The following is a 55,742-nucleotide window of genomic DNA, read 5'->3' as shown; positions in this document are numbered from 1 at the left end:
GAAATCTTAGGGCGCTGGTTGCTATGTTGGGATTGCACGCTGTCATAGGGCCGGTAAATAAATCTGTACTCTTTTTCTGTTTCTTGGCGGCCTGCCAGGCTTATGTCAGGGAGGTCTTCCGGTAGCGGGATAGGGATGGATAGCTGCGAAAGGCCAGCTATCCACTGGTGCGCAACTACACGGCCGGGGTGATTTTTCGGCCAGATAGTGTGATTTGGATATGCGGGGCTCCGACGACGGAGCCAGTCAGCGAAATAGACCCCCTCTCGTAATTGATTTCTCCAGTGGCGTCTAGGTCGTAGTTGTCCAGCCCCGAGACATTCGTATTCCCAGGTCTCCACATCGAAACGCGGAACTGGCTTGTGAACTGCCCCGATGTGGTAGGCACGGTACCTTGATAAAGGTAGTTGGCATCGCCCCCATTGACGGAGCCATCCTTGACTACAACAAGGCCGCTACCGTGATCGGGACGGTTTGAGCTGAAATCCACTTCAAATATTCCGTTTGACATTCTTTCTGCTCCTGGTTGATGGCCATCTGATGCTAGGCCACCTTTCAGAATTTTCAAGAAAGATGCTGGACACTAGTTTTTAGAAAAAGAGCGGCTGGCAGTGGATGCGCCAACATCCATGCCAACCACTGTTCCTGCAGATGTCCCTGCAAGTCCAGCCAAGGCTCCTGCTCCGTGCACAAAGCGCGGCGAGCCTAGCACCTGTTTATTCATACAGTAAAGGTCTTGCTTTCAATGAGTTCACCCATCATCCCTTGGATGGGCGGCAAGCGCCGCCTAGCCGACCACCTCATTCCGCTTTTTCCGCCTCACGAGTGCTATGTCGAAGTCTTTGGCGGCGGTGCCGCGCTTTACTTCATGCGACCCCAGGCCGCCCCGGTTGAAGTTCTGAACGACATCAACGGCGACCTGGTGACGCTCTATCGCGTCGTGCAGAACCACCTGGAAGAGTTCGTGCGCCAGTTCAAATGGGCGCTCAGCTCCCGCCAGGTGTTCGAGTGGCAGAAAATGACCCGTCCCGAAACCCTCACCGACATCCAGCGCGCCGCCCGATTCTTCTACCTGCAGCACCATGCCTTCGCCGGCAAGGTCACCGGGCAGACATTCGGCACCGCGACCACTGGCCCGGCCATCAACCTGCTCCGGATCGAGGAGAACCTCTCGGCCGCATGGCAGCGACTGTCCGGCACCTATGTCGAAAACCTCCCCTGGCTTGATTGTGCTGAGCGCTACGACCGCGCTCATACGTTCCACTACATGGACCCGCCGTACTGGCAGACCGCTGGATATGGCGTGGTTTTCCCGTTCGAGAATTACGAGCGGATGGCTGACTTCATGCACCGCTGCAAGGGCAAAGTGATGGTCAGCATCAACGACCACCCGGACATCCGGCGTGCGTTCGAAGGCTTTCACTTCGAGACGTTGGACATTCGGTATAGCAACACGAACCAGCGTCAGGGTAAGGCTGAGGTCAGCGGAGAACTGGTGATCATGAACTGGGAGCCCACGGAATTGGGCTGCCTCTTTTAGTCAAAATAGCAAAATACATAGCCTAAAATTGAATCTACATGTGTGTTCAGAGGTAGGCGCGCTGGCGCCCGCCAGGGTCCGGCGACTCGTTGGTATAGGCTATGGGTTGTTTCGAAAATCTTGACAGAAGCACTGTCTTTATATACAGTACAAAGGCTGGATCTTATGGCGCGTTGATAACGTGGCGTGAGCGACTTTTTGTGAAATGCTGCCTATTTAGCTGCTAGGTGTGTGCTGGTGGTGATGTCGGTTCTGTTTCGATCAGATTGACTGAGGTCCCCTACATTGGTGAAGAGGGTTGCTATTTTTGTCAGGGTGTGCTTCATTACGCGTGCGTAGAGGTTTACGTAATTTTTGTAGGCTGATCACGCGGATCTATAAACAGTACTGGGGTCTCCCCCAAATCTCAGGATGAGAAGAGGAGTGATCTATGGTTGTGTACAAATTTAGCTGCAATGTGGCACGTACAAAATGAATATGAACTGATTTATTATAAATCGGAAAAAAGCCGCGTTTTCGCGGCTTTTTTTTATCTTAATTTTGATTTTGTTGAACTGACAATAGCTTTAGTTCAAAGCCGTTGTGTTGGGCGCTGTACTTCCCTACTTTAACTCTGACCCATTCACCCTGCTCGCATGTATTGAAAAATTGTAAATTGCCCTGCTGTTGTGTCACCTTCCTCACAAGCCCCCTCCCATTGAGTCCAAACTCAACAAAAAATCCATATTGTTGTACTGATACTATCGTGCCGTCAATTTCGGTCCCTTCAGGATACTCTGCTTCAAATCGCACTTGTTTTTTGTATATTTCGTCATTGTCGGACGCTCTATTAACAAAGTCCACTAGTTCGGGTATGTGTAATGTCTCTTGAACGGCTTCTGCGTTTAGAATTTTTGCAGGGCCTAGGAAAAATTTTTCATGGTATGACTTTAAGTAGTTTACGAGTACTGTGCTGCTGTTAAGTGCGGTCTGTCTGCTATCTATTTTGAAAGGCCCTTTCCCTATCAAATTATCTGCAATTTTTCTCGCTGATTGGTTTTCTCTGAATAAAACATCTTCCGAAATGGTTGCTAGGTAGTCAATGTTTCTTATAAGGTCGATATGGATTAAACCCGCAGGGGAAATAGCAATCAGATCCTCTTTCGTCATGTCGTGGGACTGCGCCTCTGAAAGTATGCAGCCAGCCAAGGTAAGCTTTGATATTTCCTCGATAGCTCTTTCGGACGCGTGTCCAGCTGATTGCAGGTAGGCTACTAACGAGCCTACCTTATGAAATCCCATTATGCGATTAGGTCCGTAAGTCTTTGAAGTTAATTTTAGCCAGTTCAAAATTGCGACCCTTATGAAAGGGTCCGGAAGAGAGTCATCGTCTTGAGCGTAAAAGAGATTTTTGATGTGCGACTCGCTATCTGTATAGTACTTTCTCTTCCCTTTTAGTAGGATTCTCGCGACTAAATGATTAGGCAGTTTATGTTCGCCTAGTGATTGTCTCGCCTTGAGTAATTCATCTTCTCCGATATGACCGCTTTTGCAGAAGTCCAATAAAATTTCCAGGCCTTTTCGAATGTTGCGACCAGCAAGGCCGGTAATTATTCTCTTGAAAAAAAAGTCTTGGAAGAGTGAGGATATCATCGATTGAAGATAGGTTGCGACTTCCTCCCTAGAGCACTCCACCTTCATGTTGTTCGGAAGGTAGTATATGAATTTTGAATGTTGAGATTTTATTTCGCGTAATGCATAATGAAGCCGAGCATAAATTACTTTTTCTAGAGGTGGTGGGTCAATTCTGAATACTAAATCTTTTATAACAGTATCAAGAGGTGGCTCCTCCCTGTATTGATCATATGTAGTGTCACGAAGTGGTAGAAACACCATGCAGGCAAATGTTTGCTTGAGCCAAGACGCTACTTCAAACATCAGTAACTGGTCTTCTCTGCTACGTTTGTCGCAATTATCTAAGACAATTACCAGTAGCTTTTCACTTCCGGTACATAAGTAGTTAATCAGGCCGTTTAGTGTCGATTTCTGATCTTTTTGTAGTGTGTCAATCTCAGCGAAAATGGCATCAATATACTTTTCGGAATCCTTCGGGTAAAGAGCAGCTTTGCCTCTCTCCACTCTTCCTAATTCGATTGAGTAAATTTTCTTTAACATCTCAATTGTGTCAAAGTCCACGTTAGGGCATGAGGACTTTAACGACGAGATACACTGATCTATAATCCACTCGTAAATAAGGGTTCTGGAGAGCGGGGACTTGTTTAAGTTTATATTTATCCAGAGCGTCTGATCTGTTACCGATTTGGGTAAGGCTTCAAGTCGGAGGTAGTCTGTAAATGTAGACTTTCCTGATCCTACGCTACCAATTAGTAGGCATATTTCGTTTTTGATTTTTGAAAAATTACTGATCTGTTCAAATATTTCTTTAGGGATGCGTGTGTCTGAAATTGACCTTGCATTTATTGCTGTGTTGGGTAGAGCTGCTCTAATTATTTTATCGATCGGAGCGATGTGGGATTGTTTTCGAATTGAGGTTACATACGCATTGTGTGCGATTGACGCTCTGTCAGCTAAAGATTCGGGGTTGAATAAGTATTTGTATTCTATTGAGACGTTTGCGCCAAATGAGTTTTCGCCTACGGTCTCATTTACTGTTACTTTCCCACCAAGCATCTGGGTAGGCTTAAAGTATAAGGCTGTGCTTCTAATGGATGAAAGTAGCTCTTTAGCTCTGTTTGTTATGGTTTTTTTTGAGGCTAGTTTTAAAAAAGTCGCGAAAAGAGGGTTTAAGCTATCTAAGTCATCGATCCCAAAGGAGACTTCGGGGGAGTTTTTGTCCCAAAATGAAAGTTCAAAACTTTGACCATCTGTTGCGATTATAATTTCGCACGGGTTAGTATTTCGAGGGTAGGAAGAGTTTATTTCAGAGGCATAAAGTCTTGCTTCTCTAGACGCTTCCGCTAAATTTTCACCTGGGGTTTTTGCCTCAATTATAATACATGGGAGGCCGTCAACAATAACGGCGTAATCCGGATAGTACAGGCGCTCTTTGGTACCCTTGTCAATTTTAAGCTTTCGAATGTCTGTTTTTGTTCTTATGTCAGAGTCATTGTACCCAAGCCCTGATGGTGCGGAAAGTGTGAGAAGTTTATAAACTATTTTTTGTTCTACATCACTTTCGGTGCGTGCATCAATTCCTTTGAATGGGTTGCTCATTTTATATAGTCCTTTAAAGTGGTTTGTAATGGATTGTTTTTTTATTAAGCTGCACTTTAATTTATGATTTAAGTTGTTTTATTTTTTGTGGTTGTTTAGGTGTCTCGAAAATTAATTTTGTGCTCGCGGGCTCTCTCTCTTAGCGTTCAAGGATCTGTCAGGTTTTGTGCTAAGCTTTCATATTAGATCGCTCATTTGATAGGGCGCCTCTCAAGGTAGAATGCGTTAAAAAGTAAAATCGCTGCGCAGCTCCTCGCTAGGTTTCCACAAACGGTGAGATATCTCAGTATGATCAGAAACCAAGGATAAATTCAATATCAAAACGCCAGCTGGCCTTCTTGAGCAAAAAAATCGCTTGCGTGGACAAAATTGATCAGTCGGTGTCATCAAAAGGCTTAAGGCTTTTTTGATGAGCACCTCGTTCATACTGATCGTGCCGATAGCTCCGCGCATGTTTTTAGCGACATCAACAGAACCGCGCTGCTCAACCCAGTTCGACAGCTCCATGATGAAGGCCTTGAGCGCCAACTGATTTCATAGATTTTTGAGGCGGAGACGTGAGTTAAACTCTGGAGGACGGCGCGAGATGAAGAGTAGGAGCTACAGGCTAGGCTTGATCAGCTATGTGACGACGGCCTGTAGATGATCGAGGTGTCTATTTGAATGAGTATTCTCCAGACATTTGCGCCACTTCATCGAAAAACTCAAGCATAGCGGCGGCCGAACCGATTGGTGATTGCTTAAAAATTACTACGAGGGCGGCGCCTGAACTCCATACATACAAGAAAAGGTGGGGATGTATGACCTTGCTCCGTCCAATCCATCGTTGGTGATAAAGGCTGCTTTTCGACCAGAAGCTGACACTCAGCCGAGCAAAAGCTACCCCGGTTCAGAATGCGCGTAACAATAGAGTGATCTGCTAGCGATAAATTGATAACTTCCAGTCTACCTAACGCGAAACCCGCTGAGCTAGACGACAGTGCTCACGCGTTTCGCATTTGAAAGCAGATTGCGTAGAGAAACTTGGAGCCGCTTAGTGGAAAGCACGTTGAGGAAAATTTGCGGATTGCAGCCCAAGTACTCATCAATCAACACGCACGAAATGCAAGAGCGGGGGTATCTCATTCGGTCAGTGCTCGCGGGGGAGTTACGCTCCCGTTTACCAGCTCTACAGAAGGCATTTGATAGTGTCTTTGATGATCTTGCTGTTGAGGGCTCGGATGGTATCGGGCGAAAGACAGAAGCCCCGTGGGTACGCATCTTTTCTAGAGCAATGTCCCCTAACCCGCGTGAAGGGTTCTATCTGGTAATTCACTTTGCAGCTAACGGTTCTGCTGTTTTCATCACAGTAGGGTGTGGGAGCACGATCTGGCGCGGGGGCGATCTCCAGCCAGTATCTAATGATGAACTTTGTAAACGAACCTCATGGGCTCGTTTCGTCGTTCAGCAAAAATGGAAGACGCTCAGCCCTTTTGATGATGAAATTGTTCTGGGTGCGAAAGCGCCACTGCCACGAACATTCGAGAAAGCCACGGCATTTGCTAAGCGTATCGCAGTCTCAGACTTACCGACCATCGATTTTGACCTTCTATTATTTAGAGCTGCAGAACGCCTCAGCGAGATTTATCTTGCTCAGATTGAGCAACGAGATATATCTCCAGGCGACCAAGACGCTGGGGAAATTGCCATAATTGCCAAGCCTCTGAGACGTACAGCAGGAAAGCAAGGGCGAGGGCTGACAGCAAAGGAACGGCAGGTAGTTGAGCTTCAAGCTATGGCACTGGCGATACAATATCTGGCTGCAAAGGGCTTTGAGTCGCGGGATACTTCAGCAACGGACTCATTTGATATTCTTGCCAAGAAAGCTGGTGAGAAGCTTATGGTTGAGGTGAAGGGCACGACCAGTGATATCTGTGATTCGGTACTGATGACAAAAAACGAAGTTAATCTCCATCGAGAACATAAGGGATCAACAGGCCTACTGATCATCTCAAAAATCAGACTCTCTCGTGATAATGACGAACCAATAGCTACTGGTGGCGAAGTTGAGGCTTTACTCTACTGGGATATTGATGAGTGGATTTCGGAACCAATAGCGTTTCAGGTCTCGCGAAAGGCCAGCTACTAGGCCGATCTTCCCAACAAACACGAACGTACCTCGGTCAGCATGGGAAATGCTGTGACTACTCTGAGCCGGTTCTGCAGGACAAGACCGTCAAAAGTTGGCCAAGAGTAGTCATTGAAAAATCGCATTTGAGCGACCCTTCAGCCGCCAAGGGCAGCAATGGTGTTATTGAGCCGTCGCAGCAGATCATCGTATGTGATGATGTCCATCATGTTTGCATACTTGCGTTTTATTATCTCGAAGTCCAACAACTGACCTCCTGTCATATTGGTACCGCCGATTTGATCGCGTCCGACGATGATAATCGCCTTGGGATTGGAGATCCGAATTTTCATGCCCGGCGGTAGTTCAGTGGTGTATTTTTTGGTGAGGGCCTGTTCACCGTTGATACCCCATTTCGATAAGTGGAACAGATATTTTTCGGCCTGCATAATGCTACCGCTCAACTCTGAGGTCGGTATACTATTTCCACGATATTGGCTCTTGCGAAGGATTTTGTCATCGAAGGGCTTTTTGACTTCGATGACGTCAAGATTTCCATTGGCATCAATCAAGGCAATGTCGATAAAACGATCAGTTTTCTTGCTTGGTTTACTGTAGTAGTCGTGGATAGTGACGTTCTCGAGAACCATGATATATTTTGGGAACAAAAGGAGGAGGAAGGACAGCATCAGCTTCTGCCAGTCACCCTCGGTCCAACTTTTCTTAGTCGCCAAGGAGTCCTGTATCAGGTCTCGAATCAAAATGTATTTCTCGATTTCCAGCTTCTTCAATACATCCAAATCGATTTTGCTGGTGCTCGCGAAAGACTTGTTTTTGTTGAGATAGTTCTCATAGCGGCCCCGTGCATCCCTCATACCATCCAAGTACTGAGAAAGTATTGTTTGAACACGAGCATCGGCGTAGCGGTTGAGTTCGTAGGTGTTCGGGAATTTTTTGAGCAACTCCTCAAATACGTCTCTCGGTATTGCGTCGGGGTGTGTCCCTCCTATTACAATGGAATTGGAGTGATCTAGTAATTCTGATAGACGAAGAAAGATCGAGATATTGCGCTCAGCAACAAAGAGCGACCGCCTGAGTGTTATATCACGACTTATGAGCAAATCATTTTTGATTTCAAGGATCCGCGCAGGAATCCTCACATAGTCATTTTCGAATGTTCCGAATCGAAACTGATACTTATAATTCTCAAAATTTTGGCTGGGGGAGGGAGGATTTAACAAATCTGAAGATTTGAACAAAAATATTCGAGATATTCGCGCTTTGTTGTTGGTCGTCAACTCATCCCAGACCCAGTTGTCATTGGCTCCCAGATCCCCTTCGTATTCAAGATCGACCCCTGTAGCTGTAATCTGAAATTCAAGCATGCTTCCCTCGATGCAAAAAATCAACGCCTCTACTTATAGCAGGTGATATCAGTTTATACATACTGAATGCCCCTAGTTTGATAGGCACAGTTGAGCGGCTGCTTTTGGCCGAAAGCCGACACTGAGCGAGCGAAAAAGGGTGTCTCCAGTTAAGAAAAAGCCCCGTGTCGTTTCTGCCGACGCGGGGCTTTGGGATGCATGAGTTCTCGTACCATTTTCCGTACCAATCGTTGCGTTTTGGCGAGAAAAATCAGGTCGCCCTAAGTACAAACCCCCCGATTTCACTACCTCTGAACACCAAGCAGAACCCACCCTACATAGCGGTGTAATTCTCGGCCAGTGCTGCACGGCTGTAAGACGCCAGGCTGCGCTTGCTAAATATTTGCTACAGAAAGGACGAAAACAGCGCCGCTAAGCAAGCGGAGCGGCGGGCGCAGCGACTAATCCATCCAATCCATCATCGGCGCAACGCTGAACCGACGGGAGAGGGCTTGGGGTGATGCAGTTTGTGAGGGCATGAGGATCTGAGGTGACGAATGCGACGGGAGCGCAGTTTAACAGCAGTGGGATGGCGAGGATCGGGTGCGCCAATCGGTTGGGCCAGAGTCAAATAAATTTGTCCCATTGGTTGTCGCTGATCAATTTTCGCTTCTACGACTGCCAGTACCGCGTCAACCGCCACTCCGGCAACGTGCCGCAGGTGCTTCACGCCGGATGTAGCGCGGCTGACATCGGTTCCTATCGGCGCAAAGGCACCTTCGCTCAGTCAATTGCACCAGAGCAGCGGATTGATTTTTTCTTAAAATTGAGTGAGGTTCAGGCACCCCCGCTTATGCATAAATGCGAGGGTGATGAATATTAAGGTGCAATAGTTGTCCGCGTTGTCGATTTCGTGTGGTTTGAGGTTCGCAGTGGAATAGAGGTTGATGTCTTCTGCTTCCTCGGTGGGCGTATTGTAGGAGTCGTCATTCGATCCAATCAGTAGATGCGTCAGCTCATGCAGTAGGGTGTATAGATAAAACTCGTTCTGGAATCCTGCAATCTTAGGTGTATGCCGTGCGTTCAACTCAAGGCAGGGCTGATTAATCAGGACGCATAATTCAACTCCCATGAGATCCAGGAAGGCCAGGCCGTAGGTTTCTTCAGACTCTGTTGCGTCAGGGGATGTAATGGGTTGGTAAATATGACGGAAAGTGTTCAGGTCTGTGTAGATGATTTCTGATTGGAGCATTGGTTGCTGGATCAGTGACAATATCAAGCGGAGCTTTTCTCGCAGATGCTCCCGGTCATTGAACAGATCATCTATGTGCGTGCTGATGTGCTGGGAGATGCAGGCTGGTGAGGGTGTGTTTTCGTCAAGGGTGGCGAGAATCAACTCTATCGCCGGGGGCACGGCAGTGTTGATAAAACTGTTGCTCAAGTTAAGAAGTCGAGTGTCAAGGGGCGGATCGATAAGGGGTGTGTCTTTAACGGCCTCGTATTGTTGGATAAAAGCCTGCATGTTGTTTTCATTGGATTTTAATGCGTTGAGAATGTCTTCGTCAGACATTTCCAAGGCGGAATGATATCCAAGCTGCTGAAAGCGTTTTTTTGCATAAGTCAGTTTTTCCGTAGGGCAGGCAATAATGAAGTTCTTCATTTTTTGCATGGCGGCTGCGGTGGTGATAGTGGTGAACTTCATGGCGAACTGCTCGTACTTGGTTTTGTGTGAGGCGCCGGACTATGGATTTTGGAATAAAAGTTGGCAAGAAGTGATGTGTAAACAAGTGCGATAAGTGTTGTCGTGGAGCGGGGGCTGCCTGAAGAACTCTTGCTGGACTTAATAGTTGCTTATGTTGGAAATGAATTCGCGATGCAATTGGAGCGGGTTTGCTCACGAAGGCGATCTGCCTGCCAATCAAGTGCTGACTGGTACGCCGCCTTCGCGAGCAAGCCCGCTCCCATAGTGGGAGTGTGTGGTAGCGGCTAGCGTGGGTCGACGTTATCCAGCGCTCGGTTCGCCAGCAAGCCGCCCAGTTCGATCAGTTGCTGAATGCCCAGGGCGACGTGGCGCCGGGAACCTTCCAGATCGAAGGCCAGGTCGCTGACCATGGCATTGGCCGAGGCCAGGGTTTCGCTGAGGTTGGCGAGCAGGGCTTCGGTGTCGATGCCGTTGACGACGGTGAAGACTTGGCTTGGAGCAGGCTCGGGCTTGGTGGGTTTGGGCTTGAGGTAGAAGTCGAGGGCGCGGTCGGCGGCTTTGTCGAATTCTTTGGTGTTGAGGGTGGTTGGATCGGTGTCTGGCGGATTAGGTGTTGGTTTGAACATAGATGAAACTCCAGGTAAGAAATTGGAGCCATCCCTTTCGCTACCAAACGAAGGGAGGTGGCCATACGAAGGTTGGTAGACCGGTTACCTGGCAACCCGGCGCGTCCGAGGACGCCCTGCGCATGACCACCATAAAACAGAGGGCATAGAAATCCCCTGCGTCAGGTTGCACGTGCACCAGGAAAACCGGGCTACCAAACCCGATCGCTGATTCGTCAGCGACCGGAAAACGATAAAGCCCGACCCCAAGGCGCACAAGCCGGCGGATTCTGGCGTAGTTGTAGGCAACGGCGCAAGGCGAGGTGGTCAGGTCCTACGCCGTGGCTGACGGGATAAACATTTGGCCTTTCGGTGTCAGTAAACCCAGACCTCCACCCGCCGATTCCTGACCCGACCTTCATCCTCGCTGTTGGCCGCCACCGGCATCAGGGCGCCGAAGCCGCGTACTTCGCGCAGCGCCACACCGTGTTTGACCAATTCGCGCCGCACCGCCATGGCCCGCAACCGGGACAGAAGGTCGGCGCGTGCCGGGTCGTCCTTGGCGTCGCCAAACCCAACCAGCGTCACTCGGCGGTCGAGCTTGTCGTGCTGCTTTATATAGGCGAGCACACGCCCCAGGTCCTGCTGGGCCTTGTTGTCGAGGCTGGCGCTGCCTTCTTCGAAGCGGAAGTTGACCGACAGCCGTTGGGCATGGCGGCTCAGGGCCTGATAACCCTCAGGCATCAGCGCATTGGGGGTGACGGCCATGGCCTGGACGGTTTGCGCGATGAACCCGTTGGCCGCGACGATGGCCTGGCCTTTTTCGCTTTGGGTGAACTCAACCAGTGCCTCGGCCCACGGGTTGGTTTCTTGCGGTGGCAGGTAAAAGAACAGCCTGCGCGACAAAGGGTAGTCTTCGGTGGCGATCAGGTGGGTCAGCGGCATCATGGGCTGGGAGTCGCCGTCGACAATCGCCAGCGTCTTGGCCTGGCGCACGTAGGGCAAACCGATGAAACCGATGCCTTGCGGATCCTGGCTGACAGCGTCGGACAGTTGCTCGCTGGATTCGAAGCGCCGGGCAGAAGGGGCCAGGCGTTTTCCCTGTCGGTTGAGCACCAGTTCCTTGAAGGTGTCGTAGGTGCCGGATTGCTCATCCCGCGCGTAGAGATGAATCGGGCCGCCGGCGCCGCCCACCGATTCCCAGGTGTTCACCTCGCCGCTGAAGATCTTCGCCAGTTGCCGGGTGTCGAGCTGGCGCAGCGGGTTTTGTGGATGAAGAATGATCGCCAGGCCATCGATGGCGATGACCTGTTCGGCGCTGGGGTTTTTCAGGTCCCCCAGATGTGCCAACTCCTTGAGCTCGCTGTCCTTGATCGGTCGCGAAGAGGCCGCCAGTTCGGCGCTGGCGTGCTTGAGGGCGGCAAATCCGGTGCTGGAGCCATGGGCGGCAATGTCGATTTCCACCCGCCGACCATCGGCGGCCTGGCCGACGATACGCTGCTCGTTCTCACGGTCGGTGATTTCGGTACGGACCTTGAGCAGCCCCTGATCCACCATCAGCGCCTTGACCAGCGCCGGCCCCAGCGTGGCGCCGATGGTGTTCGAGCCCTGCAGGCGCAGCGCGGGGCCGTGTTCGGGAATCGGCAGGCCGCTGGCCCATGCCGTGAGCGGCAGCCAGAGGCCCATGAAAAAAACAACGCGCAGCCGCATGCCGACACCTTCTGAACCTGAGAACGTGCCGGAAGATTAAGTCAGTCAGGTTACTGAAAAGTGACAGGCGTGCGACTTGTCAGCCGCAGTTCGCCGAAGATCCCTTGTGGGAGCGAGCCTGCTCGCGATAGCGGTGCAACTGCCACATTGATTTTGAATGTGCCGCCGTTATCGCGAGCAGGCTCGCTCCCACAAGGTTTGTGTATGCCCCGGATTTAGCTCAACTGCAGCCAGATCGGCGCATGGTCCGAAGGTTTCTCCATGCCGCGCAGTTCATAATCCACCCCGGCATCCTTGACCCGTGGCAGCAGCCCATGGGAGGTGAGGATCAGGTCGATGCGCAGGCCACGCTTGGGCTCGTCTTCGAACCCGCGGCTGCGGTAGTCGAACCAGCTGAAGCGGTCGGTGACGTCCGGGTTCAGGTGCCGGAAGCTGTCCACCAGGCCCCAGTTCTTCAGGCGGGCCATCCACTCGCGCTCTTCCGGCAGGAAGCTGCATTTGCCGGTTTTCAGCCAGCGTTTCATGTTGTCCGGGCCGATGCCGATGTCGCTGTCTTCCGGGGAAATGTTCACGTCGCCCATCACCACCACGGGCTGGTCGTTGCTGAAACGGCTTTCCAGAAGTTGTTGCAGGTCGTTGTAGAAACGCTCCTTGGCCGGGAACTTGGTCGGGTGGTCGCGGCTTTCGCCTTGGGGGAAGTAACCGTTCATGATGGTCACCGGCACGCCGTTGGCATCGGCGAAGGTGCCCCAGATGAAACGCCGTTGGGCGTCTTCCTCGTCGCTCTCGAAGCCTTTGTGCAACGTCAGTGGAGCCTGGCGGGAGAGCAGGGCGACGCCGTAGTGGCCCTTCTGCCCATGGTAATGCACGTGATAACCCAGGGCCTGCACCTCGGCCAGGGGGAATTGCTCGTCGTGGACCTTGGTTTCCTGCAGGCCGATCACGTCCGGCTGGTGCTTCTCGATCAGCGCCGCCAGCTGATGGGGGCGGGCGCGCAGCCCGTTGATGTTGAAGGAGACGATCTTCATGGTCGGCTGTCCTGGCAAAACTGCGATGCTAGCTGACATGTAGGAGCACGGCCAGCGTGGCAGTAGGACAAATGCGCTGCTAATGTCCTGTGCATGTAGGAACGATCACAGCCCAATCGGGTTCGTACTCAATAAGAGCGGGGCCTCACCGAGCCTCGCCCAGGAGATTGACCGTCATGCCAGAAACCGCCACCGCCATCGCCGACATCCATATGCTCGACAGCGGTTATTCCCGCGAGGCACGTTCATTGCTCTACCAGGCCTATCGTCATGAACCGACCTTCAGCTTCCTGTTCGAATCCGAGCGGCCCGGTTATGAACATCGGGTACGGGCCACGGTGCGTGAGTTGGTCAAACAGCATTTTCTCCAGGATCTGCCGGCCATCGGCTTGCTGGTCAACGACCGCCTGATCGGCATCGCACTGATTGCTCCACCGCAGCGCCGCCTGGGTATCACTGAAAGCTGGGCCTGGCGCCTGCGCATGGTGTTGAGCACCGGCTTTCGCTGCACCCGGCGTTACCTGGACTACCATGCCGCAGTGACGGCTTGCCTGCCGTCGGATTCTGTCCATGTATTGCCCCTGCTGGGAGTTCATCCGCAGTTCCAAGGCCAACACTTCGGCGAACAGTTACTGGCGGCGGTGCATAACTGGTGTGCGGTGGACGAAAACTCCCAAGGTGTGGTGCTGGATACCGGCAACCCACGTTACCTGGAGTTCTATAAACGTCAGGGTTATGAGGAAATCGGCGAGATTGCGGTAGGACCCGTCCGCGAACATGTCTTCTTTCACGCCAACCCGCAGGTATTGCAGAGCGCGACGGCGTAATCCGGGGAAACTTTTGAGACATGTCCGGCTCTATCAGGCTTCCAAGCTCGTGATAGCATCCGCGCCATGAATTTCCCAGGACGAATGACCAGTGGTGCGCTCTTGCTGTCCCTCAGCTGCGCGGCACTGGCACAAAGTGAATTGGATGTACGGGTCAAGCCGTCCAACGACCAGCTCAAGGCTAACGTAGAAGGCTATATCGGCGGCGTGGGCGATCGTGACGAAGAGGCCTTGCTGCGTTTCAGTCGGGGTGCCGAAGAACAGGCGCGCAAAGCCGCCCAGGCGTTGGGTTACTACCAGCCGCAGATCGACAGCGAGGTCGAGGGCGGCAAGACCCCGCGCCTGATCCTGACCATCGACCCTGGCGAGCCCGTGCACCTGCGCAATGTCACCGTGCGCATCGATGGCCCGGCCGCTTCCCTCAAGGCTTTTCGTGTACCGGACAACGTCGCGCTCAAACCTGGCGCGGTGCTTAATCATGGGCGCTATGAAGACGCCAAACGGATCATCCAGAACCAAGCCTCGCGCTACGGATTTTTCAGCGGGCGATTTGTCAGCCAGAAGCTGTTGGTGGACCCCCAGGCCGGCGTGGCCGACATCGAGCTGGTCTACGACAGCGGCCCGCGCTACGCCCTGGGCCCGGTGAATTTCGAGGGTGACACGCCCTTTGATGAAGAGTTGTTGCAGCGCATGGTGCCGTTCAAGGCGGGCGAGGCGTACGACTCGGAACTCATCGCAGAACTCAACCAGGCCCTGCAATCGAGCGGATATTTCGAAGGCGTTCGGGTGGACGCGGCACCGACCGCCGCCACCGATAACGTGATCCCGGTGGCGGTCAAGCTCGAGACCCGCAAGCCGCGCACCATGGGCCTGGGCCTGGGGTTCTCCACCGACGTCGGCCCGCGGGCCAAGGCCAATTGGACGCGCCACTGGGTCAATCCCCAGGGCCACAGTTATGGCTGGGAAGCCGAAGTGTCGGCGCCCCGGCAGAACGTTGGCCTTTGGTACGACGTACCCCTGGACCCGCCCTTGACCGACAAGATGCGCTACGCCGGTGGCTATCAATATGAAGAGCTGTCCGGCACCGATAGCCTCAGCAAGCTGCTGACCGTGGGCCCGGAATGGCACAGCAAGTTGCCCAGTGGCTGGCAACGGGTGGTGTCGCTCAAGTGGCAGCGTGAGGAGTATCGGCTCGGCGACGATTCGGGCCTGAGCACCTTGCTGATGCCGGGCGTGAGCTATTCCTACCTGCGCAGTGACAACCGTATCGATCCGCGCAACGGCTATCGCATTCAATTCGACACCAAGGTCGCCAAGGAAGGGCTTGGATCGGACAACAACCTTTTATATGGCACGGCCATGGTCAAGGGCCTGACTACGGTGTTCGACAAGCATCGTCTGCTGGCCCGGGCCCAGGTCGGTGGCAGTGCCACCAATGGCTACAAATCCATCCCGCCATCCCTGCGCTTCTTCGCCGGTGGCGACCAGAGCGTGCGCGGTTACGATTATCAGAGCCTGTCACCGGAAAACTCCGAAGGGGATCGCATCGGTGGTCGCTACATGGTCGCCGGCAGCCTCGAGTATCAGTATTCGATTGCGCAAAAATGGCGGGTGGCGACCTTCGTCGACCAAGGCAACTCCTTTAACAGCCTTGAGCTGCCGAGCCTCAAGACGGGTGTCGGCGTCGGTGTGCGCTGGGTGTCGCCGGTGGGGCCGATCCGCCTCGACCTCGCCCATGCGCTGGACGACGACGGCGGCATTCGCTTGCACTTTTCCATGGGGCCCGAGTTGTGAATCGCGGTTTGAAAATAGCGCTGCTGGCGCTCGGCACGTTGCTGCTGGTGGTCTTGCTGACCCTGGGCATCGTGCTCGGCACGCAATGGGGCAGCCGTTGGGCGCTTGGTGTTGTGCCGGGTTTGAGTACGGATAATTTTCAGGGACGGTTGGGCGGCCAGTGGAGTGCCGACCACCTGTTGTGGCAGCAGGACAGCAGCCGAGTGGAACTCGATCAGGTGATTTTCGCCTGGTCGCCGCTATGCCTGGCGCGCATGACCCTGTGCATCGATCAGCTCAAGGCCGACAAGGTCAGCCTGCAATTTCCTCCGTCCGCTGACGAACCGAGCAGCGGTCCGATCACCTTGCCGGACCTGAACTTGCCGCTTGCCCTGGAACTGGGCGACGTGCAGGTCGGCAGCCTGTTGTTCAATGGCAGCGAACAGCTCAAGGGCTTGCAACTGGCCGCGCATTGGACCGCCCAGGGTCTGCAGATCGACTCGGTGCAGCTGCAGCGCGACGAGCTGAGCCTGACGCTGTCCGGTTTGCTGCAACCCGGCGGCGACTGGCCGCTGAAGGCCCAGGGCCGGTTGACCTTGCCGGCGCCAGGCGCCACGCCTTGGACGCTGGACCTGAACATCGATGGCAATCTGCTCAAAACCCTCAACCTCAACGCCGACAGCAGTGGTTATCTGCAAGGCCGGTTGGTCGGTGAGCTGCAACCGCTGGCGGACAACCTGCCGGCCAAGGTACGCATCACCGCTGACGGCTTCAGGGCCAGCGCCGATCTGCCGGATACCCTGATGCTCAATCAATTGGAGCTGACGGGCGAAGGCGATCTGAACAGCGGCTACCAGTTGCTTGGCAAGGCAACGTTGCCCGCCGAAAAAGGCCCGGTGGCCTTGCTGCTGCAAGGCAAAGTGGACGCCAACGGTGCGCAGATCGCCGGCCTGGACCTCAACGCCAGTGATCAGCAATACCTCAAGCTCACCGGCCAGCTGGATTGGCGCGAAGGCCTGAGCGCCGAGGCGAAAATCGCCTGGCTGGACTTCCCCTGGCATCGCCTCTATCCGCTGATCGACGAGCCGCAAGTGACGCTGCGCAGTTTCAATGGTGAAGTGTCGTATACCGATGGCAAGTACCTGGGCAATTTCCAGGCGGCGCTGGACGGTCCCGCCGGAGCGTTCAGCCTGGACAGCCCATTCAGCGGCGACCTGACGACAATCCATTTGCCGGAACTCAAACTCGCCGCCGGGCAGGGCAAGGCCGAAGGCCATCTGAACCTGGAGTTTGCCGACGGCATCGCCTGGGACACGGCGCTGGAACTGTCGGCCATCAACCCGGCGTACTGGCTGGGGGAGCTGCCCGGCACCCTGGCCGGGCCGTTGCGCAGCAAGGGTTCGATGAAAAATGACCGCCTGGAGCTTGATGCGGACCTGGACCTCAAGGGCAAGTTGCGCGGCCAACCGGCGCTGTTCCAAGCCAAGGCCAACGGTGTTGGTGAGCAGTGGAACCTCAGCGCGCTGGACATTCGCCTGGGTGACAACCGCATCAACGGCACGGGCAGCCTGCAAGAAAAACTCAGCGGTCAGATCGATATCAAACTCTCGCGCCTGGCCCAACTCTGGCCGCAATTGCGCGGCCAGTTGGTCGGTCGCCTCAACGTGGCCGGGACACTCAAGGCCCCCCAAGGCAAGCTCGACCTGCAAGGCACGCAACTGGCGTTGCAGGACAACCGCCTGCAAAGCCTGAACCTGGATGCGACCCTCGACAGCGCGCAGCGCGGCAAGGTTGACCTCAAGGCCAGCGGCATTCGGGCGGGCGATACGTCGCTCGGTGTCCTGACGGTGAGCGGGCAGGGCGACATCAGGCAGCAAAAACTGACCCTCGACCTGCAAGGGCCGCAGCTGGAAACGGCCCTGGCGCTCGATGGCGTGCTCGACCAAGGCAACTGGCGCGGGCGTCTCAGCACTGGCAATGTGCAGGCCGGCGGCCAGGCTTGGCGTCTGCAAGCCCCGGCCAAGCTGGAGCGCCTGGCCAATGGCACGCTCAACCTGGGGGCCCACTGTTGGCGTTCCGGCGAGGCCAGCCTGTGTGGTGAGGATCAGCGCCTGATGCCGGAGCCGAAGCTGCGCTATCACCTCAAGCAATTCCCCATCGAAAGCCTGGCCCAGTGGATGCCCAAGGATTTTGCCTGGCAGGGCCGACTCAACGCCGACCTGCAACTGGACCTGCCGGCCAGCGGCCCGAACGGGCGCATTCTGGTGGACGCCAGCGGCGGCACTTTGCGGATCCGGGACAAGGACCGCGACGCTGAGCAATGGCTGGACTTCCCCTACCAGACCTTGACCCTCGACAGTCGCCTGACGCCCAAACGGATCGACACCAGCCTGAATTTCGTTGGGGCCAAGCTGGGCGAACTGATGCTCCAGGCGCAGATCAATCCGTTGCCGGCCAGCAAACCGCTGAGCGGCTCGTTCCGCCTGAGCGGCCTGGACTTGTCCGTGGCGCGGCCATTCCTGCCAATGGTGGAAACCCTCACCGGTCACCTGAATGGCAGCGGCACGCTGTCGGGTGGTTTGTTGGCGCCCCAGGTCAACGGCAACCTGTTGATCAGCGATGGCGAAGTGTCCGGCCCGGAACTGCCGGTCAGCCTCGAAGACTTGCAGATGCGCGCAACGATTGCCGGTGAAACGGTGCGCCTCAACGGTGACTGGAAAAGTGGCAAGGGCGGCCGAGGCAGCCTGACCGGGGACATCGGCTGGGGCGAAGCCCTGAGCATGGACCTGGCGCTCAAGGGTTCGCAATTGCCGGTCACCGTCGAGCCTTACGCGGTGCTGGAGGTGGCGCCGGACCTGACCCTCACGTTGCAGGGCGAGCGGCTTTCCATCGCCGGCAAGGTCCTGGTGCCCAAAGGCGAAATCACCGTGCGCGAACTGCCGCCGTCTACCGTCAAGGTGTCGGATGATACGGTGATCGTTGGCCACCAGACCGAGGAGGGCAAGACACCGATGGCCATGGCGATGGACATCGATGTGATCGTGGGCCAGGAAAAGCTCGCGTTTTCGGGCTTCGGCCTGACGGCCAACGTACAAGGCCAGGTGCACATCGGCGACAACATGGACACTCGCGGTGAACTCTGGCTCAACGACGGTCGCTACCGGGCCTATGGGCAACGGCTGACGGTGCGTCGGGCGCGGCTGCTGTTCGCCGGGCCGATCGACCAGCCTTACCTGGATATCGAAGCGATTCGCCAGACCGACGACGTGATCGCCGGCATTCGTTTGAGCGGCAGCGCCGAACAGCCGACCACGCAAATCTTCTCTGAACCGGCCATGAGCCAGGAGCAGGCGTTGTCTTATCTGGTACTCGGCCGGCCGCTGAGCACCACGGGCGAGGACAACAACATGCTCGCCCAGGCGGCACTGGGCCTGGGGCTGATGGGCAGTGCGGGGGTGACCACCAGCCTCGCCAACAATCTGGGCATCGAGGATTTCCAGCTCGACACCCAGGGCAGCGGCGATACCACCAGCGTCGTGGCCAGCGGCAATCTGACGGAAAAACTCAGCCTGCGTTACGGCGTCGGCGTGTTCGAACCGGCCAACACCATCGCCCTGCGCTACAAACTCAGCAAGCGGGTGTACCTGGAAGCCGCCAGCGGCGTCGCCAGCTCCCTGGATATCTTCTACAAGCGCGATTTCTAAGCCTTCGCGCCACCCCTGTGGGAGCGAGCCTGCTCGCGATAGCGATGTATCAGCCGACTCAATGTTGACTGTCACGACGCTATCGCGAGCAGGCTCGCTCCCACATTTTTTATCTGCGTTTGTCGGGTTGTGCATAGCAACCTAACTATTTGTTTGACATTTGCTGCCTAGGCAGTAAAATCTCGACATACATTCACTGCCTAGGCAGTAAAAGGTGGTCAGATGAAACATTTCACCCCGGACGATTTCCACAATTGCCACCTCGGCATGCTGCTCGGTCGTGCCGCGCTGCTCAAAGACCGAATCATCGACACCCACATGGAACCCGTCGGCATCACCGCCGCGCAGTTCAAGGTGTTGATCATCATGGCCCAGCACGGCATCGATACGCCGGTCGAGCTGTGTCGGTACCTGTCCCTGGACAGCGGCTCGATGACGCGAATGGTCGATCGTCTGGAGCAGAAAGGTTTTCTGATCCGCCAGCGCTCGGCGGATGACCGTCGGCAGGTGCGACTGGTGCTGACCGAAGCCGGCCAGGCCCTGGCCGATCGTCTGCCTGTTATCGGCGCCGATGCCATGAACCAGTTGGCGGGCGCCATCAGCCGCGAGGAGTTGCAAATCCTCGAACAAATCCTCAAGAAAATTCTGCTCGCCGCCGGTGATCCCATCACCGTGTTGCGGTTGGGGGACAAATGAGTCGTAAAACCTTGCGTACCCGCATCAGCCTGGTGTTGCTGGCCATGAGCCTGGCTGGTTGTGCCAGTTACAGCGGCCTGAACACCGAAGGCGTCCGCCTTGAGGCTCAAAACCTCAAGGCCGGGCAGTCTCTCAACGGCGTCACGCTGTCGCCCGCTTCCTGGCCGAAAAGCGATTGGTGGAAAAGCCTCGGCGATCCACAACTCGACGGTCTGATCCACGAAGCGTTGCGCGACAGCCCGGACATGCAGATCGCCAGCGCCCGGGTGCATCAGGCCAGTGCCGCTGCATACGCCGCCAATGCGGCGCGCATGCCGACCCTGGATGCCAGCGCCAGTGTCAGCCGTTCGCGGCTGGCCCGTGACCAGGACCCGCAAGGGCAGGGCGGGGCGTACAGCACCCTGCGTTCGCTGGGCGTGGATTTCAATTACAACTTCGACCTCTGGGGCGGCCAGCGTGCGGCCTGGGAAGCGGCCCTGGGCGAGGCCCGCGCCGCCGAGATCGACCGGCAGGCCGCTCGCCTGACGCTCGCCGCTGACGTGGCCCGGGCCTACAGCGATCTGGGGCAGGCCCATATCATTTATGACCTGGCCTCCGAGGACCTCAAGCGCACCCGGCAAATGCTCGATCTGGGCAAGCGCCGCCTCAGCGCCGGGATCGACAGCGAATATCAGTTCCAGCAGACCGAAAGCCTGGAAGCCAGCGCCGATGCGAGTCGGATCGACGCAGAAAAACGCCTGCAAAGCGCAAAAATCGCCTTGGCGGTGCTGTTGGGCAAGGGGCCGGACCGCGGCAATGAAATTGCTCGCCCTCACGTGCTGCAAGCCAGCGCCGTTGCCCTGCCGTCGAACCTGCCAGCCGAATTGCTGGGCCGTCGTCCGGATCTGGTCGCCGGTCGTTGGCGAGTCGAGGCGGCGGGCAAGGACATTGAAGCCGGCAAGACTCAGTTCTACCCCAACCTCAACCTGAGCGCGGCGGCGGGGGTGCAGTCATTGTTGGGAGACGCGATGTTCGGTTCGGCCAGCCGCTTCTTCAACGTAGCGCCGACGGTGTCGCTGCCGATCTTCGACGGTGGGCGACTGCGGGCGGACCTGGATGCCAGGGATGCCGATTACGACATGGCGGTGGCGCAGTACAACAAGAGCCTGGTCAAGGCCCTTGGAGATGTCAGCGACACCATCAACCAGTTGCGCGACATCGCTCGGCAGATCGCCGCGCAGCAACACGCTACCGATATCGCGCAGAACTCTTACGACACCGTGGTCCAGCGCTATGGCTCCGGCATCGGAAATTACCTGGATGTGCTGAGCATCGAGCAGCAATTGCTCCAGGCCCAGCGCCAACTGGCGAACCTGAATGCCGAGCAGATCGACCTGTCGATCCAACTGATGCAGGCCCTGGGCGGTGGCTTCGAGGCCGACACCCTGGCTTCGGCCGCGCCGGCCTCCACCACGTCGCACAACTGATTCGAGGTACTTGTCATGGCTACTGCCGAAACTACCCAACCCTCTGAAACTGCCCAGGACAGCAGCAACCCGCGCAAGCGCAAGCTGATGCTGCTGGGGCTGGCACTGATTGTCGTCCTGGGTGGCCTGGGCGTCTGGGCCTGGCACGAACTGTATGGCCGCTGGAGCGAGAGCACCGACGACGCCTATGTGAACGGCAACGTGGTGGAAATCACACCGCAGGTCACCGGCACCGTGGTGAGCATCGGTGCCGACGACGGTGACCTGGTACGCGAAGGCCAGGTGCTGGTGCAGTTTGACCCGAACGACGCCGAGGTCGGGCTGCAAAGTGCCCAGGCCAATCTGGCCCGTACCGTGCGCCAGGTGCGTGGCTTGTACAGCAACGTCGATGGCATGCGCGCCCAGGTCAAAGCCCAGGAGGCCGAAGTACAGAAGGCCCAGGAGAACTACAACCGACGCAAGAACCTGGCGGCCGGCGGGGCGATTTCCCGGGAGGAACTGTCCCACGCCCGTGACGATTTGACCTCGGCGCAGAATGCGTTGGCCAACGCCAGACAGCAACTCAAGACCTCCAGTGCCTTGGTGGATGACACCGTGGTGGCTTCCCATCCAGACGTGCAGTCGGCCGCCGCGCAATTGCGTCAGGCCTACCTGACCAACGCCCGCAGCACCTTGATCGCGCCGGTCACCGGATACGTCGCCAAGCGCACGGTGCAGTTGGGCCAGCGGGTGCAGCCGGGCACGGCGCTGATGGCGGTGATTCCGCTGGATCAGTTATGGATTGACGCCAACTTCAAGGAAACCCAGCTGCGGGACATGCGCATCGGCCAGCCGGTGGACATCGAAACGGACCTCTATGGCAGCGACGTGAAGTACAGCGGCACCGTCGACAGTCTCGGTGCGGGCACCGGCAGCGCGTTTGCCTTGTTGCCAGCGCAGAACGCCACCGGCAACTGGATCAAGATCGTGCAGCGGGTGCCGGTGCGTATTCATATCAACGCCCAGGAATTGGCCAAGCATCCGCTGCGGGTCGGCCTGTCGACCCAGGTCGACGTCAACCTGCGCGACCAGAGTGGTCCGGTGCTGGCCCAGCAACCACCGAAACAAGCCTCTTTCAGCACCCAGGTCTATGACCGGCAACTGGTCGACGCCGACGCGATGATCACCCGGTTGATTCACGAAAACAGTGCCGCGGCGAGCAAGACCGCGCAGCGCTAGTCAGTTATGGGCATGAACCTGTGGGAGCGAGCTTGCTCGCGATGGCATTGGCCCAGCCAGCATCGGTGGTGACTGATACACCGCTATCGCGAGCAAGCTCGCTCCCACAGGGTTTGTGTCTGGCCCTAAGGGATTTCGCCACCTCTGCTTCATAGGATTTCGCAATGAGCAATAACGCGTCCTTCACGCCGCCCAGCCTGTTGCTCAGCACCATCGGGCTGTCGTTGGCGACGTTCATGCAAGTGCTCGACACCACCATTGCCAACGTCGCTTTGCCGACCATTTCCGGCAACCTGGGTGTCAGTTCGGAGCAGGGCACTTGGGTCATCACCTCGTTCGCGGTGAGCAACGCCATCGCGCTGCCGCTGACCGGCTGGCTCAGCCGTCGGTTTGGCGAGGTGAAGCTGTTTTTGTGGGCGACCCTGCTGTTCGTGCTCGCCTCGTTTCTGTGCGGTATCTCGACTTCGATGCCGGAGCTGATTGGCTTTCGTGTTCTTCAGGGGCTGGTGGCCGGGCCGTTGTACCCCATGACCCAGACCTTGCTGATTGCCGTGTATCCGCCGGCCAGGCGCGGCATGGCCCTGGCGTTGCTGGCGATGGTCACGGTGGTGGCGCCGATCGCCGGGCCGATCCTCGGCGGCTGGATCACCGACAGCTACAGTTGGCCGTGGATCTTCTTTATCAACGTGCCCATCGGGATCTTCGCCGTGATGGTGGTGCGCCAGCAACTGAAGGCGCGGCCGGTGGTCACCAGCCACCAGCCAATGGATTACGTGGGGTTGATCACGCTGATCATCGGTGTCGGTGCGCTGCAGGTGATCCTCGACAAAGGCAACGACCTGGATTGGTTCGAGTCGAACTTCATCATTATCGGAGCGCTGATCTCGGTCATTGCCCTGGCGGTGTTTGTGATCTGGGAAATGACCGACCGCCATCCGGTGGTCAATCTGCGGCTGTTCGCCTACCGCAACTTTCGCATCGGCACCATTGTGCTGGTGGGGGGCTACGCCGGGTTCTTCGGCATCAACCTGATCCTGCCGCAGTGGTTGCAGACCCAGATGGGCTACACCGCCACCTGGGCCGGGCTGGCGGTGGCGCCCATTGGCATCCTGCCGGTATTGATGTCGCCCTTCGTTGGCAAATACGCCCACAAGTTCGACCTGCGCCTGCTGGCCGGGCTGGCGTTTCTGGCCATCGGCCTGAGCTGCTTCATGCGCGCCGGGTTCACCAACGAAGTGGATTTCCGGCACATCGCCCTAGTGCAGTTGTTCATGGGGATCGGCGTGGCGCTGTTCTTCATGCCGACCTTGAGCATCCTGATGTCGGACCTGCCGCCACAACAGATCGCGGATGGTGCGGGACTGGCGACGTTCCTGCGCACCCTGGGCGGTAGCTTTGCCGCATCGCTGACCACCTGGATCTGGATACGCCGGGCCGACCAGCACCATGCCTACCTGAGTGAAAGCATCAGCACCTATGAGCCGGCCACCCGCGAGGCGCTTAACCATCTCGGTGGCGCGAGCACACCGGCTTATGCCCAGCTCGACCAGATCCTCAACAGCCAGGCGTACATGCTCTCCACCGTGGATTACTTCACGCTGCTGGGTTGGGCGTTCATGGGCTTGATCGTGTTGGTGTGGCTGGCGAAGCCGCCGTTTGCGGCGAAGGCGGGGCCTGCGTCGGCGGGGCATTGATTCAGAAGTGAAATGCAATCCATTGTGGGAGCGAGCCTGTGGGAGCAAAGCTTGCTCGCGATGAACGATGACACGGTCTTGCAGTGGAACCGTGTCGCCTGCATCGCGAGCAAGCTTTGCTCCCACAAGGGATATCTGCGTTCTTCAGTTGCTTGGCAACGCCAACTGCGCATTGCCAAAACCAAACGGCGCCAAGGCAAACCCCTGTTCATCCACCTGCAACGCCCAGCCTTGCTTGTCCCAATCCCCCAGCACAATGCGCCGGGCGGCGTGTTCGCCCAGTTGCAGCTTATGGATAGCGGGGCGGTGGGTGTGGCCGTGGATCAAGGTCTTCACGCCGTATTCCTGCATGATCCGCGGGATCTCTTCGGGCGTGACGTCGACGATGTCATTGGCTTTCATTCGCGTCTGCGTGCGGCTTTCGCTGCGCAGTTTGCGCGCCAGTTTCTGGCGACTGCCCAGCGGCAGGTGACGCAGGATGAACAGCGTGACCGGGTTGCGCAGCCAGCGCCGCAACTTCATGTAGCCTTCGTCGCGGGTGCAGAGGCTGTCGCCGTGCATCAGCAGCACCGGTTCGCCGTTGAACTGCACGACACTGGGGTCCTTGAGCAGGGTGCAGCCGGCCGCTTTGCAGAAGGCTTGCCCGAGCATGAAGTCACGATTGCCGTGCATCAGGAAAATGGCCGTGCCGCTGTCGCTCAATTCGCGCAGGGCCTGGCAGATGGAACGCTGGAACGGCGTCATGGCATCGTCGCCGATCCAGGCTTCAAAAAAGTCGCCCAGGATGTACAACGCTTGCGCCGAGCGGGCGCGTGTGGCGATCAAATCCAGAAACGCCCGGGTAATGTCCGGGCGCTCCTCTTCCAGATGCAAGTCTGAAATCAGCAGTATCACTCAATGATCTCGGCTTTCTCGATGATCACGTCTTCTGCTGGCACGTCCTGGTGGCCGGCCTTGGAAGTGGTGGAAACGCCTTTGATCTTGTCGACCACGTCGGTGCCTTCAACCACTTTGCCGAACACCGCGTAACCCCAGCCCTGGGTGGTCTTGCTGCTGTGGTTCAGGAAGCTGTTGTCGGCCACGTTGATGAAGAACTGCGCGGAAGCCGAATGCGGTTCCATGGTGCGGGCCATGGCGACGCTGTACTTCTCGTTCGCCAGACCGTTGTCGGCTTCGTTCTGGATGCTTGGGCGCTTGTCTTTCTTTTCTTTCATGCCTGGCTCGAAACCGCCGCCCTGGATCATGAAGTTGCCGATTACACGGTGGAAAACGGTGTTTTCGTAGTGGCCGGCCTTGACGTATTCAACGAAGTTGGCAACGGTGATCGGTGCCTTCTCGGCGTTCAGTTCCAGGACGATGTCGCCGTGGTTGGTGGTCAGTTTGACTTGAGTCATGATCGCTACTCTTTCAAGGAATTCGTGGGTTTCGGGGCTTTGCTGCCCGCAACCGGTCTGGCTTTAATCGGCCAGGCTGGGCAGTTTAGCGCGCCGAGCGGGTTTTTCGAGGCTGTTTTTCATCGGGTCGTCGATTAAATTCAATCGTTTACCGACCTGGCCTGTCAGGTGCTTGACAGCATCGGCTATGATACGGGCTTTGATTTATCAGGCCGCACCCGGCCGCGCACTTGTACGTTCAAGGATCCTATGAGCAAGCCCACTGTCGACCCTACCTCGAATTCCAAGACCGGCCCGGCCGTGCCGGTCAATTTCCTGCGCCCGATCATCCAGGCGGACCTGGATTCGGGTAAGCACACGCAGATCGTCACCCGTTTTCCGCCGGAGCCCAACGGCTACCTGCACATCGGTCACGCCAAGTCGATTTGCGTGAACTTCGGCCTGGCCCAGGAGTTTGGCGGCGTCACGCACTTGCGTTTCGACGACACCAACCCGGCCAAGGAAGACCAGGAGTACATCGACGCGATCGAAAGCGACGTTAAATGGCTGGGTTTTGAATGGGCCGGTGAGGTGCGCTATGCCTCGCAGTATTTCGACCAGTTGCACGACTGGGCGGTGGAGCTGATCAAGGCCGGCAAGGCCTACGTGTGCGACCTGACCCCCGAGCAGGCCAAGGAATACCGTGGCAGCCTGACCGAGCCGGGCAAGAACAGCCCGTTCCGTGATCGCAGCGTCGAGGAGAACCTGGACCTGTTCGCCCGCATGCGCGGCGGCGAGTTCCCGGACGGCGCACGGGTGCTGCGCGCGAAGATCGACATGGCCTCGCCGAACATGAACCTGCGCGACCCGATCATGTACCGCATCCGTCACGCCCATCACCACCAGACCGGCGACAAATGGTGCATCTACCCCAACTATGACTTCACCCACGGTCAGTCGGACGCCATCGAAGGCATCACCCACTCGATCTGCACCCTGGAGTTCGAAAGCCATCGTCCTTTGTACGAGTGGTTCCTGGAGCACCTGCCGGTGCCGGCTCAGCCGCGCCAGTACGAATTCAGCCGCCTGAACCTGAACTACACCATCACCAGCAAGCGCAAGCTCAAGCAACTGGTGGACGAAAAGCACGTCAACGGCTGGGATGACCCGCGCATGTCGACGCTGTCGGGCTTCCGTCGTCGTGGCTACACGCCAAAATCGATCCGCAACTTCTGCGAGATGGTCGGCACCAACCGTTCCGACGGCGTGGTGGACTTCGGCATGCTGGAATTCAGTATCCGCGACGACCTGGACCACAGCGCCCCACGCGCCATGTGCGTGCTGCGTCCGTTGAAAGTGGTGATCACCAACTACCCGCAAGACAAAGTCGAGAACCTCGAGCTGCCTTGCCACCCGAAAGAAGACATGGGCGTGCGCGTCCTGCCGTTCGCCCGGGAAATCTACATCGACCGTGAAGATTTCATGGAAGAGCCGCCAAAAGGCTACAAGCGCCTGGAGCCTGCCGGCGAAGTGCGCCTGCGCGGCAGCTACGTGATCCGCGCCGACGAAGCGATCAAGGACGCCGACGGCAACATCGTCGAACTGCATTGCTCGTACGATCCCGAGACTCTGGGCAAGAACCCGGAGGGTCGTAAGGTCAAGGGCGTGATTCACTGGGTGCCGGCCGCTGCCAGCGTCGAGTGCGAAGTGCGCTTGTACGATCGCCTGTTCCGTTCGCCGAACCCTGAAAAGGCCGAGGACAGCGCCAGCTTCCTGGACAACATCAACCCTGACTCCCTGCAAGTACTCACTGGTTGTCGTGCCGAGCCTTCGTTGGGCAACGCACAGCCGGAAGACCGTTTCCAGTTCGAGCGCGAAGGTTACTTCTGCGCGGATATCAAGGACTCGAAACCCGGTGCTCCGGTATTCAACCGTACCGTGACCTTGCGCGATTCCTGGGGTCAGTGATCAAGTCTTAAGGGAAACCCTGTGCTTACGATCTACAACACGCTCACCAAGAGCAAAGAAGTCTTCAAGCCGCTGGACGGTAACAAGGTCCGCATGTACGTCTGCGGGATGACCGTGTACGACTACTGCCACATCGGCCATGGTCGCAGCATGGTCGCTTTCGACCTGGTGACCCGCTGGTTGCGTTTCAGTGGTTATGACCTGACCTACGTGCGCAACATTACCGACATCGAAGACAAGATCATCAACCGTGCCCGGGAAAACGGCGAGCCTTACGATGCGCTGACCGAGCGCATGATCAAGGCCATGCACGAGGACGAGGCGCGCCTCAATATCCTCAAGCCGGACCTGGAGCCCCGTGCCACGGACCACATCCCAGGCATGCTGGCGATGATCCAGACCTTGATCGACAAGGGTTATGCCTACGCACCGGGCAATGGCGACGTGTATTACCGCGTCGCCAAGTTCATGGGCTACGGCAAGCTGTCGCGCAAGAAAATCGAAGACCTGCGCATCGGAGCGCGCATCGAAGTCGACGAGTCGAAACAGGACCCGCTGGACTTCGTGTTGTGGAAAGCCGCCAAGCCGGGTGAGCCGAGCTGGGAGTCGCCGTGGGGCGCCGGGCGTCCGGGCTGGCACATCGAATGCTCGGTGATGTCGACCTGCTGCCTGGGCGAGACCTTCGACATTCATGGCGGCGGCAGCGACCTGGAATTCCCGCACCACGAAAACGAAATCGCCCAGAGCGAAGCGGCCACCGGCAAGACCTACGCCAATGCGTGGATGCATTGCGGCATGATCCGGATCAACGGCGAGAAGATGTCCAAGTCCTTGAACAACTTCTTCACCATCCGCGACGTGCTCGACAAGTACCACCCCGAAGTCGTGCGTTACCTGCTGGTGTCCAGTCACTATCGCAGCGCCATCAACTACTCGGAAGACAACCTCAAGGACGCCAAGGGCGCCCTGGAGCGGTTCTACCATGCGTTGAAGGGTCTGCCGAAGGTCCCGGCCGCCGGTGGCGAAGCCTTCGTCGCGCGCTTCACTGAAGTGATGAACGACGACTTCGGCACGCCGGAAGCCTGCGCGGTGCTGTTCGAGATGGTGCGCGAGATCAATCGTTTGCGGGAGAGTGATCTCAACGCGGCGGCGGGCCTGGCGGCGCGTCTGAAAGAACTGGCCGGCGTCCTGGGTGTGTTGCAGCTCGAGGCGGATGATTTCCTTCAGGCCGGTGCCGAAGGTCGCGTGGACGCCGCCGAGGTCGAAGCGTTGATCCAGGCGCGCCTGACTGCGCGGGCCAACAAGGACTGGGCAGAATCCGACCGCATCCGCGACCAGCTCACCGCCATGGGCGTGGTGCTGGAAGACGGCAAGGGCGGGACGACCTGGCGTTTGGCTGACTGAGTCCTTACGCAATACCCCTGTGGGAGCGAGCCTGCTCGCGATGACGGAGTGTCAGACAACATTGTTGTCGGCTGATACACCGCCATCGCGAGCAGGCTCGCTCCCACAGTTTTTTGTATGCCTATCCTGGCAATCATCCTGTTATGAGCTAGTACTGTCAGGTCGATTCGACATCCTCTGACAGGAATCTTCCATGTTGGCTCATTGGTCTCTTGCGGCAATTCATCTTCTGGCTTTCGCCCTGGGGTTCTGGGCGGTACTTACCCGTGGCACGGCGTTGCGACGTCTGGCGGGCGGTACGGACGCGGTTCGAAATGTCTTGATGGCGGACAACCTGTGGGGGCTATCGGCGGTGGTCCTGCTGGTGACCGGCGGGATGCGTGCTTTTGGTGGGTTTGAAAAAGGCACGGACTATTACCTGCACCAACCGCTGTTTCACCTGAAGATGACGTTGTTCGTGCTGATCCTGTTGCTTGAAATCGCGCCGATGATCGCGCTGATCAAATGGCGGATGGCACTGGGCAAAGGGCGTGCGATCGATCCTTCGAAAGCCGGCCGGTTTGCGCGGATCAGTCACATTGAAGCTTTGTTACTGGTGCTGATGGTGGTCGCTGCCACAGGAATGGCTCGCGGCGTGGGGCTGGGTTGAGCCGTCACGAATACCTGCTTCATCGCCATTAAAACGAAACGTCTGACAGCCATGCTATGAGCCATGTCATTAGTATCGGTTTGACGGGATGAACGAAAAAATCAAAGGCGAGATGGAGCGGGGATGATGAGGGACAGTCGGCATGAATCTTTAGCCAGCCTTGCGACGATGCAGAAGGGCTGGCTACGGACTGCTACAGGGCTCAGGGCGTTTGCGGCTTGTCAGGGGCGGTAAGGCCCGCCTGAATGCGCTGATAAATCTCTTCGCGATGCACCGCAACGTTTTTCGGAGCGTTGATGCCGATACGGACTTGTTGGCCGCTAACGCCCAGAATGGTGATCGTGATGTCGTCACCAATGTTTATGCTTTCACCGACTTTGCGGGTGAGTATCAGCATGGTGTTCTCCTTGATTGCTTTATAGGGCACCTGATTCAGGCAGTGCAGATGTCGGTACTGCTTATAGATTAGTGCCAAGTGTCACAATGTGGGTGCCTCTTTCTGACGCGCAGACGCAGCATTAATTCCCAGGGTGCGACTATACAGAGACGCCGTGCAGGTTTCTCGTGTTTTGAGCGCTGTTTACGGCGTTATTGACGGGCTTGAGTGTTAAAATCCCCACTCCATGTCTTCCGGGGTAAAACGTTGTGCGCAAATTGGCTTGGGTAATCGCGGTATTGGCGCTGGCAGGATGCGGTGAAGGGCGTGACGTCGACACACCGAAGCCAAAGGTGGCGGCAACCACTGCACCGAGCGCCGCCGCTGCGCCGCAATGGGGCGTCGAGGTCCGGGGCGAAATCCCGCAGGCGGTCAGCGACCTGACCGCCTGGCTCATCGAGCACAGTTTTGTATCGAGTGTGGTGAAAGACAATGGCAAGGACCGGGTTCTGGTCGGGCCTTTCAATTCAAAGGCTGAAGCCGAGGCGAAGCAGGAGCAATTGAACGCCGCCCTGGTTCGAGCGAAAAAGCGCAACATCGAGTCGCTGGTGGTGGATTACCCGAGCGCTCAATAAACCCCGCAGAACAGAACAGTCAGATAAGCCACAACACCTGTGGGAGCGAGCCTGCTCGCGATAGCAGTGGCTCAGCCAACGTTGACGTTGACGGCGCTGCCGCTATCGTGAGCAAACAAGCTCCCACAGTTGATTGGCGCTGTTTACCCATGCGAGATCAACCGCAGGCCTTCAAATTCACCGGGCCCACGAACTCGTTGCCACGCCCCATCACGCACGCCACGCTCTGGTTGCGCTGGCGCTCCCAGCTCTGTACCGGGTAGGTCTTGTCCCAGGCTTCGTACAGGCGCCGGTCCTGTTTCGAAAGGCGCAGGCCGTATTGTTTGCTCATGTAGAAATACGTCCGGGCGATCATTCCGCGGATGGAAGGGCGGGGCATGACTTTCTTGGCCTTGAAATCCACCTGGGTCAGGCATGAGCCGTACTGGCCCGTCTGCGCCGGCAGCCAGCCAAAGCTGAAGTTGCTGCGGTCGCCGTTCACTTCCCCGATGCTGGGCACCAGGTTATGAAGATCGGCCTCGGCCCGTTGATAGACCGGGTCGTGGCGGGTGCAATTCTTCCGCCCGCCTTGTTGCCAGCATTGACGCTGATGCCCGATCTGCCACGCCGGGACGATATGCTCCCACTCGATACGCGCGGCGCGATTGGCGTTTTTGCGCGGCACATAACCGCAGGCTGCCAGGTTCACGCGATTGCCTGAGTATTTGCAGCCACAGTAGAACTCGGTGGATTGGGGGGCATAGAGTTTCCAGGCGACTTTCTTGGCCTCGCTGAAGGTACGGGGCGCATCGGCCTGCGCGCCCATGGCGACAATCGCAAGCAATAAAGCAAAACAACGAACACTCATCAGGCTCAATCTTCCTTCGGCACAACCCAGAACACCTGCACACCGCCATCGTCACGATAGGCGAGGGTCACATTGTCGTTCTCGTCGATTTCTTCCAGCAGGCGCTCCCACTCATCCACCGGCTCCTCGGGAAGCCGGAAGATCAGGGCCGCCTTGGCTTTTTGTGCGGTGGGGGAGTTGATGATTTTCGAGACCCGCAGGCCGAGGCGGGTATAGGAATCTAAGGGGGTAGTTGCAGCGGACGGCGTTGCCACAGGATTATCCTTATTGAGCTGTACGTGCGTACAGTATTTAACCGTAGGCATTTACGCAACTGCTTAAAATTCAAGAAAATCCTCTGACAACGCTTTTTCCGTTTTGGTGTAGGAAAAATTAAGCTAAAGAAGCCGCTCAAGCAGTCGATGGCCTTCGTAGGAATCTTATCCATGGAGTTTTGTTATGTCGTTTTCCGTCGGCTTTCCAAATGCAGCTGCCGTCACCATCGGCGGCCAGTCCGCGGCCACGCTCAAGGCCTTGAGCCAAGCGAGCGCCGAGGCAGCCGATGAGACCCTTGGCCAGACGCAGGCGCCAGGCCAGGTTCGTACGAGCATGAGCCCTGCGTCCGAAGGCAAGACCGAAAAGAGCGGGAGCACCCAGAGCATTGCCGTGCAGGTGTTGCTCAAACGCATGCAAGAGCTGCAACAGCAGCTCAGAGAACAGCAACAGCAGTTGTCTGCTGCGCAGAAGCAGGTCTATCCGACACCCGAAGCCAAAACCACTGCGGTCATGGCGATACAAGGCCAGATTGCCGACACCAGCGGTGCATTGCTGGAAGTCACTGGCCATCTGATCACAGAGCTGGCCAAGGGCTCCGGCTCGGGTGCCCTGGTCAACACGACCGTCTGATCCCCAGCCTTGCGGTGAAATCCGCACGTTGACAAAACCCGGAAGCTTTACCATAGTTCCCTTCACGCAAACGTTTGCGCAGCCTTCGTTGATGCTTGGCGACGGCCTGTGGAACGACTTCCCGTGCAACGATTTTGCTCAAAATAATCATAAAATCGGAGTGAACCCATGAAGTTGCCATTCGCTGGACGCCTTCTCGCCGTCGCCATGCTCGCCGCCGCATCCGCTGCGCTGCCTTTCTCTTCGGCATTTGCCCAGACCCCGGAAAAACCCAAGGTTGCCCTGGTCATGAAATCCCTGGCCAACGAGTTCTTCCTGACCATGGAAGATGGCGCCAAGGCCTATCAGAAGGAACACTCCGCCGATTTCGACCTGATCTCCAACGGGATCAAGGATGAAACCGACACCGCCAACCAGATCCGCATTGTCGAGCAGATGATCGTGTCCAAGGTCGATGCCCTCATCATCGCACCAGCCGACTCCAAGGCCATGGTGCCGGTGATCAAGAAAGCCGTCGACGCCGGCATCACCGTGATCAACATCGATAACCAGCTCGATCCGGACGTGGTCAAAAGCAAAAACATCACCGTGCCGTTCGTAGGCCCGGACAACCGCAAGGGCGCGCGCCTGGTGGGTGAGTACCTGGCCAAGCAGCTCAAGGCTGGTGATGAGGTTGGTATCATTGAAGGCGTGTCCACCACCACCAATGCCCAGGCACGCACCGCCGGCTTCAAGGATGCAATGGAAGCGGCGCAGATCAAGGTCGTTTCCCTGCAATCGGGCGACTGGGAAATCAACAAGGGCAATCAGGTTGCCGCCTCGATGCTCAGCGAATACCCGAACATCAAGGCACTGCTGGCCGGTAACGACAGCATGGCGGTCGGCGCGGTATCGGCCATTCGCGCTGCCGGCAAGGCGGGCAAGGTAAAAGTGGTCGGTTATGACAACATCAACGCCATCAAGCCCATGCTCAAGGACGGTCGCGTCCTGGCGACTGCCGACCAGTTCGCCGCCAAACAGGCTGTTTTCGGCATCGAGACGGCCCTGAAGATCCTCAAGGGCGAAGCCGTCGACAGCGGCACTAACGGCGTTATCGAAACTCCGGTCGAGCTGGTGACCCAGTAGTTATCCTGGCGACACAACGACGCTCGTCCTTGTTGGCGAGCGTATTGGAGAGTTTTTTATGTCCGTTCGCGACCCGAACGCTGTCCTTTCGGTCAGCGGCATCGGCAAGACCTATGCCCAACCGGTACTGAGCGACATCGACCTGACGTTGATGCGCGGCGAAGTGCTGGCGCTGACCGGCGAAAATGGCGCCGGCAAGAGCACCCTGTCCAAGATCATCGGCGGGCTGGTGACGCCGACCACCGGGCAGATGCAATTCCAGGGGCAGGATTATCGTCCTGGCAGTCGTACCCAGGCTGAAGAGCTGGGCGTGCGCATGGTGATGCAGGAGCTCAACCTGCTGCCGACACTTTCCGTGGCCGAAAACCTGTTCCTCCACAACCTGCCCAGTCGTGGCGGCTGGATCAGTCGCAAGCAACTGCGCAAAGCGGCGGTCGAGGCCATGGCCCAGGTGGGGCTCGATGCAATCGACCCTGACACACTGGTCAGTGAGTTGGGCATCGGTCACCAACAGATGGTCGAAATCGCCCGCAACCTGATCGGCGATTGCCATGTGCTGATTCTCGACGAGCCGACTGCGATGCTGACCGCTCGTGAGGTGGAGATGCTCTTCGAGCAGATCACTCGTCTGCAGGCGCGGGGCGTGTCGATCATTTATATTTCCCATCGCCTCGAAGAACTGGCTCGGGTGGCCCAGCGCATTGCGGTACTGCGCGACGGCAACCTGGTCTGCGTCGAGCCGATGGCCAACTACAACAGCGAGCAGTTGGTGACGCTGATGGTCGGGCGGGAGCTGGGCGAGCACATCGACCTGGGCCCACGTCAGATCGGCGCGCCGGCGTTGACGGTCAACGGCTTGAGCCGTTCGGACAAGGTCCGCGATGTGTCCTTCGAGGTGCGCAGCGGCGAGATATTCGGTATTTCCGGGTTGATCGGGGCAGGGCGCACCGAGCTGCTGCGGTTGATCTTCGGCGCCGATGCGGCCGACAGCGGCACGGTGGCGCTGGGGTCGCCGGCCAATGTCGTCAGCATTCGCTCGCCGTCCGATGCGGTGGCCCACGGCATCGCGCTGATCACCGAGGACCGCAAGGGCGAAGGCCTGCTACTGACTCAATCCATCGCCGCCAACATTGCCCTGGGCAACATGCCGGAAATCTCCAGCGGCGGCTTCGTCAATGGCAGCGAAGAGTTCGCGTTGGCGCAGCGACAGATCGATGCCATGCGAATCCGCAGCTCCAGTCCGACACAGTTGGTGTCCGAACTGTCGGGCGGCAATCAACAGAAGGTGGTGATCGGTCGCTGGCTGGAACGCGATTGCTCGGTATTGCTGTTCGACGAGCCGACCCGAGGCATCGACGTCGGCGCCAAATTCGACATCTATGCGCTGCTCGGTGAGCTGACGCGCCAGGGCAAGGCGTTGGTTGTGGTGTCCAGCGACCTGCGGGAATTGATGCTGATCTGTGACCGGATCGGTGTGCTGTCCGCCGGCCGCCTGATTGACACTTTCGAGCGCGACAGCTGGACCCAGGATGACTTGCTTGCCGCCGCATTCGCCGGCTATCAGAAACGTGATGCGTTGCTCAACGAAGCAGCGCCTAGGGACTTCTCATGAAAACCGTATCGGCCGTCGGCAAACCGAGTGGCAACTTCTATGGCCTGGGCACCTACCTGGGACTGGCCGGGGCCTTGTTGGCGATGATCGCGTTGTTCTCGGTCCTGAGCAGCCATTTTCTTTCGTATGACACCTTCAGCACCCTGGCCAACCAGATTCCAGACCTCATGGTGCTGGCGGTCGGCATGACCTTCATCCTGATCATCGGCGGTATCGATCTATCGGTCGGGTCGGTGCTGGCCCTGGCCGCATCGACGGTGAGCGTGGCGGTGCTGGGCTGGGGCTGGAGCGTCTGGCCGGCGGCGTTGTTGGGCATGGCCGTGGCGGCCCTGGCCGGCACCGTTACCGGTTCGATTACCGTGGCGTGGCGGATCCCATCGTTCATCGTTTCCCTCGGCGTGCTGGAAATGGCCCGAGGCCTGGCGTATCAGATGACCGGCTCGCGGACGGCCTACATCGGGGATTCCTTCGCCTGGCTGTCCAATCCGATCGCCTTCGGTATTTCACCGTCATTCATCATTGCCTTGCTGGTGATCTTCATCGCCCAGGCTGTGCTGACCCGCACCGTGTTTGGCCGTTATCTGATCGGTATCGGCACCAATGAAGAAGCCGTGCGATTGGCGGGTATCAATCCAAAACCATACAAGATCCTGGTGTTCAGCCTGATGGGGTTGTTGGCCGGTCTGGCCGCGCTGTTCCAGATTTCCCGTCTGGAAGCGGCCGACCCGAACGCCGGTTCGGGGCTCGAGCTGCAGGTCATCGCTGCTGTGGTCATCGGCGGCACGAGCCTGATGGGCGGGCGCGGTTCGGTCATCAGCACCTTCTTTGGCGTGCTGATCATCTCCGTGCTGGCCGCGGGCCTGGCGCAGATTGGCGCCACCGAACCGACCAAGCGCATCATTACCGGCGCGGTGATTGTGGTTGCGGTGGTGCTCGACACTTACCGCAGTCAGCGCGCCAGTCGGCGGGCCTGAACCATGGCGACTATCAAGGATGTGGCGGCGCTCGCGGGAATTTCCTACACGACTGTCTCCCACGTAGTGAACAAGACGCGACCGGTCAGCGAAGAGGTGCGGCGCAAGGTCGAGGCCGCCATCGAGCAGCTCGATTACGTGCCCAGCGCGGTGGCCCGCTCGCTCAAGGCCAAGACCACTGCAACCATCGGCTTGCTGGTGCCCAACAGCCTCAACCCCTACTTTGCCGAACTGGCCCGGGGGATCGAGGATTACTGTGAGCGCAACGGCTACTGCGTGATCCTGTGCAACTCCGACGACAACCCGGACAAGCAGCGCAGTTATCTGCGGGTGCTGCTGGAAAAACGCATCGACGGTCTGATCGTCGCTTCCGCCGGCGGCGATGCCGGTCTCGCCCAAGGGCTGACCAGCGTGCGTACGCCCATGGTCATCGTCGACCGTGGGCTCGACGGTGTCGACGCGGACCTGGTGCGCATCGACCATGAGCACGGCGCCTACCTGGCCACCCGGCACCTGCTGGAGCTTGGCCACCGTGATATCGCCTTTATCGGTGGCCCGGCGGACACCAGCGTGGCACAGATGCGTCTGGCCGGTTACTGCCGCGCCCTGAAAGAAGCCGGGATCGAGCTGCCCGTCGAGCGCATGCTCGAAAGCGATTTCACCAGCACCGGTGGTTATCAGGCGGCGGCCAGGCTGCTCGAACAACAGCCGCCCAGTGCGATTTTTGCGGCCAACGACATGATCGGAATCGGTGTGCTGCGCGCCGCCGCCGAGCGCAACGTGCGCGTGCCCAGTGAACTGTCGGTCATTGGTTTCGATGACATTCAGATGAGCCGTTATGTCTATCCGGCGCTGACCACGGTGGGGCAGTCGATCCTGCAGCTCGGTGAGATGGCCGCTGAAGTGCTGTTGCGGCGGATCGCAACGCCGGGGCTGGCCACCGATCAGCGCATCGTGACACCCAGCATTGTCTTGCGAGAGTCGACTGCACCGCTGTCAGGTACATTCGCCCAATACCGCTGAACCGAATTGATGAGTGAAGACGTATGCCAGCAAAAGTAGTGGTAGTAGGCAGCCTGAACATGGACCTGGTGACCCGTGCACCGCGTCTGCCCAGGGGCGGTGAAACGCTGATTGGTGAATCGTTCTGCACCATCCCGGGCGGGAAGGGCGCCAATCAGGCTGTGGCCGCGGCGCGCCTGGGAGCGAAGGTGTCCATGGTCGGTTGCGTGGGCAGTGATGCCTATGGCCAGCAATTGCGCGGGGCGCTGCTGGCCGAGGGCATCGATTGCCAGTCGGTCAGTGTCGTGGCCGGCTCCAGCGGCGTAGCGCTGATCGTTGTCGACGACAACAGCCAGAATGCGATCGTGATCGTCGCCGGGGCCAACGGCGTGCTTACCCCTGATGTCCTGGACCGGTTCGATGAGGTGCTGCGCAGCGCCGACGTCATTATCTGCCAGCTCGAGGTGCCGGACGCGACCGTCGGGCATGCACTCAAGCGCGGTCGGGAACTGGGCAAGACCGTCATCCTGAACCCCGCGCCGGCCTCCCGGCCCTTGCCGGCCGACTGGTACGCCTGTATCGACTATCTGATTCCCAATGAGAGCGAAGCCGCCGTGCTGAGCGGGCTGGCGGTGGACTCTCTGGAAACCGCCGAAGCGGCCGCGACGCAATTGCTCGCCGCTGGTGCCGGCAAGGTGATCGTGACCCTGGGCGCCCAGGGTCTGATGTTCGCCAACGGCGCGAGTTTCCAGCACTTCCCGGCGCCGTTGGTCAAGGCGGTTGACACCACGGCGGCCGGAGACACTTTTGTCGGCGGCTTCGCCGCAGCCTTGGCTGACGGCAAAAGCGAGGTCGAGGCGATTCGTTTTGGTCAGGTCGCTGCCGCGTTGTCGGTCACCCGTGCGGGGGCGCAGCCCTCCATTCCCACCTTGCTGGAAGTACAGGCTTTCAAATCATGAAAAAGACGCCGTTGTTGAATATCGCGCTGTCGCGACTGATCGCTTCCCTTGGCCACGGCGACAAGGTGGTCATCGGTGATGCGGGTTTGCCGGTGCCCCCACAGGTCGAGTTGATCGACCTGGCCCTGACCCACGGCATCCCGGATTTTGTCAGCACCCTGAAAGTGCTGCTCAGCGAAATGCAGGTGGAGAGCCACGTACTCGCTGAAGAGATTTTCGATAAACAACCTGCGGCCCTGGCGACACTGGAGGCACTGCATGCCGATGGCGCGCTGGGGGCGCGGGAGCTGGTCAGCCATGAACAATTCAAGGCGGTCAGCAGGCAAGCTCGGGCGATTATTCGCACGGGAGAATGCTCCCCGTATTGCAACATCGTGTTGATTGCCGGAGTAACGTTCTAACCTTCTCAACCCTGCACAAGGAATGCGCCATGCACCGCTATGCTCAGAAAATTCGTCAACTGTTCCGGAGTCTGCTGCTTTTGTCACTGATCACTGCTACGAGCGCCCAGGCGGCGGAAAAAATCGACCTGATCATCGACACTGATCCGGGGGCCGACGATGTGGTTGCCCTGTTGTTTGCCCTGGCTTCCCCCGAAGAACTGAATATCCGCGCGTTGACCACCGTCGCTGGCAACGTGCGTCTGGACAAGACATCACGCAACGCTCGTCTGGCCCGGGAATGGGCGGGGCGCGAAGACGTGCCGGTGTATGCCGGTGCGCCGAAGCCGATGATGCGCACGCCTATCTACGCGGAAAACATCCATGGCAAGGAAGGCCTGTCGGGTGTCGAGGTGTATGAGCCGAAGAAGGGGCTGGCCAAGGGCAACGCCGTCAACTACCTGATCGACACCCTCAAGGCTGCCAAGCCCCATAGCATCACCATTGCCATGCTTGGCCCGCAGACCAACCTGGCCCTGGCATTGATACAGGAGCCCGAAATTGTCCAGGGCATCAAGGAAGTGGTGATCATGGGCGGTGCGCACTTCAATGGCGGCAACATCACTCCGGTGGCCGAGTTCAACCTGTACGCTGATCCACAGGCCGCAGAAGTGGTGCTCAAGAGCGGTGTGAAGCTCACTTACCTGCCGCTGGATGTGACCCACAAGATCCTCACCAGCGAAGCACGCCTGAAGCAGATCGCTGCCGTGAACAACAAGGCCAGCAAGATCGTCGGCGACATTCTCAACGAATACGTCAAAGGTGATATGGAGCATTACGGCATGACGGGCGGGCCGGTGCACGATGCCACGGTGGTTGCCTACCTGCTCAAGCCAGAGTTGTTTACCGGGCGTTCGGTCAACGTCGTGGTGGACAGCCGGGAAGGCCCGACCTTTGGCCAGACCATCGTTGACTGGTACGACGGCCTGAAGGCACCCAAAAATGCCTACTGGGTGCAGGATGGCGACGCTCAGGGCTTTTTTGACCTGCTGACCGAGCGCCTGGCGCGTCTGAAGTAATCGGTCTTGTCGAACACCCGCAGGTCAGGGCTTGCGGGTGTGTTTCAATCCACCGCTTCAATGCTGCTGGGGTATCGTTCGAACGCTTGCTGGATAAAGTTCAGGGCCGCCTTCGTTCCCAGCTCCTTGACCAACAGTTCTATACCGATGATTGCCAGTTCTTCGGGGCTGCCAGGGCTATAGGAGCTGTGGCCCTCCGACCATTTGGCATTGATGGTGGCTTCGATGCTGACGGTGCTCATGGTCGGGCTCGCGAGTTGGGAGGTCTGTAGGGTGAGTTAACCATTTTTGCCTGGGGTTTTGCACTGCGACTTAGGCATCAGGGAAGGGCTGTGCGACACTTGCTTTTTGACTTTCTGAAGAGGCCCCCGCCGTGCAGATCGATTTGAACGCTCCTGACGGGTTGACCCTCGACGCGGTTCGTCAGTTGCTGGCTTCGGCCAGTGATGACGAGCACACCCAACTGCGCGTGACCAAGGCGGGTATCGCCTATTTGTCTTCGGGCGTGGTGGGCGGTGTGGACATCGACGGGCTATCGTTTCGGCTGGAAACGTGGGCAAAAGGTTCAGGCTACGTCGGGCTGGTCGCCGCCAGTGACGAGGTCTGGGTCATGCAGATCTACAATGCGTTGAAGGACAACTGGCCGAATCCGCCCTTTGACTACATCGACGTTTACTGAGCGCGATTCATATTCAGTCACGATTCACCCCTGAAGCGGGATGTCGGCTCAGGCAAACTGCCTGTTTTCCTGATGAGGGCACCATGATAGCCCTTGGTTTGAAACCAAGCTTCGTTTGGGCTGTCGCACGCTCTCTGTTTAATCATCAACAAAAGGAGGCTTCATGCCTTGGAAGCTCGCGTCATTGGGTACTTTGCTGGCCGTCGCGCTCTTGAGCGGTTGCAGCAGCACCTCTGAATCGACCCCTGATCCGGTAGCAACAGAAACAGGCTACAGCCGCTGCGAAGCAACAGCTGCCGAGTTCGCCATCGGCAAGAAGGCCTCGCCGCAACTGCTGGAACAAGCCCGCACCCGCGCCGGTGCGCAATATGCGCGGATCCTCAAGCCCAACGATATGGTGACGCTTGAGTACCGCTCGGATCGCCTGAATCTCAACACTGACGCCAATCTGATCATCAATCGGGTGAACTGCGGCTGATTGATTTTTCAATCGCCCATAAAAAACCCCGTCACATGGACGGGGTTTTTTGTGCTCGCCGAGTAATTACTCTGGGCGAACCTGTGCAGCTTGCATACCCTTTTGGCCTTTCTCAGCCACGAAGGAAACGGTCTGGCCTTCTTTCAGGCTTTTGAAACCGTCGCTTTCGATAGCTTTGAAGTGTACGAACAGGTCGTCACCGCCACCTGTAGGAGTGATGAAGCCGAAGCCTTTTTCATCGTTGAACCATTTAACGGTGCCGGTTTGGCGATTAGACATGGTGTATCTCCAAGAAACATATATTTTCAGTGTACTGTGCTGCTCAGGCCAACTGGGCACACCGGGGTATCATAGTCGAAATGTTCGATTTGGGAGCCCCCCGCACGCGCTGTTTGCCAATCAGTCGTGTTTTCTTTACTGCCTGATCAGGCTGAAAGGCCCGGTTTTAAAGGCTTTCAGCCGAACGTAAAGACGATAAAAAAAGCTGTAAAACCTGAATAAATCGGTCAAAAAGGCCCGAAATCAGCGTTTTTTATCGATGCACGGCTCCGTGCAAAGACCTGTTTTCTTACTTTTTGGCCTTGTTATCGGCCTTGCATTTTGCAATCTGCCCCAGTGCTTTTTGCTGCAGCTGCGGTGTCGCCTTATTGTCCATCAAGGCTTGAATGTCGGCTGCCGGGTAGGACTTGATCGCATCGGCGCCACAGGCGCAATGGGATTTGGCCGCTGCCGCGCCGATCTGTGGCGTGGCCGCCTCGGTGCATTGGGCCATGTATTTTTCACGCTCCCCCTTGGGCCATTCGGCGTGGGCGGTCAGCGGGAGCAGCAGGGCGAGGGGGGCGACTACTGCAAATAATGTGTTCAGACGCATGCGAAGATGCTCCTTTCGGGTCGATGTCTTGTTATCTGAGGCGTAGCGGGCGGTACAGTTCAGCACTCTGGCATAAAAACCGAGGATTTACGTCCGCTTCAATCCGGGCGCGGCGATAACCGTTCATCTGTGCTAGCATGCCGGGCTCGGGTATTTTCAGGCTCCGGAGGACAACAGGTCCCGGCTGCGGCAAATGTTCGATTAACCCTGATTTGAATCCCAGTCACTCTGGTTCGGTTTTCCCGGTTGGCCGCAAGGCTCCTGCCGCTGTAAGGCAGGCGTTCGTCATTGAATGGCCTGGACTGGATCTTGTACTGGCTCATCCCAACCCACGTGACCTTTGGTAGGGGTCACCACTAGGAGAGGAGGCGCCATGCCAACTATTACTCTTCCCGACGGCAGTCAACGTTCATTCGATCACCCGGTTTCCGTAGCCGAGGTCGCAGCATCCATCGGCGCGGGCCTGGCCAAGGCCACCCTGGCTGGCAAGGTCAACGGCAAACTGGTCGATGCCAGTGATGTCATCGATAGTGACGCCACGCTGCAAATCATCACGCCAAAGGATGAAGAGGGGCTGGAGATCATTCGCCACTCTTGCGCGCACCTGGTGGGCCATGCGGTCAAGCAGTTGTATCCGAGCGCGAAGATGGTCATCGGGCCTGTCATCGACGAAGGCTTCTATTACGACATCGCCTTTGAGCGTCCTTTCACGCCGGAAGACATGGCGGCCATCGAACAGCGCATGCAGCAGCTGATCGAGAAAGATTACGACGTCATCAAGAAAGTGACCCCGCGTGCCGAAGTCATCGAAGTGTTCAAGGCGCGTGGTGAGGATTACAAGCTGCGTCTGGTGGAAGACATGCCGGACGAGCAGGCCATGGGCCTGTACTACCACGAAGAATACGTCGACATGTGCCGTGGCCCGCATGTGCCGAACACCCGCTTCCTGAAGTCTTTCAAGCTGACCAAGCTGTCCGGCGCCTATTGGCGTGGCGATGCGAAGAACGAGCAGTTGCAGCGCGTCTACGGCACTGCCTGGGCCGACAAGAAGCAACTGGCGGCTTACATCCAGCGTATCGAGGAAGCCGAGAAGCGTGACCATCGCAAGATCGGCAAGCGCCTGGGCCTGTTCCACACCCAGGAAGAATCCCCGGGCATGGTGTTCTGGCATCCGAACGGTTGGACCCTGTACCAGGTGCTCGAGCAGTACATGCGCCAGGTCCAGCGTGAAAACGGCTACCTGGAGATCAAGACGCCGCAAGTGGTTGACCGTAGCCTGTGGGAGAAATCCGGGCACTGGGCCAACTACGCCGACAACATGTTCACTACCCAGTCGGAAAACCGCGACTACGCCATCAAGCCGATGAACTGCCCTTGCCACGTGCAGGTGTTCAACCAGGGCCTGAAAAGCTACCGCGAGCTGCCGATGCGCCTGGCTGAGTTCGGTGCCTGCCACCGTAACGAGCCATCGGGTGCGCTGCACGGCATCATGCGCGTGCGTGCCTTCACCCAGGACGATGCGCATATCTTCTGCACCGAAGAGCAGATGCAGGCCGAATCCGCTGCCTTCATCAAGCTGACCATGGACGTCTACCGGGATTTCGGCTTTACCGAAGTCGAGATGAAGCTGTCCACTCGTCCGGAAAAACGCGTCGGTTCCGATGAGTTGTGGGATCGCGCCGAAGCAGCGCTGGCCGCCGCACTCGATAGCGCGGGCCTTGCGTACGATCTGCAACCGGGCGAAGGGGCTTTCTACGGGCCGAAGATCGAGTTCTCGCTCAAAGATTGCCTTGGTCGCGTGTGGCAGTGTGGTACCCTGCAGCTCGATTTTAACCTGCCGATCCGTCTGGGCGCCGAATACGTGTCCGAAGACAACAGCCGCAAGCACCCGGTCATGCTTCACCGCGCGATCCTCGGTTCGTTCGAGCGCTTCGTCGGGATTCTGATCGAACACTACGAGGGTGCGTTCCCCGCGTGGTTGGCGCCGACCCAGGCAGTGATCATGAATATCACTGATAAACAGGCAGATTTTGCCGCCGAGGTCGAAAAAACTCTCAACCAAAGCGGATTTCGTGCCAAGTCCGACTTGAGAAATGAAAAGATCGGCTTTAAAATCCGCGAGCATACTTTGCTCAAGGTTCCCTTTCTCTTGGTTATTGGAGATCGGGAGGTCGAGATGCAGACTGTCGCTGTGCGTACTCGTGAAGGTGCTGACCTGGGCTCGATGCCCGTCGCCGAATTCGCTGAGTTCCTCGCGCAAGCGGTTTCCCGGCGTGGTCGCCCAGATTTGGAGTAATTATTATTAAGCGTGAAATGAGACAAGATAAACGAGCTGCACCGAAAGCCCCGATCAACGAGAATATCTCGGCACGCGAGGTTCGGTTAATTGGCGCTGACGGCGAGCAGATTGGCATCGTCTCGATTGATGAAGCGCTTCGTATTGCTGAAGAAGCCAAGCTTGATCTGGTAGAAATTTCCGCAGACGCAGTCCCGCCGGTTTGCCGGGTGATGGACTACGGCAAGTCGATCTTCGAAAAGAAGAAGCAGATTGCCGCGGCGAAGAAAAACCAGAAGCAGATTCAGGTAAAAGAAATCAAGTTTCGTCCAGGGACGGAGGAAGGGGATTACCAGGTAAAACTGCGCAACCTGGTACGTTTCCTGAGTGACGGGGACAGGGCCAAGGTATCCTTGCGATTCCGCGGCCGTGAGATGGCCCACCAGGAGCTGGGGATGGAACTCCTCAAGCGGGTTGAACAAGACCTGCTCGAGTACGGTTCGGTCGAACAGCATCCTAAGATGGAAGGACGCCAGCTGATCATGGTCATCGCCCCGAAAAAGAAGAAGTAATCAACAGGGCACGGCAGGCCTTGCGATTATGTTTATCAACTGAATGCGGAGTATCCGAACATGCCAAAGATGAAAACTAAAAGTGGTGCTGCTAAGCGGTTTCTGAAAACTGCTAACGGTATCAAGCACAAGCACGCTTTCAAGAGCCACATCCTGACCAAAATGTCGACCAAGCGTAAGCGTCAACTGCGCGGTAGCAGCTTGCTGCATCCGTCTGACGTGGCAAAAGTCGAGCGCATGCTGCGCCTTCGTTAATTTTTGGATCAAGAATAGAGGAAGTAACTCATGGCTCGTGTAAAGCGTGGCGTCATTGCCCGTAAGCGTCACAAAAAAATTCTGAAACTTGCTAAAGGCTACTACGGCGCGCGTTCCCGCGTATTCCGTGTTGCCAAGCAAGCGGTAATCAAGGCAGGCCAATACGCCTACCGTGACCGTCGTCAGAAAAAACGTCAGTTCCGCGCTCTGTGGATCGCTCGTATCAACGCTGGTGCTCGTGTTAACGGTCTGTCCTACAGCCGTTTCATTGCCGGCCTGAAAAAAGCGTCCATCGAGATCGACCGTAAGGTTCTGGCTGATCTGGCAGTGAACGAAAAAGCGGCGTTTGCTGCGATTGTCGAGAAAGCTAAAGCCACCTTGGCTTAAGTACCCCCGACAGTCACCCGGCCTCACCTCTGTGGGGCCAGGTGTTAAACGTCATAAATAGGGGAAGAGCCTTCAAGCTCTTCCCCTATTTTGTATCTGGAGTCTGTACATGGAAAACCTGGACGCGCTGGTCTCTCAAGCACTAGAGGCTGTGCAAAGCGCTGAAGATATCAATGCCCTGGAGCAAATCCGGGTTCACTACCTTGGCAAGAAGGGCGAGTTGACTCAGGTGATGAAGACCCTGGGGAACCTGCCGGCCGAAGAGCGTCCGCAGGTCGGTGCGCTGATCAACGTTGCCAAGGAGCGTGTTACAGAAGTCCTTAATGCGCGCAAGGCCTTGTTCGAGGAAGCGGATCTGGCTGCCAAGCTCGCCGCCGAATCCATCGACGTGACCCTGCCTGGCCGCGGCCAGACTTCCGGTGGTTTGCATCCGGTTACCCGGACCCTGGAACGTATCGAGCAGTTCTTCACCCACATCGGCTACGGCATTGCCGAAGGCCCTGAGGTCGAAGACGACTATCACAATTTCGAGGCGCTCAACATCCCAGGCCATCACCCGGCCCGGTCGATGCATGACACCTTCTATTTCAACGCGAACATGCTGTTGCGCACCCATACCTCGCCGGTACAGGTCCGCACCATGGAATCGCAGCAGCCGCCGATCCGCATCGTCTGCCCAGGCCGTGTGTACCGTAGCGACTCCGATATCACCCACTCGCCGATGTTCCACCAGGTCGAAGGCCTGCTGGTGGATCGCGACATCAATTTCGCCGACCTGAAAGGGACTATCGAAGAGTTCCTGCGGGTGTTCTTCGAGAAAGAACTGGCGGTGCGTTTCCGTCCTTCGTACTTCCCGTTCACCGAGCCATCCGCTGAAGTCGATATGGAATGCGTGATGTGCAGCGGTAAAGGCTGCCGCGTCTGCAAGCAGACCGGCTGGCTGGAGGTCATGGGCTGCGGCATGGTTCACCCGAACGTGCTGCGTATGTCCGGGATCGATCCGGAAGAGTTCTCGGGTTTTGCTTTCGGCATGGGCGTCGAGCGTCTGGCCATGCTGCGTTACGGTGTAAATGACTTGCGCCTGTTCTTCGACAACGACTTGCGGTTCCTTGCGCAATTTCGCTAAGCCGCAGACCCGTAACGAATCTAATAGGAGAGCAGGATGAAATTCAGTGAACAATGGCTGCGCGGCTGGGTAAGCCCGCAGGTAAGCCGGGACGAGCTGGTTGCTCGTCTGTCGATGGCCGGTCTTGAGGTCGATAGCGTGACGCCGGCCGCCGGTGAATTCAGTGGTGTGGTGGTGGGCGAGGTGCTGAGCACCGAGCAGCACCCGGACGCCGACAAGCTGCGGGTGTGCCAGGTCAGCAATGGCGCGGAAACCTTCCAGGTGGTCTGTGGCGCGCCAAATGTGCGCCCGGGCCTGAAGATCCCGTTCGCCATGATCGGTGCCGAACTGCCGGGCGACTTCAAGATCAAGAAAGCCAAGCTGCGTGGCGTCGAGTCCAACGGCATGTTGTGCTCCCAGGCTGAACTGCAGATTGGCGAAGGCAACGATGGCCTGATGGAGCTTCCGGCTGACGCACCAGTCGGCCAGGACATCCGTGAGTACCTGAGCCTGGACGATGCGAGCATCGAGGTCGACCTGACCCCGAACCGTGGCGACTGCCTGTCCCTGGCCGGTCTGGCTCGTGAAGTGGGTGCGTTGTATGCCGCCCCAGTGGCACGTCCAGCGGTCGCGACCGTTGCCGCGGTGCATGATGAAGTGCGCTCGGTTGAAGTGCTGGCGCCGGCGGCATGCCCACGTTACCTGGGGCGCGTTATCCGGAATGTCGACCTGTCCAAGCCGACCCCGCTGTGGATGGTCGAGCGCCTGCGTCGCGCCGACGTGCGCAGCATCGACGCTGCCGTCGACATCACCAACTACGTGATGCTGGAGCTGGGTCAGCCGCTGCACGCGTTCGACCTTGCCGAAATCAACGGCGGCATCCGCGTGCGCATGGCTGAGGAAGGCGAGAAGCTGGTACTGCTCGATGGCCAGGAAGTGACCCTGCGCAGCGATACGCTGGTCATCGCCGACCACTCCCGTGCCCTGGCGATTGCCGGCGTGATGGGTGGCGAGCACAGCGGCGTCTCCGCGACGACCCGTGATGTGTTCCTTGAAAGTGCGTTCTTCGACCAGATTGCGGTGGCTGGCAAGGCCCGTTCCTATGGCCTGCACACCGATGCCTCGCACCGTTACGAGCGCGGCGTGGACTGGCAACTGGCCCGTGAAGCCATGGAGCGCGCCACTGGCCTGCTGCTGGAAATCACTGGCGGCGAAGCTGGCCCGATCATCGAAACCGTCAGCGAACAGCACCTGCCCAAAATCGCACCGGTCACCCTGCGTGCCCAGCGCATTACGCAGATGCTCGGCATGGAAATGGACCCGGCTGAAGTCGAACGCCTGCTCAGCGCCCTGGGCCTGAACATCAGCGCCGACGGGGCAGGGCAGTGGCGTGTCGAAGTGCCAAGCCATCGCTTCGATATCAGCCTGGAAGTCGACCTGATCGAAGAGCTGGCCCGTCTGTACGGCTACAACCGTTTGCCGGTTCGCTACCCGCAGGCGCGCCTGGCCCCACAGGCCAAGGCCGAAGCCCGTAGCGACCTGCCGGAACTGCGCCGTCTGCTGGTGGCTCGTGGGTATCAGGAAGCGATCACCTACAGCTTCATCGATCCGCGTCAGTTCGAGCTGTTCAATCCGGGTGTCGAGCCGCTGTTGCTGGCCAACCCGATTTCCAACGACATGGCCGCCATGCGCTCGTCCCTGTGGCCGGGCCTGGTCAAGTCGCTCCAGCACAACCTGAACCGCCAACAGGACCGCGTACGTCTGTTCGAAAGCGGCCTGCGTTTCGTTGGTCAGTTGGAAGGCTTGAAGCAAGAGCCGATGCTGGCCGGTGTCGTTTGCGGCAGTCGTTTGCCGGAAGGCTGGGCGCAAGGTCGCGATGTCGTCGACTTCTTCGACGTCAAGGCTGACGTGGAAGCGGTGCTGGGCTTCGCCGGCGCGCTCGACGCGTTCACCTTCGTGCCGGGCAAGCATCCGGCGCTGCATCCGGGGCAGACAGCACGCATTGAGCGTGACGGGCGTGAAGTCGGCTATGTCGGCGCGATTCACCCTGAACTGTCCAAGACCCTGGGGCTTGATCGTCCTGTGTTTGTTTTCGAGCTGGTTCTGGGCGAAGTGGCGCTGGGGAAAATGCCGAAATTCCAGGAGTTATCGCGCTTTCCTGAAGTGCGGCGTGACCTTGCGCTGCTGGCCGATCGCGACGTTGCATCCAGCGCCGTACTGGATGTAATCCGTGAAAATGCAGGCGAATGGCTCACGGACCTCAGGCTATTTGACGTGTATCAGGGTAAAGGCATTGATCCGCATAGAAAAAGCCTTGCAGTCGGCTTGACCTGGCAGCATCCATCGCGCACTCTTAATGACGATGAGGTGAATACCGCAACGCAGAATATCCTCACCTCGCTCGAAAACAGGTTGAACGCCACGTTAAGGAAGTGACGTATGGGGGCTCTGACGAAAGCTGAGATGGCGGAACGTCTGTATGAGGAGCTGGGCCTGAATAAACGGGAGGCCAAAGAATTGGTCGAACTGTTTTTCGAAGAAATCAGGCACGCTCTGGAAGACAACGAACAGGTCAAATTGTCCGGTTTCGGCAATTTCGACCTGCGGGACAAACGCCAGCGGCCTGGCCGCAATCCGAAAACGGGTGAAGAAATCCCGATCACGGCTCGCCGTGTGGTCACCTTTCGTCCAGGGCAGAAGTTGAAGGCCCGAGTTGAGGCTTATGCTGGAACCAAGTCATAACGACGAGCTACCCGTCATCCCAGGCAAACGCTACTTCACCATTGGTGAAGTCAGCGAGCTGTGTGCGGTAAAACCGCATGTGCTGCGCTATTGGGAGCAGGAGTTTCCTCAACTCAACCCGGTCAAGCGCCGCGGAAACCGCCGGTATTATCAGCGACAAGACGTGCTGATGATCCGGCAGATCCGCGCGCTGCTGTACGACCAGGGGTTCACCATCGGCGGAGCGCGCTTGCGCCTCTCCGGTGATGAGGCCAAAGACGATACTACCCAGTACAAACAGATGATCCGCCAGATGATCGCCGAGCTTGAAGATGTGCTGGTGGTGCTCAAGAAATAAATTTCTGCTTTTAAATCTTCCAGTTTTCAAAAGCTTGCGATATATTCCTGAGCGTTCCGTTGAGAGACGGAACAAGATTCACGCCTAGTCGGGGCGTAGCGCAGTCCGGTAGCGCACTAGCATGGGGTGCTAGGGGTCGAGTGTTCGAATCACTCCGTCCCGACCATTATTCCTGAGTAAAATCAGACAGTTAAGCCGATCAGATGGATCGGCTTTTTTGTGCTCGCGCAAAACATGCGCAAAACTAACCGGTGATTTCGCTGATATTCAGGTCGGGGATTGCCTCCGACCACACGATATCCGCGTGATCCTTCTGGTAGTTCTGGTCATGCTCTCGCTGGCATGGCCGGCGATCTTCTGCCCATCCTTTCCGGCTTTCTGATACAGGTGCAGCGACAGCGCACGCACTTCGTGGAAGCCCGGCATTTCCTCTTCTATCGACCCCTTGAACAACCCGCCGCTTCCCGACCCCATCGAATCGCTGGCGCCGTAGACGATCACCAGGCCAGAGCCCTTGGCGACCTGGAAGAGGTCTTTATGGATGCGGCAAGGGTAGGCGATTGCGCATATACGATCCGCGAGGTCTTCTTTGTTCATGGCATAGCTCCGCCCGCCGTTTACCGGCAGGCTGTGAGTTGTAAGGGTTTGGTTTGTAGTCAGATGGCTTTGGTGGGGGCTTGTATCAGGGAATAGCTGATATACGAGGAAGCCTCACTCGAATAAGGTTCTGTAGTTCGCCCTGCCAGGTGTTTCAGAGAAATGCTGAGTGGCCGCAGCTGGTCAGGGTGGGCTTTTTTTTGCCATGGCTCCTCTAGATGGGACAGGCCCTGTAAAGCAGGGGGAGGATCATGGCGTCACCTCTTTGATATGGCTGCCTATCCATTTGCGCATTCGTTGCCAGCGCTGCTACGAGGTTTCGTTCCAGCCGCACTCGTCATTCTCAAATACGACCTCGGCGGCCATGGCTGGCGCTATTCTGAAAGCGCCCGAAACTGTTTCTCGGCAATGCGCATCGATGGCGCTCATTTCGATGCCGCGCTTCGCACCGAGAACACCGAGGGTGCAGAACTGCCCGTCAGCTTCAAGCGTGTCCGCCACCAGGCGCTTGTTAGGCATCGCGTCCATTGCGTCGTGAGGTTTGATCAGAAAGGCCTGGTCGCGCTTGACCTTCAACGCCGATGACACGGCGCCACGCCAGCAGATCAGATCCCACCCACCGCAATCGTCGCTGTAGTGCCCACCAGCACACAGGCCCGGAATGGTCAGGCAGAACCAGCCTTCGCCTTCAGGCCGGTCAGGCTCCCAGTAGATGGATGGGCAGGTAACAGGACCAAATACTTTGTCCGGAACCTACACGCAAACTAAAGCGTCCGGTACTTGTACCTGGGATGCTACAAAGCTTTGATAGAGCCTAATTATTCCTTTGCCGCTATAGCGGCTAACTTTGAAGGGGGAGGGGTTAGAGGTTTTTGGAGCTACGGCTACTATCGTTATAAAATCGGTTATTGCGGTGGCTCAGATGCTCAATGAAACGGATACGGTCGGACAGACGTTTAAGCGGGCGTTCTTCCGAGTAGATGGCGTGACGATGTATTTCTTTTGGGCGATATGGGCCGGAATCATGACAAAGGTTCTATTTGATCCCAGCCAGCCAAAAATCGCTGTACTGGTCCTTTTCATGGTTGGCATGATGAACCCCATCCTATTCATCATGATGGGGTTGATGCGGCTACCTGGCTTATTGACGGCGCTGATTCTCGCCGGATTGAATGTTAAAGGCCTCTGGGTTTTCGCGTAGCTTCGACGCTGAACTGGCCTACCGGTATTGGGTACTGATTCGCTGGGCGATGGCTTCGAGTTTTTCAGCCATTGCCCACATGTCGTTGTTGTCGCGGCGGGACGTCACGGGCGCGCGGTGGACGTTGCGGCCGATCAGGATCCAGGCGGCGAGCAGGATTAGCCAAGCCTCGGCCTTTCGGCGAACGAAGCGCCTCATGGCTGCGCTGCTGGGTGAGTTTCGTTCCAGCGCTCGAACGCTTCTAGCGTGGTGGCTGCTTCGATCTTCTCGTCGCAGGTGTAGCAGTGCGCTACGCCGCCGGCGGCGCCGACGTCGCGGTGATCTTGCTTGCAGGGGTTCATGTGCCAGTCATCATCACTGGTGGCTTCTGGATGTTCTGGGCGCTCAGGCGGATAGGCCGGGGCTGTCATCGCTTGGTCAATGGCTGCGCGAAGGCTCTCGCTGTAATTCTCGCCGATGACGCACTCGGTCGGCTTATCCATCCAGTGGCCGACAATCTCGATGCTGATGCTGCTGTCACCGGCATCGCCGTTAGGGCTGCTGTCGAAGCGGACATCCCAGCAATTCGATTCCAGCGCATCCAGCCGGGCCGCGTCACGCTCCAGTTGATCAATCTGCTGATCCGCTGCGTTCAGGCGCAGCTGCAGAGCGTCACGCTCGGCGGTGATGCGTTCGATGTGCTGAGCCAGCGTGCACGCGAAGTCGCCGGCCAGCCGCTCAGCGATGTACTGGCGGTAGTCGTGACGCTTAAGCGCTGTCTTGAACTGGTTGGCGATGTAGCCGCGACCGCCTGCTGGAGTGGCTAGGTCAAACTCAGGCTCGGCGGCGTAGTTTTCTATGGGCATGGGATACCTTGCCGGGTATATTCCCGGCCCTATCTAGAGGATTGGCTTATGGATCGAGTCGTTTTTGGTGGCTGTCTTCTGCTTGTTGTATTCGGTATTTTGCTTGGCTTGGGTGTGGGGTCTACGGAAGTATCTGCCAACAAAATTCGCGGTGTTTTCGAGTTGCTTAGTTTTGCAGGCACCGCTGCAACAGCAATTGTCGCAGTTGCTGCGTTGACTAGCTGGCAAAGTCAGTTCCGGCATTCAGAGAAATTCAAGGTGCTTAAAGATTTTCAAAGCACTTTAGATGATGGAGAATCTGCTTCTGTTTATGTCATGGCTTTGTTTAGAGTGTTTGTTGAGTTGCACGAAAGTAGTGCTTCTGTAGAAATAACTGATCTATTCAACAAGATACAAAGGCCACAGAAGGTTTGGCTTGGCCATTGTGCGAAAGTCGATAAATCTTGGCAGGGTATGTTGCTGCATTTCGATCAGTCAGAAATTTCGATGTTTAGCTTCACGCATCGTGATTTGGAAGAGTTGGTGCAAATTGAAGTTCAAAACATTATACGACTCGGATTTGTCCTAAGTGATCCTGACTTGTCTGGAATGTATGAGGTTTCTGAAAGGTGCGTAAACACCGCCAGGAACAAAAGCCGAACGTTATATTCAGAATCAAATGTCTTGTTAAAAAGGCTGGTTGGTTAGATTTTAGCTATTGTGATCGATACCAGATCATGGGCATTCACAACCCGCATGCCGAGCGCCTTGCCGATATGCACTTCAAGGCTGGCGCCGCGGGAATCCTGCCAGCCGGGCAGGGTGGCCACGGTGTCGCAGTCCATTAGCGCCTTGATGTCCCGGCGCATGCATTCGCTCCAGGTGCCCGGGTCTGGGTTGAGTTCGGCGGGGTTTATGACGGTGTGGCCGGCCTCGCGCAGGCTGGCGGCAGTGGTGTGGAAGAGGGGGAAGTTCAGGTCCAGCATGTTGGTCATGGGGCCGCTGAGGTAGATTCGTTTCACTGGGAGTCCTTGCCGGGGCATGCCCGGGCGGTGGAGTGGGGGAGTAGTGGAAATCCCACAAGAGGAGCGCGCGGGCAGGACAGCAGACCATCGAGCACTACCGTCACCGCACTGTTGAATGGCTGACGGATTGCCGAGGTGCTGCCGAATGAAAAAACTGACTGACCTGATAAACCTGATCGCTGCCGTGGTTCGACTGATCGACGTGATCATCCGTACGGGCTGGGTATGATCTGCTCGGATTCGGCGACGGTTGCGAGTGAAAGACACCGAAGCCTGTGATTTCGTAGTGTCTATCTGGCATCATGTAAAAAACATGGAGCCGGGTAGATGACAGATAAGAGTGAAATTTCAAAGTCCGAATTCAAGAAGAAGGATTTAAATTCTCCGGAGTTTAGAAAGCGAATTGCCGAACAGGCCTGTCGAACCGCTATAGATGACCTGGCTGCATGGAAGTCTATTTACAGTTTGTCAATTGATTTGAGAAATTTTGAAATTTCTCAATTGGTGCAGAGAAATAATTTCTTTATGATTTTTCAGGGGGTTCTCTTCGCCGGAATATGTCAGTCTGCTGGGCAGCTGCCGATAGTTAGTTTCGTTATATGTTTGGTTGGGTTGTTAGTCTCGCTGTTCCAGGCAGGAATGGCCGCTGGCGCGAAGTATTGGCAGGAGCATTGGGAAATTAATTGCAGAAAGTCAGAAGAGTCCATGGTTGAGCTTTTGAAGCGTCACAGAGTGTATAGATATTTGAATGACAAGTTTGATGTAAAACTTTCTCCGGAGGTTGACCAACAGTTACTTCGTAGGAAGGTTTTAATTCACTTATTTCTTGATAACTCGAACAAAGACGAGATCAAAAAAAGCATCTGGAAAGGTAGGCCGTGGGCTCCGGTGGCTAATTTTATGATCTTGGCTAGGTTTTCTTCTAGTCGACTTCCTATATATGTCGGGCTGGTATTAGCATTGGGTTGGGGGATTTTGTTTGTTTCCACCTTTAGGGTCGAGGCACTGGATTGGCACGTTCCAGAAAATATTTCCGGATTTAAACAGCGCCAGGCCCCTGAACCAGTCTTGCCGAAGTAGCCCCCAAATCTCATCGGAAGTCACTCACACAATCCATAGATTGAGCTGCAAAGCTCAACCTCTTGATCAACCCGGATTAGGTCATATTGACGGCCCCCGCGAGAGGTTGTAGCCCACTCGACCCTGGCGTGAATGCCGTGGGATAGTGTCCCGGCGTCTGCGGCTGATGTCGCGCCAAGGTCTGAAGCTGGGAAAAAGGTCGCAACCTTCGTTTTGCTGACCTTCGATATCAGTTTGCTCCCACTTGGCAAGCCGCTCAAGCTCTTCAGGAAAGCGTTTGCTTATTTCAAGAAGCTCGTCCTTGCCGGCGTTTATGCATGGCATACAGCCGACCCGACGCATACCCAGCTCATACAGGGGGTTCGATTTGAGCCCATGCTTTCGATGCATCTCGAAGCAATCTTCTGCCGTCCACGGAAGGATGGGGCGGTAGTTCCAAAGTTCTGCTCCGCTGCTGCGCGTCAGCACGTGCTCTGATGCGGACAACAGGGCCCGCTTCGCTCCTTCGTCAGCTCTAACCCCTTGCCACGATCGGACATCGTCGCCTGCGTCGAGCAGGGGAAGGTGAACTTGTTTGGTCAGTTGGTCTCGCTTGAGCTCTTTGGAACAGAACGCCACCTTTGTGGATGGAAACCGGCCGTGAACCATACACATGTCGAGGAAAGGATTCCCAGTGGTGTAGAGCAAGCCAAGGGCCTGTTCGGCAATCTCTGGCGTCCACTCATACCGGCCCTGGTTCTTGTGCGTTCCGGCGATCACGTTGCGCATCATCTGGCGACGGCCTTCGATCTGTTTCGTGAAGTCGGCGCGAATCCAGCGGATCGGCACGCCGGTAGACTGCTCGACATAGCGAACGTACTCGTATGTTGAAGGGTGCTCGTTACCGGTGTCTGCGAAGACTGCCTGAAGGTGCTCTACCTCCTGCTCTACTGCCAGCAGGAGCATGGCAGTGCTGTCCTTTCCGCCGCTGTAGCTGATGACGTTGTGCTCGATGGTCATGGCGTTTTCCAGGTGCGCACCGGCCTCGCCGGTTGGCGTGATTCGAGTTTGTGGGCTATTGGTTGATGGCCCGGCATGAGGCCGGATCAAGGAGAGAAGCAATGGCGACAGATCGTGAAATCGCGCTGGAACAGGCACTTATTGCCGTTATCGCAGCAGCGGAGGCGGCCGGGGGCGACGTTCAGGGATTATTGAGTAACGCGCACGGGCTGATCATTGGGCACAGCCCGTACCGCCAGGTCGAACACCCATATGTCACGATGGCTTGCCAGGAGATCAGCGAGGCACACGCCACTGTCCTAACGCTTAAGCCATGAGTAGGCGGACTCAGTAGATGATCAGGCGCCACCCTCCGTGCCCGGTGGTGGCAATTTGGTTTGGGTTGGGGTATCACGGGTGA

56 protein-coding genes, 1 tRNA gene and 1 pseudogene are annotated in these 55,742 nt (G+C 57.2%); 36 read left to right on the top strand and 22 right to left on the bottom strand.

The annotated features are described in order from the left end of the window. Nucleotides 1-175: 175 nt before the first annotated feature. Nucleotides 176-511 (bottom strand): GrlR family regulatory protein, encoded by a 336-nt coding sequence (locus T3A99_RS20870; RefSeq protein WP_322834767.1) that lies wholly within the window; start codon nt 509-511, stop codon nt 176-178. Nucleotides 512-745: 234 nt separating this feature from the next. Between T3A99_RS20870 and T3A99_RS20865 the strand changes: the two genes are divergently transcribed. Next, nucleotides 746-1,540 (top strand): DNA adenine methylase, encoded by a 795-nt coding sequence (locus tag T3A99_RS20865; RefSeq protein ID WP_322834766.1) that lies wholly within the window; start codon nt 746-748, stop codon nt 1,538-1,540. A 534-nt stretch (nt 1,541-2,074) separates the two neighbouring features. Here the strand turns inward: T3A99_RS20865 and T3A99_RS20860 are convergent. Beyond that, nucleotides 2,075-4,753 (bottom strand): type I restriction endonuclease, encoded by a 2,679-nt coding sequence (locus tag T3A99_RS20860; protein WP_322834765.1) that lies wholly within the window; start codon nt 4,751-4,753, stop codon nt 2,075-2,077. Nucleotides 4,754-4,978: 225 nt separating this feature from the next. Then, entirely contained in the window at nt 4,979-5,260 is a 282-nt protein-coding gene (locus T3A99_RS20855) for a hypothetical protein (RefSeq protein ID WP_322834764.1), read from the bottom strand. Between the two features lie 529 nt (nt 5,261-5,789). Between T3A99_RS20855 and T3A99_RS20850 the strand changes: the two genes are divergently transcribed. Beyond that, nucleotides 5,790-6,881 (top strand): MrcB family domain-containing protein, encoded by a 1,092-nt coding sequence (locus tag T3A99_RS20850; protein WP_322834763.1) that lies wholly within the window; start codon nt 5,790-5,792, stop codon nt 6,879-6,881. A 137-nt stretch (nt 6,882-7,018) separates the two neighbouring features. On the opposite strand, the gene T3A99_RS20845 is transcribed toward T3A99_RS20850, so the two are convergent. From T3A99_RS20845 to xthA, 5 genes are all read right to left on the bottom strand, one after another. Beyond that, complete coding sequence (locus T3A99_RS20845; RefSeq protein WP_322834762.1) at nt 7,019-8,245, bottom strand: Shedu immune nuclease family protein; 1,227 nt, start codon at nt 8,243-8,245, stop codon at nt 7,019-7,021. Between the two features lie 799 nt (nt 8,246-9,044). After that, complete coding sequence (locus T3A99_RS20840) at nt 9,045-9,926, bottom strand: hypothetical protein (protein WP_322834761.1); 882 nt, start codon at nt 9,924-9,926, stop codon at nt 9,045-9,047. Nucleotides 9,927-10,210: 284 nt separating this feature from the next. After that, entirely contained in the window at nt 10,211-10,552 is a 342-nt protein-coding gene (locus T3A99_RS20835) for a DUF6124 family protein (protein ID WP_076385558.1), read from the bottom strand. 354 nt (nt 10,553-10,906) lie between these two features. Next, entirely contained in the window at nt 10,907-12,241 is a 1,335-nt protein-coding gene (locus T3A99_RS20830; RefSeq protein ID WP_322834760.1) for a phosphate ABC transporter substrate-binding/OmpA family protein, read from the bottom strand. A 215-nt stretch (nt 12,242-12,456) separates the two neighbouring features. Next, entirely contained in the window at nt 12,457-13,269 is an 813-nt protein-coding gene (gene xthA / locus T3A99_RS20825; protein WP_047229304.1) for an exodeoxyribonuclease III, read from the bottom strand. Nucleotides 13,270-13,445: 176 nt separating this feature from the next. On the opposite strand from xthA, the gene T3A99_RS20820 reads away from it, so the two are divergent. The 7 genes from T3A99_RS20820 (at nt 13,446) to T3A99_RS20790 (ending at nt 24,647) form a co-directional block, all read left to right on the top strand. Continuing rightward, nucleotides 13,446-14,096: a GNAT family N-acetyltransferase gene (locus T3A99_RS20820; protein ID WP_047229305.1), complete on the top strand. Its 651-nt coding sequence runs from the start codon at nt 13,446-13,448 to the stop codon at nt 14,094-14,096. Nucleotides 14,097-14,162: 66 nt separating this feature from the next. Beyond that, nucleotides 14,163-15,890: an autotransporter assembly complex family protein gene (locus T3A99_RS20815; RefSeq protein ID WP_322834759.1), complete on the top strand. Its 1,728-nt coding sequence runs from the start codon at nt 14,163-14,165 to the stop codon at nt 15,888-15,890. After that, nucleotides 15,887-19,573, top strand: a complete 3,687-nt coding sequence (locus T3A99_RS20810) for a translocation/assembly module TamB domain-containing protein (protein WP_322834758.1) — start codon at nt 15,887-15,889, stop codon at nt 19,571-19,573. The genes T3A99_RS20815 and T3A99_RS20810 overlap by 4 nt, the downstream gene beginning before the upstream one ends. A 222-nt stretch (nt 19,574-19,795) precedes the next feature. Continuing rightward, nucleotides 19,796-20,269 (top strand): MarR family winged helix-turn-helix transcriptional regulator, encoded by a 474-nt coding sequence (locus tag T3A99_RS20805; RefSeq protein WP_047229308.1) that lies wholly within the window; start codon nt 19,796-19,798, stop codon nt 20,267-20,269. Next, a complete protein-coding gene (locus T3A99_RS20800; protein WP_173407132.1) occupies nt 20,266-21,735 on the top strand; it encodes an efflux transporter outer membrane subunit in 1,470 nt (489 codons plus the stop codon). Before T3A99_RS20805 ends, T3A99_RS20800 begins: the two co-directional genes overlap by 4 nt. Before the next feature lie 15 nt (nt 21,736-21,750). Then, nucleotides 21,751-22,953 carry an efflux RND transporter periplasmic adaptor subunit gene (locus T3A99_RS20795; RefSeq protein ID WP_107322887.1) on the top strand — a complete coding sequence of 401 codons (1,203 nt, stop codon included), beginning with the start codon at nt 21,751-21,753 and terminating at the stop codon, nt 22,951-22,953. 164 nt (nt 22,954-23,117) lie between these two features. Beyond that, nucleotides 23,118-24,647, top strand: coding sequence for a DHA2 family efflux MFS transporter permease subunit (locus tag T3A99_RS20790; protein ID WP_076385545.1), 1,530 nt, complete (start codon nt 23,118-23,120; stop codon nt 24,645-24,647). A gap of 144 nt (nt 24,648-24,791) precedes the next feature. On the opposite strand, the gene T3A99_RS20785 is transcribed toward T3A99_RS20790, so the two are convergent. Together T3A99_RS20785 and T3A99_RS20780 are read right to left on the bottom strand one after the other, a co-directional pair. Next, nucleotides 24,792-25,541, bottom strand: coding sequence for a UDP-2,3-diacylglucosamine diphosphatase (locus tag T3A99_RS20785; protein WP_047229312.1), 750 nt, complete (start codon nt 25,539-25,541; stop codon nt 24,792-24,794). Next, on the bottom strand, nt 25,538-26,041 hold the full coding sequence (locus tag T3A99_RS20780; RefSeq protein ID WP_047229369.1) for a peptidylprolyl isomerase: 504 nt from the start codon (nt 26,039-26,041) through the stop codon (nt 25,538-25,540). The genes T3A99_RS20785 and T3A99_RS20780 overlap by 4 nt, the downstream gene beginning before the upstream one ends. A gap of 249 nt (nt 26,042-26,290) precedes the next feature. On the opposite strand from T3A99_RS20780, the gene T3A99_RS20775 reads away from it, so the two are divergent. The 3 genes from T3A99_RS20775 (at nt 26,291) to T3A99_RS20765 (ending at nt 30,041) form a co-directional block, all read left to right on the top strand. Continuing rightward, on the top strand, nt 26,291-27,988 hold the full coding sequence (locus T3A99_RS20775; protein ID WP_076385540.1) for a glutamine--tRNA ligase/YqeY domain fusion protein: 1,698 nt from the start codon (nt 26,291-26,293) through the stop codon (nt 27,986-27,988). Between the two features lie 21 nt (nt 27,989-28,009). After that, on the top strand, nt 28,010-29,392 hold the full coding sequence (cysS, locus tag T3A99_RS20770) for a cysteine--tRNA ligase (protein ID WP_047229314.1): 1,383 nt from the start codon (nt 28,010-28,012) through the stop codon (nt 29,390-29,392). Between the two features lie 193 nt (nt 29,393-29,585). Next, nucleotides 29,586-30,041 (top strand): DUF2214 family protein, encoded by a 456-nt coding sequence (locus T3A99_RS20765; RefSeq protein ID WP_076385538.1) that lies wholly within the window; start codon nt 29,586-29,588, stop codon nt 30,039-30,041. Nucleotides 30,042-30,243: 202 nt separating this feature from the next. Here T3A99_RS20765 and csrA read toward each other — a convergent pair whose 3' ends face one another. Beyond that, complete coding sequence (csrA, locus tag T3A99_RS20760; RefSeq protein WP_003179932.1) at nt 30,244-30,438, bottom strand: carbon storage regulator CsrA; 195 nt, start codon at nt 30,436-30,438, stop codon at nt 30,244-30,246. A 248-nt stretch (nt 30,439-30,686) separates the two neighbouring features. Here csrA and T3A99_RS20755 point away from each other — a divergent pair, with 248 nt between their 5' ends. Further along, the gene (locus T3A99_RS20755; RefSeq protein ID WP_047229316.1) at nt 30,687-31,052 is read left to right on the top strand and encodes an SPOR domain-containing protein; all 366 of its coding nucleotides are present in this window, start codon (nt 30,687-30,689) and stop codon (nt 31,050-31,052) included. A 157-nt stretch (nt 31,053-31,209) separates the two neighbouring features. Here the strand turns inward: T3A99_RS20755 and T3A99_RS20750 are convergent, their stop codons facing one another. Beyond that, nucleotides 31,210-31,899, bottom strand: coding sequence for an endonuclease (locus T3A99_RS20750; protein ID WP_047229317.1), 690 nt, complete (start codon nt 31,897-31,899; stop codon nt 31,210-31,212). Nucleotides 31,900-31,904: 5 nt separating this feature from the next. Further along, entirely contained in the window at nt 31,905-32,204 is a 300-nt protein-coding gene (locus T3A99_RS20745; protein WP_076385536.1) for a DUF1654 domain-containing protein, read from the bottom strand. A 133-nt stretch (nt 32,205-32,337) separates the two neighbouring features. Here T3A99_RS20745 and T3A99_RS20740 point away from each other — a divergent pair, with 133 nt between their 5' ends. The 8 genes from T3A99_RS20740 to T3A99_RS20705 all read left to right on the top strand — a co-directional run bounded on the left by T3A99_RS20740 (nt 32,338) and on the right by T3A99_RS20705 (nt 39,915). Beyond that, complete coding sequence (locus T3A99_RS20740; protein WP_047229319.1) at nt 32,338-32,784, top strand: hypothetical protein; 447 nt, start codon at nt 32,338-32,340, stop codon at nt 32,782-32,784. Nucleotides 32,785-32,952: 168 nt separating this feature from the next. Continuing rightward, nucleotides 32,953-33,909, top strand: a complete 957-nt coding sequence (locus tag T3A99_RS20735; protein ID WP_047229320.1) for a sugar ABC transporter substrate-binding protein — start codon at nt 32,953-32,955, stop codon at nt 33,907-33,909. 58 nt (nt 33,910-33,967) lie between these two features. Next, on the top strand, nt 33,968-35,521 hold the full coding sequence (locus tag T3A99_RS20730) for a sugar ABC transporter ATP-binding protein (RefSeq protein WP_139050683.1): 1,554 nt from the start codon (nt 33,968-33,970) through the stop codon (nt 35,519-35,521). After that, nucleotides 35,518-36,495: an ABC transporter permease gene (locus tag T3A99_RS20725; RefSeq protein WP_047229322.1), complete on the top strand. Its 978-nt coding sequence runs from the start codon at nt 35,518-35,520 to the stop codon at nt 36,493-36,495. The genes T3A99_RS20730 and T3A99_RS20725 overlap by 4 nt, the downstream gene beginning before the upstream one ends. 3 nt (nt 36,496-36,498) lie before the next feature. Further along, entirely contained in the window at nt 36,499-37,518 is a 1,020-nt protein-coding gene (locus T3A99_RS20720) for a LacI family DNA-binding transcriptional regulator (protein WP_322834757.1), read from the top strand. A 23-nt stretch (nt 37,519-37,541) separates the two neighbouring features. Beyond that, nucleotides 37,542-38,456, top strand: coding sequence for a ribokinase (gene rbsK, locus T3A99_RS20715; protein WP_047229324.1), 915 nt, complete (start codon nt 37,542-37,544; stop codon nt 38,454-38,456). Next, nucleotides 38,453-38,857: a D-ribose pyranase gene (gene rbsD / locus T3A99_RS20710; protein ID WP_092399306.1), complete on the top strand. Its 405-nt coding sequence runs from the start codon at nt 38,453-38,455 to the stop codon at nt 38,855-38,857. Before rbsK ends, rbsD begins: the two co-directional genes overlap by 4 nt. A 29-nt stretch (nt 38,858-38,886) precedes the next feature. Then, nucleotides 38,887-39,915: a nucleoside hydrolase gene (locus T3A99_RS20705; RefSeq protein ID WP_322834756.1), complete on the top strand. Its 1,029-nt coding sequence runs from the start codon at nt 38,887-38,889 to the stop codon at nt 39,913-39,915. A 44-nt stretch (nt 39,916-39,959) separates the two neighbouring features. On the opposite strand, the gene T3A99_RS20700 is transcribed toward T3A99_RS20705, so the two are convergent. After that, nucleotides 39,960-40,157 carry a hypothetical protein gene (locus T3A99_RS20700; RefSeq protein ID WP_047229327.1) on the bottom strand — a complete coding sequence of 66 codons (198 nt, stop codon included), beginning with the start codon at nt 40,155-40,157 and terminating at the stop codon, nt 39,960-39,962. A 131-nt stretch (nt 40,158-40,288) separates the two neighbouring features. Here T3A99_RS20700 and T3A99_RS20695 point away from each other — a divergent pair, with 131 nt between their 5' ends. Both T3A99_RS20695 and T3A99_RS20690 read left to right on the top strand, forming a co-directional pair. Continuing rightward, nucleotides 40,289-40,594, top strand: a complete 306-nt coding sequence (locus T3A99_RS20695) for a hypothetical protein (protein ID WP_139050680.1) — start codon at nt 40,289-40,291, stop codon at nt 40,592-40,594. 163 nt (nt 40,595-40,757) lie between these two features. Then, nucleotides 40,758-41,072: an I78 family peptidase inhibitor gene (locus T3A99_RS20690; protein ID WP_047229329.1), complete on the top strand. Its 315-nt coding sequence runs from the start codon at nt 40,758-40,760 to the stop codon at nt 41,070-41,072. A 66-nt stretch (nt 41,073-41,138) separates the two neighbouring features. On the opposite strand, the gene T3A99_RS20685 is transcribed toward T3A99_RS20690, so the two are convergent. Both T3A99_RS20685 and T3A99_RS20680 read right to left on the bottom strand, forming a co-directional pair. Next, on the bottom strand, nt 41,139-41,351 hold the full coding sequence (locus T3A99_RS20685; protein ID WP_047229330.1) for a cold-shock protein: 213 nt from the start codon (nt 41,349-41,351) through the stop codon (nt 41,139-41,141). 289 nt (nt 41,352-41,640) lie between these two features. After that, nucleotides 41,641-41,943, bottom strand: coding sequence for a hypothetical protein (locus T3A99_RS20680; protein ID WP_047229331.1), 303 nt, complete (start codon nt 41,941-41,943; stop codon nt 41,641-41,643). 373 nt (nt 41,944-42,316) lie between these two features. Between T3A99_RS20680 and thrS the strand changes: the two genes are divergently transcribed. The 9 genes from thrS (at nt 42,317) to T3A99_RS20635 (ending at nt 49,782) form a co-directional block, all read left to right on the top strand. Continuing rightward, nucleotides 42,317-44,239: a threonine--tRNA ligase gene (gene thrS / locus T3A99_RS20675; protein ID WP_003203626.1), complete on the top strand. Its 1,923-nt coding sequence runs from the start codon at nt 42,317-42,319 to the stop codon at nt 44,237-44,239. Next, nucleotides 44,239-44,790, top strand: a complete 552-nt coding sequence (gene infC / locus T3A99_RS20670) for a translation initiation factor IF-3 (RefSeq protein ID WP_169432615.1) — start codon at nt 44,239-44,241, stop codon at nt 44,788-44,790. The genes thrS and infC overlap by 1 nt, the downstream gene beginning before the upstream one ends. Before the next feature lie 60 nt (nt 44,791-44,850). Beyond that, nucleotides 44,851-45,045: a 50S ribosomal protein L35 gene (rpmI, locus tag T3A99_RS20665; protein WP_002553160.1), complete on the top strand. Its 195-nt coding sequence runs from the start codon at nt 44,851-44,853 to the stop codon at nt 45,043-45,045. Between the two features lie 30 nt (nt 45,046-45,075). Beyond that, complete coding sequence (gene rplT / locus T3A99_RS20660; RefSeq protein ID WP_002553161.1) at nt 45,076-45,432, top strand: 50S ribosomal protein L20; 357 nt, start codon at nt 45,076-45,078, stop codon at nt 45,430-45,432. A gap of 109 nt (nt 45,433-45,541) precedes the next feature. Then, nucleotides 45,542-46,558: a phenylalanine--tRNA ligase subunit alpha gene (pheS, locus tag T3A99_RS20655; protein ID WP_047229332.1), complete on the top strand. Its 1,017-nt coding sequence runs from the start codon at nt 45,542-45,544 to the stop codon at nt 46,556-46,558. 36 nt (nt 46,559-46,594) lie between these two features. Continuing rightward, the gene (pheT, locus tag T3A99_RS20650) at nt 46,595-48,973 is read left to right on the top strand and encodes a phenylalanine--tRNA ligase subunit beta (protein ID WP_139050678.1); all 2,379 of its coding nucleotides are present in this window, start codon (nt 46,595-46,597) and stop codon (nt 48,971-48,973) included. Between the two features lie 3 nt (nt 48,974-48,976). Beyond that, complete coding sequence (gene ihfA / locus T3A99_RS20645) at nt 48,977-49,279, top strand: integration host factor subunit alpha (RefSeq protein ID WP_002553164.1); 303 nt, start codon at nt 48,977-48,979, stop codon at nt 49,277-49,279. Next, on the top strand, nt 49,260-49,616 hold the full coding sequence (locus tag T3A99_RS20640; protein ID WP_003179985.1) for a MerR family transcriptional regulator: 357 nt from the start codon (nt 49,260-49,262) through the stop codon (nt 49,614-49,616). The genes ihfA and T3A99_RS20640 overlap by 20 nt, the downstream gene beginning before the upstream one ends. 89 nt (nt 49,617-49,705) lie before the next feature. After that, nucleotides 49,706-49,782, top strand: a tRNA-Pro gene (locus tag T3A99_RS20635). A 78-nt stretch (nt 49,783-49,860) separates the two neighbouring features. Here the strand turns inward: T3A99_RS20635 and T3A99_RS20630 are convergent. Together T3A99_RS20630 and T3A99_RS20625 are read right to left on the bottom strand one after the other, a co-directional pair. Beyond that, a pseudogene (locus tag T3A99_RS20630) lies at nt 49,861-50,098 on the bottom strand (integrase); the annotation flags it as partial. Between the two features lie 424 nt (nt 50,099-50,522). Beyond that, nucleotides 50,523-50,801: a hypothetical protein gene (locus tag T3A99_RS20625; protein ID WP_274091149.1), complete on the bottom strand. Its 279-nt coding sequence runs from the start codon at nt 50,799-50,801 to the stop codon at nt 50,523-50,525. Nucleotides 50,802-51,135: 334 nt separating this feature from the next. Here T3A99_RS20625 and T3A99_RS20620 point away from each other — a divergent pair, with 334 nt between their 5' ends. Next, nucleotides 51,136-51,414 (top strand): hypothetical protein, encoded by a 279-nt coding sequence (locus T3A99_RS20620; protein WP_274091150.1) that lies wholly within the window; start codon nt 51,136-51,138, stop codon nt 51,412-51,414. Nucleotides 51,415-51,432: 18 nt separating this feature from the next. On the opposite strand, the gene T3A99_RS20615 is transcribed toward T3A99_RS20620, so the two are convergent. Together T3A99_RS20615 and T3A99_RS20610 are read right to left on the bottom strand one after the other, a co-directional pair. Continuing rightward, nucleotides 51,433-51,612, bottom strand: coding sequence for a hypothetical protein (locus tag T3A99_RS20615; protein ID WP_139050675.1), 180 nt, complete (start codon nt 51,610-51,612; stop codon nt 51,433-51,435). Then, nucleotides 51,609-52,259 (bottom strand): hypothetical protein, encoded by a 651-nt coding sequence (locus T3A99_RS20610; protein ID WP_322834755.1) that lies wholly within the window; start codon nt 52,257-52,259, stop codon nt 51,609-51,611. The genes T3A99_RS20615 and T3A99_RS20610 overlap by 4 nt, the downstream gene beginning before the upstream one ends. Before the next feature lie 48 nt (nt 52,260-52,307). Here T3A99_RS20610 and T3A99_RS20605 point away from each other — a divergent pair, with 48 nt between their 5' ends. Beyond that, nucleotides 52,308-52,946: a hypothetical protein gene (locus T3A99_RS20605; RefSeq protein ID WP_322834754.1), complete on the top strand. Its 639-nt coding sequence runs from the start codon at nt 52,308-52,310 to the stop codon at nt 52,944-52,946. Here T3A99_RS20605 and T3A99_RS20600 read toward each other — a convergent pair. Beyond that, the gene (locus tag T3A99_RS20600; RefSeq protein ID WP_322834753.1) at nt 52,943-53,260 is read right to left on the bottom strand and encodes a DUF4406 domain-containing protein; all 318 of its coding nucleotides are present in this window, start codon (nt 53,258-53,260) and stop codon (nt 52,943-52,945) included. The genes T3A99_RS20605 and T3A99_RS20600 overlap by 4 nt on opposite strands. Nucleotides 53,261-53,590: 330 nt before the next feature. Here T3A99_RS20600 and T3A99_RS20595 point away from each other — a divergent pair, with 330 nt between their 5' ends. After that, the gene (locus T3A99_RS20595) at nt 53,591-54,343 is read left to right on the top strand and encodes a hypothetical protein (protein WP_322834752.1); all 753 of its coding nucleotides are present in this window, start codon (nt 53,591-53,593) and stop codon (nt 54,341-54,343) included. An 81-nt stretch (nt 54,344-54,424) separates the two neighbouring features. On the opposite strand, the gene T3A99_RS20590 is transcribed toward T3A99_RS20595, so the two are convergent. Beyond that, complete coding sequence (locus T3A99_RS20590; protein WP_322834751.1) at nt 54,425-55,342, bottom strand: phosphoadenosine phosphosulfate reductase family protein; 918 nt, start codon at nt 55,340-55,342, stop codon at nt 54,425-54,427. Nucleotides 55,343-55,443: 101 nt separating this feature from the next. Here T3A99_RS20590 and T3A99_RS20585 point away from each other — a divergent pair, with 101 nt between their 5' ends. Further along, nucleotides 55,444-55,659: a hypothetical protein gene (locus T3A99_RS20585; RefSeq protein ID WP_322834750.1), complete on the top strand. Its 216-nt coding sequence runs from the start codon at nt 55,444-55,446 to the stop codon at nt 55,657-55,659. The last annotated feature ends 83 nt before the right edge of the window (nt 55,660-55,742 follow it).

Origin of the sequence: Pseudomonas sp. N-137 (genome assembly GCF_034555295.1) — a bacterium.
Taxonomy (GTDB): domain Bacteria; phylum Pseudomonadota; class Gammaproteobacteria; order Pseudomonadales; family Pseudomonadaceae; genus Aquipseudomonas; species Aquipseudomonas rhizophila.
The sequence above is the reverse complement of the archived record's forward strand: the minus strand, read 5'-3'. Positions and strand labels throughout refer to the sequence as shown.

Bases quoted from the DNA above. Each gene is read 5' to 3' on its own strand.
- T3A99_RS20870 (WP_322834767.1), bottom strand. From the start codon at position 511: ATGTCAAACGGAATATTTGAAGTGGATTTCAGCTCAAACCGTCCCGAT.
- T3A99_RS20865 (WP_322834766.1), top strand. From the start codon at position 746: ATGAGTTCACCCATCATCCCTTGGATGGGCGGCAAGCGCCGCCTAGCC.
- T3A99_RS20860 (WP_322834765.1), bottom strand. From the start codon at position 4,753: ATGAGCAACCCATTCAAAGGAATTGATGCACGCACCGAAAGTGATGTA.
- T3A99_RS20855 (WP_322834764.1), bottom strand. From the start codon at position 5,260: ATGGAGCTGTCGAACTGGGTTGAGCAGCGCGGTTCTGTTGATGTCGCT.
- T3A99_RS20845 (WP_322834762.1), bottom strand. From the start codon at position 8,245: ATGCTTGAATTTCAGATTACAGCTACAGGGGTCGATCTTGAATACGAA.
- T3A99_RS20840 (WP_322834761.1), bottom strand. From the start codon at position 9,926: ATGAAGTTCACCACTATCACCACCGCAGCCGCCATGCAAAAAATGAAG.
- T3A99_RS20835 (WP_076385558.1), bottom strand. From the start codon at position 10,552: ATGTTCAAACCAACACCTAATCCGCCAGACACCGATCCAACCACCCTC.
- T3A99_RS20830 (WP_322834760.1), bottom strand. From the start codon at position 12,241: ATGCGGCTGCGCGTTGTTTTTTTCATGGGCCTCTGGCTGCCGCTCACG.
- xthA (WP_047229304.1), bottom strand. From the start codon at position 13,269: ATGAAGATCGTCTCCTTCAACATCAACGGGCTGCGCGCCCGCCCCCAT.
- T3A99_RS20820 (WP_047229305.1), top strand. From the start codon at position 13,446: ATGCCAGAAACCGCCACCGCCATCGCCGACATCCATATGCTCGACAGC.
- T3A99_RS20815 (WP_322834759.1), top strand. From the start codon at position 14,163: ATGAATTTCCCAGGACGAATGACCAGTGGTGCGCTCTTGCTGTCCCTC.
- T3A99_RS20805 (WP_047229308.1), top strand. From the start codon at position 19,796: ATGAAACATTTCACCCCGGACGATTTCCACAATTGCCACCTCGGCATG.
- T3A99_RS20800 (WP_173407132.1), top strand. From the start codon at position 20,266: ATGAGTCGTAAAACCTTGCGTACCCGCATCAGCCTGGTGTTGCTGGCC.
- T3A99_RS20795 (WP_107322887.1), top strand. From the start codon at position 21,751: ATGGCTACTGCCGAAACTACCCAACCCTCTGAAACTGCCCAGGACAGC.
- T3A99_RS20790 (WP_076385545.1), top strand. From the start codon at position 23,118: ATGAGCAATAACGCGTCCTTCACGCCGCCCAGCCTGTTGCTCAGCACC.
- T3A99_RS20780 (WP_047229369.1), bottom strand. From the start codon at position 26,041: ATGACTCAAGTCAAACTGACCACCAACCACGGCGACATCGTCCTGGAA.
- T3A99_RS20775 (WP_076385540.1), top strand. From the start codon at position 26,291: ATGAGCAAGCCCACTGTCGACCCTACCTCGAATTCCAAGACCGGCCCG.
- T3A99_RS20765 (WP_076385538.1), top strand. From the start codon at position 29,586: ATGTTGGCTCATTGGTCTCTTGCGGCAATTCATCTTCTGGCTTTCGCC.
- csrA (WP_003179932.1), bottom strand. From the start codon at position 30,438: ATGCTGATACTCACCCGCAAAGTCGGTGAAAGCATAAACATTGGTGAC.
- T3A99_RS20750 (WP_047229317.1), bottom strand. From the start codon at position 31,899: ATGAGTGTTCGTTGTTTTGCTTTATTGCTTGCGATTGTCGCCATGGGC.
- T3A99_RS20745 (WP_076385536.1), bottom strand. From the start codon at position 32,204: ATGCCTACGGTTAAATACTGTACGCACGTACAGCTCAATAAGGATAAT.
- T3A99_RS20740 (WP_047229319.1), top strand. From the start codon at position 32,338: ATGTCGTTTTCCGTCGGCTTTCCAAATGCAGCTGCCGTCACCATCGGC.
- T3A99_RS20735 (WP_047229320.1), top strand. From the start codon at position 32,953: ATGAAGTTGCCATTCGCTGGACGCCTTCTCGCCGTCGCCATGCTCGCC.
- T3A99_RS20730 (WP_139050683.1), top strand. From the start codon at position 33,968: ATGTCCGTTCGCGACCCGAACGCTGTCCTTTCGGTCAGCGGCATCGGC.
- T3A99_RS20725 (WP_047229322.1), top strand. From the start codon at position 35,518: ATGAAAACCGTATCGGCCGTCGGCAAACCGAGTGGCAACTTCTATGGC.
- T3A99_RS20720 (WP_322834757.1), top strand. From the start codon at position 36,499: ATGGCGACTATCAAGGATGTGGCGGCGCTCGCGGGAATTTCCTACACG.
- rbsK (WP_047229324.1), top strand. From the start codon at position 37,542: ATGCCAGCAAAAGTAGTGGTAGTAGGCAGCCTGAACATGGACCTGGTG.
- rbsD (WP_092399306.1), top strand. From the start codon at position 38,453: ATGAAAAAGACGCCGTTGTTGAATATCGCGCTGTCGCGACTGATCGCT.
- T3A99_RS20705 (WP_322834756.1), top strand. From the start codon at position 38,887: ATGCACCGCTATGCTCAGAAAATTCGTCAACTGTTCCGGAGTCTGCTG.
- T3A99_RS20700 (WP_047229327.1), bottom strand. From the start codon at position 40,157: ATGAGCACCGTCAGCATCGAAGCCACCATCAATGCCAAATGGTCGGAG.
- T3A99_RS20690 (WP_047229329.1), top strand. From the start codon at position 40,758: ATGCCTTGGAAGCTCGCGTCATTGGGTACTTTGCTGGCCGTCGCGCTC.
- T3A99_RS20685 (WP_047229330.1), bottom strand. From the start codon at position 41,351: ATGTCTAATCGCCAAACCGGCACCGTTAAATGGTTCAACGATGAAAAA.
- T3A99_RS20680 (WP_047229331.1), bottom strand. From the start codon at position 41,943: ATGCGTCTGAACACATTATTTGCAGTAGTCGCCCCCCTCGCCCTGCTG.
- thrS (WP_003203626.1), top strand. From the start codon at position 42,317: ATGCCAACTATTACTCTTCCCGACGGCAGTCAACGTTCATTCGATCAC.
- rpmI (WP_002553160.1), top strand. From the start codon at position 44,851: ATGCCAAAGATGAAAACTAAAAGTGGTGCTGCTAAGCGGTTTCTGAAA.
- rplT (WP_002553161.1), top strand. From the start codon at position 45,076: ATGGCTCGTGTAAAGCGTGGCGTCATTGCCCGTAAGCGTCACAAAAAA.
- pheS (WP_047229332.1), top strand. From the start codon at position 45,542: ATGGAAAACCTGGACGCGCTGGTCTCTCAAGCACTAGAGGCTGTGCAA.
- pheT (WP_139050678.1), top strand. From the start codon at position 46,595: ATGAAATTCAGTGAACAATGGCTGCGCGGCTGGGTAAGCCCGCAGGTA.
- ihfA (WP_002553164.1), top strand. From the start codon at position 48,977: ATGGGGGCTCTGACGAAAGCTGAGATGGCGGAACGTCTGTATGAGGAG.
- T3A99_RS20640 (WP_003179985.1), top strand. From the start codon at position 49,260: ATGCTGGAACCAAGTCATAACGACGAGCTACCCGTCATCCCAGGCAAA.
- T3A99_RS20620 (WP_274091150.1), top strand. From the start codon at position 51,136: ATGCTCAATGAAACGGATACGGTCGGACAGACGTTTAAGCGGGCGTTC.
- T3A99_RS20615 (WP_139050675.1), bottom strand. From the start codon at position 51,612: ATGAGGCGCTTCGTTCGCCGAAAGGCCGAGGCTTGGCTAATCCTGCTC.
- T3A99_RS20610 (WP_322834755.1), bottom strand. From the start codon at position 52,259: ATGCCCATAGAAAACTACGCCGCCGAGCCTGAGTTTGACCTAGCCACT.
- T3A99_RS20605 (WP_322834754.1), top strand. From the start codon at position 52,308: ATGGATCGAGTCGTTTTTGGTGGCTGTCTTCTGCTTGTTGTATTCGGT.
- T3A99_RS20595 (WP_322834752.1), top strand. From the start codon at position 53,591: ATGACAGATAAGAGTGAAATTTCAAAGTCCGAATTCAAGAAGAAGGAT.
- T3A99_RS20590 (WP_322834751.1), bottom strand. From the start codon at position 55,342: ATGACCATCGAGCACAACGTCATCAGCTACAGCGGCGGAAAGGACAGC.
- T3A99_RS20585 (WP_322834750.1), top strand. From the start codon at position 55,444: ATGGCGACAGATCGTGAAATCGCGCTGGAACAGGCACTTATTGCCGTT.